General features: G+C 64.0%; 62 protein-coding genes and 1 pseudogene (1 of these 63 running past the window's edge). 28 read left to right on the top strand and 35 right to left on the bottom strand.

Going from position 1 to position 54,235, the window contains the following annotated elements; translation table 11 throughout:
- On the bottom strand, positions 1-248 hold the 5' portion of the coding sequence (locus tag XH88_RS05015; protein WP_271614285.1) for a GDSL-type esterase/lipase family protein. 250 nt of this gene lie to the left of the window's left edge; 248 of the gene's 498 nt are visible here — the first part of the coding sequence; its start codon is at positions 246-248; its stop codon lies off the left edge, out of view.
- A gap of 622 nt (positions 249-870) precedes the next feature.
- Positions 871-1,767, bottom strand: a complete 897-nt coding sequence (locus tag XH88_RS05010) for a DMT family transporter (RefSeq protein ID WP_271614284.1) — start codon at positions 1,765-1,767, stop codon at positions 871-873.
- 760 nt (positions 1,768-2,527) lie between these two features.
- On the opposite strand from XH88_RS05010, the gene XH88_RS05005 reads away from it, so the two are divergent.
- From XH88_RS05005 to XH88_RS04985, 5 genes are all read left to right on the top strand, one after another.
- Complete coding sequence (locus XH88_RS05005; protein ID WP_271614283.1) at positions 2,528-6,298, top strand: vitamin B12-dependent ribonucleotide reductase; 3,771 nt, start codon at positions 2,528-2,530, stop codon at positions 6,296-6,298.
- An 820-nt stretch (positions 6,299-7,118) separates the two neighbouring features.
- On the top strand, positions 7,119-7,892 hold the full coding sequence (locus tag XH88_RS05000; protein ID WP_271614282.1) for a response regulator: 774 nt from the start codon (positions 7,119-7,121) through the stop codon (positions 7,890-7,892).
- 278 nt (positions 7,893-8,170) lie between these two features.
- A complete protein-coding gene (locus tag XH88_RS04995; RefSeq protein ID WP_271614281.1) occupies positions 8,171-9,154 on the top strand; it encodes a hypothetical protein in 984 nt (327 codons plus the stop codon).
- Positions 9,155-9,393: 239 nt separating this feature from the next.
- Entirely contained in the window at positions 9,394-9,663 is a 270-nt protein-coding gene (locus XH88_RS04990) for a hypothetical protein (RefSeq protein WP_271614280.1), read from the top strand.
- A 593-nt stretch (positions 9,664-10,256) separates the two neighbouring features.
- A complete protein-coding gene (locus tag XH88_RS04985; RefSeq protein ID WP_271614279.1) occupies positions 10,257-10,766 on the top strand; it encodes a ParB N-terminal domain-containing protein in 510 nt (169 codons plus the stop codon).
- A gap of 15 nt (positions 10,767-10,781) precedes the next feature.
- Here the strand turns inward: XH88_RS04985 and XH88_RS04980 are convergent, their stop codons facing one another.
- The 4 genes from XH88_RS04980 to XH88_RS04965 all read right to left on the bottom strand — a co-directional run bounded on the left by XH88_RS04980 (position 10,782) and on the right by XH88_RS04965 (position 13,794).
- A complete protein-coding gene (locus XH88_RS04980; protein WP_271614278.1) occupies positions 10,782-11,741 on the bottom strand; it encodes an acyl-CoA desaturase in 960 nt (319 codons plus the stop codon).
- 150 nt (positions 11,742-11,891) lie between these two features.
- Entirely contained in the window at positions 11,892-12,554 is a 663-nt protein-coding gene (locus tag XH88_RS04975) for a cell envelope biogenesis protein TolA (protein WP_271614277.1), read from the bottom strand.
- A gap of 38 nt (positions 12,555-12,592) precedes the next feature.
- Entirely contained in the window at positions 12,593-12,868 is a 276-nt protein-coding gene (locus XH88_RS04970) for a hypothetical protein (protein ID WP_271614276.1), read from the bottom strand.
- Positions 12,869-12,969: 101 nt separating this feature from the next.
- Complete coding sequence (locus XH88_RS04965) at positions 12,970-13,794, bottom strand: FkbM family methyltransferase (RefSeq protein ID WP_271614275.1); 825 nt, start codon at positions 13,792-13,794, stop codon at positions 12,970-12,972.
- Positions 13,795-13,986: 192 nt separating this feature from the next.
- Here XH88_RS04965 and XH88_RS04960 point away from each other — a divergent pair, with 192 nt between their 5' ends.
- Positions 13,987-14,820, top strand: a complete 834-nt coding sequence (locus tag XH88_RS04960) for a PhzF family phenazine biosynthesis protein (RefSeq protein ID WP_271614274.1) — start codon at positions 13,987-13,989, stop codon at positions 14,818-14,820.
- 27 nt (positions 14,821-14,847) lie between these two features.
- Here XH88_RS04960 and XH88_RS04955 read toward each other — a convergent pair whose 3' ends face one another.
- Positions 14,848-15,207: a c-type cytochrome gene (locus XH88_RS04955; RefSeq protein WP_271614273.1), complete on the bottom strand. Its 360-nt coding sequence runs from the start codon at positions 15,205-15,207 to the stop codon at positions 14,848-14,850.
- A gap of 135 nt (positions 15,208-15,342) precedes the next feature.
- On the opposite strand from XH88_RS04955, the gene XH88_RS04950 reads away from it, so the two are divergent.
- Both XH88_RS04950 and XH88_RS04945 read left to right on the top strand, forming a co-directional pair.
- Entirely contained in the window at positions 15,343-15,516 is a 174-nt protein-coding gene (locus tag XH88_RS04950; RefSeq protein ID WP_164938645.1) for a hypothetical protein, read from the top strand.
- 44 nt (positions 15,517-15,560) lie between these two features.
- The gene (locus XH88_RS04945) at positions 15,561-15,911 is read left to right on the top strand and encodes a zinc ribbon domain-containing protein YjdM (RefSeq protein WP_271614272.1); all 351 of its coding nucleotides are present in this window, start codon (positions 15,561-15,563) and stop codon (positions 15,909-15,911) included.
- A 172-nt stretch (positions 15,912-16,083) separates the two neighbouring features.
- On the opposite strand, the gene XH88_RS04940 is transcribed toward XH88_RS04945, so the two are convergent.
- Together XH88_RS04940 and XH88_RS04935 are read right to left on the bottom strand one after the other, a co-directional pair.
- Positions 16,084-17,004 (bottom strand): DMT family transporter, encoded by a 921-nt coding sequence (locus XH88_RS04940; protein ID WP_271614271.1) that lies wholly within the window; start codon positions 17,002-17,004, stop codon positions 16,084-16,086.
- Between the two features lie 84 nt (positions 17,005-17,088).
- Complete coding sequence (locus tag XH88_RS04935) at positions 17,089-17,505, bottom strand: nuclear transport factor 2 family protein (RefSeq protein ID WP_271614270.1); 417 nt, start codon at positions 17,503-17,505, stop codon at positions 17,089-17,091.
- Between the two features lie 127 nt (positions 17,506-17,632).
- Between XH88_RS04935 and XH88_RS04930 the strand changes: the two genes are divergently transcribed.
- Positions 17,633-18,220, top strand: coding sequence for a bifunctional transcriptional activator/DNA repair enzyme AdaA (locus tag XH88_RS04930; RefSeq protein ID WP_271614269.1), 588 nt, complete (start codon positions 17,633-17,635; stop codon positions 18,218-18,220).
- A 134-nt stretch (positions 18,221-18,354) separates the two neighbouring features.
- Here the strand turns inward: XH88_RS04930 and XH88_RS04925 are convergent, their stop codons facing one another.
- From XH88_RS04925 to XH88_RS04915, 3 genes are all read right to left on the bottom strand, one after another.
- Complete coding sequence (locus XH88_RS04925; protein ID WP_271614268.1) at positions 18,355-18,609, bottom strand: hypothetical protein; 255 nt, start codon at positions 18,607-18,609, stop codon at positions 18,355-18,357.
- A 148-nt stretch (positions 18,610-18,757) separates the two neighbouring features.
- On the bottom strand, positions 18,758-18,961 hold the full coding sequence (locus XH88_RS04920) for a hypothetical protein (RefSeq protein WP_271614267.1): 204 nt from the start codon (positions 18,959-18,961) through the stop codon (positions 18,758-18,760).
- A 44-nt stretch (positions 18,962-19,005) separates the two neighbouring features.
- The gene (locus XH88_RS04915) at positions 19,006-19,176 is read right to left on the bottom strand and encodes a Flp family type IVb pilin (protein WP_442868409.1); all 171 of its coding nucleotides are present in this window, start codon (positions 19,174-19,176) and stop codon (positions 19,006-19,008) included.
- Between the two features lie 272 nt (positions 19,177-19,448).
- Between XH88_RS04915 and XH88_RS04910 the strand changes: the two genes are divergently transcribed.
- Positions 19,449-20,747: a hypothetical protein gene (locus tag XH88_RS04910; RefSeq protein ID WP_271614265.1), complete on the top strand. Its 1,299-nt coding sequence runs from the start codon at positions 19,449-19,451 to the stop codon at positions 20,745-20,747.
- A 7-nt stretch (positions 20,748-20,754) separates the two neighbouring features.
- Here the strand turns inward: XH88_RS04910 and pdxY are convergent, their stop codons facing one another.
- The 3 genes from pdxY to XH88_RS04895 form a co-directional block, all read right to left on the bottom strand.
- Complete coding sequence (gene pdxY, locus XH88_RS04905) at positions 20,755-21,567, bottom strand: pyridoxal kinase (RefSeq protein WP_271614264.1); 813 nt, start codon at positions 21,565-21,567, stop codon at positions 20,755-20,757.
- A gap of 48 nt (positions 21,568-21,615) precedes the next feature.
- Complete coding sequence (locus XH88_RS04900) at positions 21,616-22,257, bottom strand: FMN-binding negative transcriptional regulator (protein ID WP_271614263.1); 642 nt, start codon at positions 22,255-22,257, stop codon at positions 21,616-21,618.
- Positions 22,258-22,347: 90 nt separating this feature from the next.
- Positions 22,348-22,992, bottom strand: a complete 645-nt coding sequence (locus XH88_RS04895) for a TetR family transcriptional regulator (protein ID WP_271614262.1) — start codon at positions 22,990-22,992, stop codon at positions 22,348-22,350.
- 93 nt (positions 22,993-23,085) lie between these two features.
- Between XH88_RS04895 and XH88_RS04890 the strand changes: the two genes are divergently transcribed.
- The gene (locus tag XH88_RS04890) at positions 23,086-23,751 is read left to right on the top strand and encodes an O-methyltransferase (protein WP_271614261.1); all 666 of its coding nucleotides are present in this window, start codon (positions 23,086-23,088) and stop codon (positions 23,749-23,751) included.
- A 202-nt stretch (positions 23,752-23,953) separates the two neighbouring features.
- Positions 23,954-24,298 carry a DMT family transporter gene (locus tag XH88_RS04885; protein ID WP_271614260.1) on the top strand — a complete coding sequence of 115 codons (345 nt, stop codon included), beginning with the start codon at positions 23,954-23,956 and terminating at the stop codon, positions 24,296-24,298.
- A gap of 43 nt (positions 24,299-24,341) precedes the next feature.
- Here XH88_RS04885 and XH88_RS04880 read toward each other — a convergent pair whose 3' ends face one another.
- From XH88_RS04880 to XH88_RS04860, 5 genes are all read right to left on the bottom strand, one after another.
- On the bottom strand, positions 24,342-24,722 hold the full coding sequence (locus tag XH88_RS04880; protein ID WP_271614259.1) for a hypothetical protein: 381 nt from the start codon (positions 24,720-24,722) through the stop codon (positions 24,342-24,344).
- Positions 24,723-24,748: 26 nt separating this feature from the next.
- Positions 24,749-24,955, bottom strand: a complete 207-nt coding sequence (locus tag XH88_RS04875) for a hypothetical protein (RefSeq protein ID WP_271614258.1) — start codon at positions 24,953-24,955, stop codon at positions 24,749-24,751.
- 279 nt (positions 24,956-25,234) lie between these two features.
- A complete protein-coding gene (locus XH88_RS04870; protein WP_271614257.1) occupies positions 25,235-25,513 on the bottom strand; it encodes a hypothetical protein in 279 nt (92 codons plus the stop codon).
- Positions 25,514-25,677: 164 nt separating this feature from the next.
- Positions 25,678-26,658, bottom strand: a complete 981-nt coding sequence (locus XH88_RS04865) for an SH3 domain-containing protein (protein ID WP_271614256.1) — start codon at positions 26,656-26,658, stop codon at positions 25,678-25,680.
- 144 nt (positions 26,659-26,802) lie between these two features.
- Positions 26,803-28,725 (bottom strand): FAD-binding monooxygenase, encoded by a 1,923-nt coding sequence (locus XH88_RS04860; RefSeq protein ID WP_271614255.1) that lies wholly within the window; start codon positions 28,723-28,725, stop codon positions 26,803-26,805.
- A gap of 101 nt (positions 28,726-28,826) precedes the next feature.
- Here XH88_RS04860 and XH88_RS04855 point away from each other — a divergent pair, with 101 nt between their 5' ends.
- Both XH88_RS04855 and XH88_RS04850 read left to right on the top strand, forming a co-directional pair.
- Positions 28,827-29,291, top strand: coding sequence for a MarR family winged helix-turn-helix transcriptional regulator (locus XH88_RS04855; protein ID WP_271614254.1), 465 nt, complete (start codon positions 28,827-28,829; stop codon positions 29,289-29,291).
- 168 nt (positions 29,292-29,459) lie between these two features.
- Positions 29,460-29,891 carry a COG4315 family predicted lipoprotein gene (locus XH88_RS04850; protein WP_271614253.1) on the top strand — a complete coding sequence of 144 codons (432 nt, stop codon included), beginning with the start codon at positions 29,460-29,462 and terminating at the stop codon, positions 29,889-29,891.
- Here XH88_RS04850 and XH88_RS04845 read toward each other — a convergent pair.
- Positions 29,888-30,109: a hypothetical protein gene (locus XH88_RS04845; protein ID WP_271614252.1), complete on the bottom strand. Its 222-nt coding sequence runs from the start codon at positions 30,107-30,109 to the stop codon at positions 29,888-29,890. The genes XH88_RS04850 and XH88_RS04845 overlap by 4 nt on opposite strands.
- Before the next feature lie 154 nt (positions 30,110-30,263).
- On the bottom strand, positions 30,264-30,860 hold the full coding sequence (locus XH88_RS04840) for a L,D-transpeptidase (protein WP_271614366.1): 597 nt from the start codon (positions 30,858-30,860) through the stop codon (positions 30,264-30,266).
- 340 nt (positions 30,861-31,200) lie between these two features.
- Here XH88_RS04840 and XH88_RS04835 point away from each other — a divergent pair, with 340 nt between their 5' ends.
- Together XH88_RS04835 and XH88_RS04830 are read left to right on the top strand one after the other, a co-directional pair.
- A complete protein-coding gene (locus XH88_RS04835; RefSeq protein WP_271614251.1) occupies positions 31,201-32,259 on the top strand; it encodes a hypothetical protein in 1,059 nt (352 codons plus the stop codon).
- Between the two features lie 381 nt (positions 32,260-32,640).
- Entirely contained in the window at positions 32,641-32,871 is a 231-nt protein-coding gene (locus tag XH88_RS04830) for a DUF6894 family protein (protein WP_188095934.1), read from the top strand.
- Here the strand turns inward: XH88_RS04830 and XH88_RS04825 are convergent, their stop codons facing one another.
- On the bottom strand, positions 32,872-33,657 hold the full coding sequence (locus XH88_RS04825; RefSeq protein ID WP_271614250.1) for an SDR family NAD(P)-dependent oxidoreductase: 786 nt from the start codon (positions 33,655-33,657) through the stop codon (positions 32,872-32,874).
- A gap of 127 nt (positions 33,658-33,784) precedes the next feature.
- Here XH88_RS04825 and XH88_RS04820 point away from each other — a divergent pair, with 127 nt between their 5' ends.
- Positions 33,785-34,177 carry a hypothetical protein gene (locus XH88_RS04820; RefSeq protein ID WP_271614249.1) on the top strand — a complete coding sequence of 131 codons (393 nt, stop codon included), beginning with the start codon at positions 33,785-33,787 and terminating at the stop codon, positions 34,175-34,177.
- A 373-nt stretch (positions 34,178-34,550) separates the two neighbouring features.
- Here XH88_RS04820 and XH88_RS04810 read toward each other — a convergent pair whose 3' ends face one another.
- The 5 genes from XH88_RS04810 to XH88_RS04790 form a co-directional block, all read right to left on the bottom strand.
- A complete protein-coding gene (locus XH88_RS04810) occupies positions 34,551-34,736 on the bottom strand; it encodes a hypothetical protein (protein WP_271614247.1) in 186 nt (61 codons plus the stop codon).
- 175 nt (positions 34,737-34,911) lie between these two features.
- Positions 34,912-35,193: a cell division topological specificity factor MinE gene (gene minE / locus XH88_RS04805; protein ID WP_028136732.1), complete on the bottom strand. Its 282-nt coding sequence runs from the start codon at positions 35,191-35,193 to the stop codon at positions 34,912-34,914.
- Positions 35,190-36,005 (bottom strand): septum site-determining protein MinD, encoded by an 816-nt coding sequence (gene minD, locus XH88_RS04800; protein ID WP_209961598.1) that lies wholly within the window; start codon positions 36,003-36,005, stop codon positions 35,190-35,192. Before minD ends, minE begins: the two co-directional genes overlap by 4 nt.
- 19 nt (positions 36,006-36,024) lie before the next feature.
- Positions 36,025-36,723 (bottom strand): septum site-determining protein MinC, encoded by a 699-nt coding sequence (minC, locus tag XH88_RS04795; RefSeq protein ID WP_271614246.1) that lies wholly within the window; start codon positions 36,721-36,723, stop codon positions 36,025-36,027.
- A gap of 229 nt (positions 36,724-36,952) precedes the next feature.
- On the bottom strand, positions 36,953-37,957 hold the full coding sequence (locus XH88_RS04790; protein WP_271614245.1) for an ABC transporter substrate-binding protein: 1,005 nt from the start codon (positions 37,955-37,957) through the stop codon (positions 36,953-36,955).
- Positions 37,958-38,057: 100 nt separating this feature from the next.
- On the opposite strand from XH88_RS04790, the gene XH88_RS04785 reads away from it, so the two are divergent.
- The 6 genes from XH88_RS04785 to XH88_RS04760 all read left to right on the top strand — a co-directional run bounded on the left by XH88_RS04785 (position 38,058) and on the right by XH88_RS04760 (position 43,250).
- A complete protein-coding gene (locus XH88_RS04785; protein ID WP_333909230.1) occupies positions 38,058-38,705 on the top strand; it encodes a TetR/AcrR family transcriptional regulator in 648 nt (215 codons plus the stop codon).
- Positions 38,706-38,787: 82 nt separating this feature from the next.
- The gene (locus tag XH88_RS04780) at positions 38,788-39,558 is read left to right on the top strand and encodes an ABC transporter permease (protein WP_271614243.1); all 771 of its coding nucleotides are present in this window, start codon (positions 38,788-38,790) and stop codon (positions 39,556-39,558) included.
- Between the two features lie 14 nt (positions 39,559-39,572).
- The gene (locus XH88_RS04775) at positions 39,573-40,610 is read left to right on the top strand and encodes an NAD-dependent epimerase/dehydratase family protein (protein WP_271614242.1); all 1,038 of its coding nucleotides are present in this window, start codon (positions 39,573-39,575) and stop codon (positions 40,608-40,610) included.
- Positions 40,597-41,418: a GNAT family N-acetyltransferase gene (locus XH88_RS04770; protein ID WP_271614241.1), complete on the top strand. Its 822-nt coding sequence runs from the start codon at positions 40,597-40,599 to the stop codon at positions 41,416-41,418. Before XH88_RS04775 ends, XH88_RS04770 begins: the two co-directional genes overlap by 14 nt.
- 6 nt (positions 41,419-41,424) lie before the next feature.
- The gene (locus XH88_RS04765) at positions 41,425-42,480 is read left to right on the top strand and encodes a dihydrodipicolinate synthase family protein (RefSeq protein WP_271614240.1); all 1,056 of its coding nucleotides are present in this window, start codon (positions 41,425-41,427) and stop codon (positions 42,478-42,480) included.
- Positions 42,468-43,250: an ABC transporter ATP-binding protein gene (locus XH88_RS04760; protein WP_271614239.1), complete on the top strand. Its 783-nt coding sequence runs from the start codon at positions 42,468-42,470 to the stop codon at positions 43,248-43,250. The genes XH88_RS04765 and XH88_RS04760 overlap by 13 nt, the downstream gene beginning before the upstream one ends.
- Positions 43,251-43,321: 71 nt before the next feature.
- On the opposite strand, the gene XH88_RS04755 is transcribed toward XH88_RS04760, so the two are convergent.
- The 4 genes from XH88_RS04755 to XH88_RS04740 all read right to left on the bottom strand — a co-directional run bounded on the left by XH88_RS04755 (position 43,322) and on the right by XH88_RS04740 (position 46,506).
- On the bottom strand, positions 43,322-44,410 hold the full coding sequence (locus XH88_RS04755) for a TRAP transporter substrate-binding protein (protein ID WP_271614238.1): 1,089 nt from the start codon (positions 44,408-44,410) through the stop codon (positions 43,322-43,324).
- A 203-nt stretch (positions 44,411-44,613) separates the two neighbouring features.
- On the bottom strand, positions 44,614-45,117 hold the full coding sequence (locus tag XH88_RS04750) for an SMI1/KNR4 family protein (RefSeq protein ID WP_271614237.1): 504 nt from the start codon (positions 45,115-45,117) through the stop codon (positions 44,614-44,616).
- A gap of 90 nt (positions 45,118-45,207) precedes the next feature.
- Positions 45,208-45,465 carry a hypothetical protein gene (locus tag XH88_RS04745; RefSeq protein WP_194476190.1) on the bottom strand — a complete coding sequence of 86 codons (258 nt, stop codon included), beginning with the start codon at positions 45,463-45,465 and terminating at the stop codon, positions 45,208-45,210.
- 78 nt (positions 45,466-45,543) lie between these two features.
- Positions 45,544-46,506, bottom strand: coding sequence for a DUF2778 domain-containing protein (locus XH88_RS04740; RefSeq protein WP_442868413.1), 963 nt, complete (start codon positions 46,504-46,506; stop codon positions 45,544-45,546).
- A 189-nt stretch (positions 46,507-46,695) separates the two neighbouring features.
- Between XH88_RS04740 and XH88_RS04735 the strand changes: the two genes are divergently transcribed.
- A complete protein-coding gene (locus XH88_RS04735; protein WP_271614235.1) occupies positions 46,696-47,136 on the top strand; it encodes a DUF1810 domain-containing protein in 441 nt (146 codons plus the stop codon).
- 95 nt (positions 47,137-47,231) lie between these two features.
- Positions 47,232-49,313 (top strand): methyl-accepting chemotaxis protein, encoded by a 2,082-nt coding sequence (locus tag XH88_RS04730; RefSeq protein ID WP_271614234.1) that lies wholly within the window; start codon positions 47,232-47,234, stop codon positions 49,311-49,313.
- Positions 49,314-49,433: 120 nt separating this feature from the next.
- On the opposite strand, the gene XH88_RS04725 is transcribed toward XH88_RS04730, so the two are convergent.
- The gene (locus tag XH88_RS04725) at positions 49,434-50,024 is read right to left on the bottom strand and encodes an NADPH-dependent FMN reductase (protein ID WP_271614233.1); all 591 of its coding nucleotides are present in this window, start codon (positions 50,022-50,024) and stop codon (positions 49,434-49,436) included.
- Between the two features lie 50 nt (positions 50,025-50,074).
- Complete coding sequence (locus XH88_RS04720; RefSeq protein ID WP_271614232.1) at positions 50,075-51,022, bottom strand: AraC family transcriptional regulator; 948 nt, start codon at positions 51,020-51,022, stop codon at positions 50,075-50,077.
- Between the two features lie 300 nt (positions 51,023-51,322).
- Here XH88_RS04720 and XH88_RS04715 point away from each other — a divergent pair, with 300 nt between their 5' ends.
- From XH88_RS04715 to XH88_RS04705, 3 genes and pseudogenes are all read left to right on the top strand, one after another.
- Positions 51,323-52,429: a DUF2336 domain-containing protein gene (locus tag XH88_RS04715; RefSeq protein ID WP_271614231.1), complete on the top strand. Its 1,107-nt coding sequence runs from the start codon at positions 51,323-51,325 to the stop codon at positions 52,427-52,429.
- A complete protein-coding gene (locus XH88_RS04710) occupies positions 52,426-52,740 on the top strand; it encodes a PilZ domain-containing protein (RefSeq protein WP_271614230.1) in 315 nt (104 codons plus the stop codon). The genes XH88_RS04715 and XH88_RS04710 overlap by 4 nt, the downstream gene beginning before the upstream one ends.
- Positions 52,741-52,795: 55 nt before the next feature.
- Positions 52,796-53,917 (top strand): annotated as a pseudogene (locus XH88_RS04705) (HD-GYP domain-containing protein).
- A 34-nt stretch (positions 53,918-53,951) separates the two neighbouring features.
- Here the strand turns inward: XH88_RS04705 and XH88_RS04700 are convergent.
- Positions 53,952-54,155, bottom strand: a complete 204-nt coding sequence (locus XH88_RS04700) for a hypothetical protein (RefSeq protein ID WP_271614229.1) — start codon at positions 54,153-54,155, stop codon at positions 53,952-53,954.
- Positions 54,156-54,235 lie beyond the last annotated feature (80 nt).

Genomic DNA, 54,235 nt, shown 5'->3' with positions numbered 1-54,235 from the left:
GGCACCGCGCTGTCGAGCCTTGCCAGGACGCCAGACGTCGTGTCTCCATAAACTCCCTGATTGCTGACGGTGTAGTTCTTCCCCTTCGCTTGCAGCATTTTTTCGAGAACCGACGGGAACGCTTCGCCGGCTGAGACGCCATAGCCTTGAACGACGCTGGCGCCGAGCGCAACGATCTGAGCATGCGAGGACGTCGCGCAAACGGCCTGAGCAACGAGAAAGACGACAGCCCAAAGGGCAGCTTTCATCCGACTTTTTTGACAATGATTCACGGCTTGCTCCAGTTCGCGGGCGGTTGACTCATTCGGTCGACGAGAAGTCTCACCGGCTTGGCCGACGCGGCATGACCCAGATGGGCTATCCGGCGACTCCGCGCCGAACTGGCCTTGCTTCCGCCTGATCGGTGGAGAGCCCCGGACGTTCAGGAAGCATTGATGCCGGCCGCCGAACTCCAGGCGCAATCGTCGTTCGTTCAGAGGCTACGCGAGTGGCCGGGAGGTTATCCCCGCGACTTCGAAACGATCGAGCTTCTCGTGAAGGGATCCAAGGTGCCGACGAGGTCGATTCGATCGTTTTCCTTCTGAAAGAACTGCGTGAGCGCGCCGTCAAGGCCGGCGGCTCGGTGCTGTCACGAACATAGGCGAGGAAAATCCGTTTCGGGTCTGGATGGAGGCAATAGCCGGTTGGAGGCTGATCCATCGGTCCGAAGCTGACGTCAAGCGAATCGTGGAAGCCGCCGGCTTCGACCTGGATCTGCTGCACCTCGGCAGGCATGAAACGGGCCTGACGCATCTGATCGAGATTGGCGGCGCGTAAGTTGAATGGCTCGGCTGTACAGGCAGGGCTGCCCGACAACGCCGCCCCACTTAGCTACCGCGTCGCCAGCACCACCGCCGCCAGCGTGAAGACCAGCGAGGCGATCTGCCCGGGCCCCAGCGGCTCGTGCAGCGCGATCGCGGACGCCACGACGCCGATGACCGGCACCGCCATGGTGCCGATCGCGGCGACCGAGGCTGGCAGGCGGGTGAGCGCGGCGAACCAGCTGACATAGGCGATGCAGAACTGGACCACGGTCGAATAAATCAGCAGCCACCAGCCGACCGGCGTCACCTTGTCCAGATGCGAGGTCTCGACGAGCAGGCCCACGATCGAGATCGGCAGGCAGCCGATCCCGATCTGCCAGGCCGCGGCCGTGATCGGCGGCAGATGGATCGGGTATTTCTTCGAGAACACCGTGCCGACGGCAAAGCCGAGCGCGCCGCACAGCGCCATGATGATCCCTGGCAGCTTCTCGGCGCTGGCGGCGATGCCGTTGCCGCCCATGATCGAGGCGAGACCGGCAAAGGCCATCACCAGACCCAGCGTGCGCAGCAGCGTCGGCCGTTCGCCGAGCACGGGCCAGGCGATCAGCGAGGCCCAGACCGGCATGGTGTAGGCGATCAGCGCCGCCTCGCTCGCCGGCAGCCAGAGCAGCGCCAGCCCCATCAGCACCATCCAGCCGGTGACGTTAAGGATGGCGGCCGTCATCAGCCGCGGCCAGATCGCGGAGGCGACCTTCAGGCTGTCGCCGCGCAGCAGCGCCAGCGCGGCAAGCAGAATCGCCCCGAACACGCCGGTGACGCCGCGCAAGGTGAGCGGCGGCAACTCGCCGATCAGAAATTTGGTGACCGGCCAATTGAAGCCCCAGCCGATCGAAGTGATCGCGAGGAACATCAGGCCGGCCGGGGCGATGCGCGGGCGCTGCACCGGCCTGGTCGAATCAAGCATGTGGGGTATCCGGCAAAATCGAACTCAGCTTGGCGCGGATTCGCTTGGCGGACTACCACCTCGGCGGGCATGCCTGCCCTCCCTTCCGTACCATTACGTGAGTCTGGCTGACGCAATCCCATCGCCCAAAAATATACCTGCCCTGTGAACAGCGGGATGAAGGGTCCCGATCACCACGGGATGCAAATTTTTTCGATTGGGAATCCCTGAGGACTCACTGATACTTGCCTCCACAACAGGTGCAGGCTTGCCCCCTGTTATCCCCCGCAATCCACCATATTTAGTACTTGATTCAGGAACTCGCACTAGTTCTTGACGGGCGCTTTGGAGAGTCCTAGCTTTCGGTCCGTTCGGCGCGAGTGAGTTTGCGTCCCGCCGGCACTCCCCAAAGGGTCTCGCAAATCTTAGCTCCGCCCACCGGTCAAAGGTAGCGGAATAAGGGCTTGTCTGCCCGCGATAAGCGGACTTTTCGGGCGCCAGAACGGGCCGGCAACAGGCTCGGATGGCATCGGTAGACGTTGTGACAGTGGGGCGTTGAACGCATGTCGGGCTCATCCCCTTGGGGGCGGATATCCTGGACATGCCGGCGGGTGATCGGTGCGCGCATCGATGAATCGCGTCGGGAGAAACTGGGCCGGATCCACCGGCTGAACTGCGGTGCCCAAGGGCCTGATAGGCCCTGAAGGAAACGCGAAATGAAATGACGACCCGGATGCCTGAACGGAGGCAGTCCGGTCAAAGATAAGGACGGGGCAAAACGATGCGGATTGAGCGGCGCCACACCACGGTAGGACAGTCACCTTATGCGGGAATCGAATTCCGCCTGACCACGTCGGAGATCAGGAATCCCGACGGCTCGGTCGTGTTCAAAATGGACGGCGTCGAGGTCCCGGCCGAATGGTCGCAGGTCGCCTCCGACGTGCTGGCCCAGAAGTATTTCCGCAAAGCCGGCGTTGCCGCGCGCCTGAAGAAGGTCGAGGAGGAATCCGTCCCCTCCTTCCTGTGGCGCTCCGTGCCCGACACCGACGCACTCGCCGCGCTCCCTGAGAAGGAGCGCTATGTCAGCGAGCTGTCCTCCAAGCAGGTGTTCGACCGCCTCGCCGGCTGCTGGACCTATTGGGGCTGGAAGGGTGGCTATTTCTCGTCGGACGAAGACGCCCAGGCGTTCTACGACGAGCTCCGCTACATGCTCGCCATGCAGATGGTCGCGCCGAACTCGCCGCAATGGTTCAACACCGGCCTGCACTGGGCCTATGGCATCGACGGCCCCGGCCAGGGCCACTATTACGTCGACCCCTTCACCGGCAAGCTGACCAAGTCCAAATCGGCCTACGAGCATCCGCAGCCGCACGCCTGCTTCATCCAGGGCGTCGGTGACGACCTCGTCAACGAGGGCGGCATCATGGACCTCTGGGTCCGCGAAGCCCGCCTGTTCAAATACGGCTCCGGCACCGGCTCGAACTTCTCGCGCCTGCGTGGCGAAGGCGAAAAGCTGTCCGGCGGCGGCCGCTCGTCCGGCCTGATGAGCTTCCTCAAGATCGGCGACCGCGCTGCGGGCGCCATCAAGAGCGGCGGCACCACCCGCCGCGCCGCCAAGATGGTCGTCGTCGACGTCGATCACCCCGATATCGAGACCTATATCGACTGGAAGGTGAAGGAGGAGCAGAAGGTCGCGGCCCTCGTCACGGGATCCAAGATCAACCAGAAGCACCTCAAGGCGGTGCTGAAGGCCTGCGTCAACTGCGAAGGCTCGGGCGACGACTGCTTCGATCCCGAGAAGAACCCTGCCCTGCGCCGCGAGATCAAGCTCGCCCGCCGCAGCCTCGTGCCTGACAATTACATCAAGCGCGTCATCCAGTTCGCCAAGCAGGGCTACAAGGACATCCAGTTCGACACCTACGACACCGACTGGGACAGCGAAGCCTATCTCACCGTTTCGGGGCAGAACTCCAACAACTCGGTCTCGCTGAAGGACGACTTCCTCCGCGCCGTGGAGACCGACGGCGACTGGAATCTCAATGCCCGCACCTCCAAGAAGGTGACGAAGACGCTGAAGGCCCGCGACCTCTGGGAAAAGATCGGCTACGCCGCCTGGGCGTCGGCCGACCCGGGCCTGCACTTCAACACCACCATGAACGACTGGCACACCTGCAAGGCCTCAGGCGACATCCGCGCGTCCAACCCGTGCTCGGAATACATGTTCCTGGACGACACGGCGTGCAACCTCGCCTCCGCGAACCTGCTGACGTTCTACAGCACCGAGACCAAGCAGTTCGACGTGAAGGGCTACGAGCACCTCTGCCAGCTCTGGACCATTGTGCTCGAAATCTCCGTCATGATGGCGCAGTTCCCCTCGCGCGCGATCGCCGAGCTCTCCTACGAGTTCCGCACGCTTGGCCTGGGCTACGCCAATATCGGCGGCCTCCTGATGACCATGGGCCTGTCCTATGACAGCAAGGAAGGCCGCGCGCTCTGCGGCGCGCTGACCGCCGTGATGACCGGCATCACCTACAAGACCTCGGCCGAGATCGCGGCCGAGCTCGGCACCTTCCCGGGCTACAAGAAGAACGCCGCGCACATGCTGCGCGTCATCCGCAACCACCGCCGCGCCGCCCATGGCGAGTCCTCCGGCTATGAGGCGCTCAGCGTCAACCCGGTGCCGCTCGACCACGCCTCGTGCCCGCAACAGGACCTCATCACCCATGCCAAGGCGGCCTGGGATGCGGCGCTCGAGCTCGGCGAGGTCCATGGCTATCGCAACGCCCAGACCACGGTGATCGCGCCGACTGGCACGATCGGCCTGGTCATGGATTGCGACACCACCGGCATCGAGCCCGACTTCGCGCTGGTGAAGTTCAAGAAGCTCGCCGGCGGCGGCTACTTCAAGATCATCAACCGTGCGGTGCCCGCAGCGCTGCGCGCGCTCGGCTATCGCGAGAGCGAGATCGCGGAGATCGAAGCCTACGCCGTCGGCCACGGCTCGCTGGCGAACGCCCCCGGCATCAACGTCACCACGCTGAAGGCCAAGGGCTTCACCGACGAAGCCATCGCCAAGGTCGAAAAGGCCCTGCCGACCGCCTTCGACATCAAGTTCGCCTTCAACAAATGGACCTTTGGCGAGGATTTCATCCGCGACCAGCTCGGCATCGGCGCTGAAGCCATTGCAGCTCCGGGCTTCGACCTGCTCCAGGCCGTCGGCTTCACCAAGCGCGAGATCGAGGCGGCCAACGTCCACATCTGCGGCGCGATGACGGTGGAAGGTGCCCCGCACCTCAAGGCCGAGCACTACTCCGTGTTCGACTGCGCCAATCCATGCGGCAAGATCGGCAAGCGCTATCTGTCGGTCGAGAGCCACATCCGCATGATGGCGGCGGCGCAACCCTTCATCTCGGGCGCGATCTCCAAGACCATCAACATGCCGAACGACGCAACTGTGGAGGACTGCAAGTCCGCCTACATGCTGTCGTGGAAGCTGGCGCTCAAGGCCAACGCGCTCTATCGCGACGGCTCCAAGCTCAGCCAGCCGCTCAACTCGCAGCTCATCAGCGATGATGAGGACGAGGACGATGCGGTCGAGACCCTCTACGAGAAGCCGATGGCCGCGCGCGCGACCCAGGTCTCGGAGAAGATCGTCGAGAAGCTGGTCGAGCGCATCATCGTGATGCGCGAGCGCGAGAAGATGCCGGACCGACGCAAGGGCTACACCCAGAAGGCGGTCGTCGGCGGCCACAAGGTCTATCTCCGAACCGGCGAATACGACGACGGCCGTCTCGGCGAGATCTTCATCGACATGCACAAGGAAGGTGCGGCGCTGCGCTCCTTCATCAACAACTTCGCCATCGCGGTGTCGCTCGGCCTGCAATACGGCGTGCCGCTGGACGAATATGTCGACGCCTTCACCTTCACCCGCTTCGAGCCGGCGGGCCCCGTGCAGGGCAACGACAGCATCAAGTACGCGACCTCGATCCTCGACTACGTCTTCCGCGAGCTGGCGGTGAGCTACCTCTCTCGCTTCGACCTCGCCCATGTCGATCCCAACGAGACGGGCTTTGACGCGCTCGGCAAGGGTGTCGAGGAAGGCAAGGAGCCGGACGACGAGCCGAGCCACCACGCGACCAAGCTGGTCTCGCGCGGCCTCACCCGCTCGCGCACCGACAACCTCGTCGTGATGCGCGGCGGCACGACTGCGGTCGCGCAAGGCAACGACAGCGCGCCCTCCGGCGGCAGCAAGGTCACCGCGCTGGCTTCGCACGGCACGTCAGCCCGCGTCGGCGACACCCTCGAAGGCGCCGTCGCCCTGAAGCAGGAAGTGAGCCACGACCTCTCTCCCACGGAGAAGCTCGAGGCCCTGCAGTGGAGCAAGGCCGGCAGCGCCGCGACCGCCGCTCCCAGCAAGGCCGAGCGCCGCGCGGAAGCCAAGGCCAAGGGCTACGAGGGCGAGATGTGCAGCGAGTGCGGCAACTTCACGCTGGTGCGGAATGGCACCTGCATGAAGTGCGATACGTGCGGCAGCACGACGGGGTGTTCGTGAGGAACCAGTGACTGCAGGCAGCAGTACCGAGAAAGGTCTTCAGTATCTTTGCCGGCACCTAGTTGGGCTTTGCGTAACTTATCGGCACGCAACGCCCAACGAAGCTGACTTGCAATCCAGGTTCGCAACTTGCTCGGGCACCCTCATAGTCATTGAGGGTGCCCTTTACTTTTTGACTGCGGGGCACGTCCTGAAGAGTTTGAAAGAGCTTCGAGACTCAAGGGACATAACCATTGAAGGGGCCTCACTGGCCGACGTATTTGGACACCAACGCATTAGTGACACGCCAATCCCATTCGACTTCAAGAACGCACAACTTTGCTTCGTAGACGACGATGAACTGGGTTTGGACTTCGGCATTGTTCCTATTGGGGCCCATCACGCGAGACTGCTCGCTAAGAACGGGGTCGTCGCACTTTCTGAGGAAAATTGGGCTAGCAGCACGGCGTCGAGTTCGACGGTTACGCGATGCTCGGATTTCCGGCCGAACGGGTTTCGGAGCGAATCTCAGAAGAATCCACGGTACGAATCGAAGCTACCCTTATTCCCGTTCAAGCACCTCAATTCTCAGTAGACCAGAAAACGACCTATCCTCGCTTCATCGGACGAGTAAGCCACAGGCTCCCCCTCAAGAGCCTAGCCCGTAGGATGGGTTGAGCCGTTGCGAAACCCATCGGCCGTACGTCCGAGGAGAGATGATGGGTTTCGCAAGAGCTCAACCCATCCTACGAGCTACGAGCTGGCTTCGCTCTTCCCGTCCCACGCACTTTCATTTTGGCCCCTCAACCTGATACAATAGCGATACATCTGGGGGTTGAGTATGGTAGACGAATTTGTCAAAGTTATAGAAGCGATTGCGAAGCTGATAACTGCTGTTGCTTGGCCGGCCGTTGGCATCTATCTCATATATCGGTGCGGATCGGCTCTGCGGGACTTTCTCTCCGATATGGGAGAAGGCTCTTTGAAGGTTCTTGGAGTTGAAGCTTCGGCAAAAAGGCGATTTGCAAACGCGGTCGCCACAGCCGAGATAGCAAGGACAGCGCCTCCCAATCATCCGCCGTCCGATTTTACCTTCTGGAAGGATGTACTCGGCAAGTCCTGGCAGACTGCAGAACTATTAGCGGGCACTATTCCTATTGAAGAGACTGACGGAAAGCACATTTTGTGGGTTGATGACAATCCAGACGGCAATATCCACGAGCGGCATGCCCTGGAGGCTCTCGGTATCACCGTCGATATGGCCATCGATACTGATGATGCCATGAATAAGCTCGCGGAGCGTCACTACGACGCCGTGATCTCAGATATGGCCCGTCCAGAGGGACCACGAGCCGGCTATGAACTCTTGGATCGAATGAAAGCCAAGAAGATTTCTCCACCATTCATCATCTACAGCAGCACAAACACACCAGCACAACAACAAGAGGCGATTACCCGCGGCGCCTTCGGCTCAAGCAACAAGGTTGCCGAGCTGATTGAGTTGGTCGCGAACGCTATTCGGTCAGCGGCACCGAGATCTAAAGCTAGCTTAGGGATGAAGAAAGTAGCGCGATTGGCGAAAGCTTATCTGGCACAGAAAGGGTCTTCCGATTAGCTCTTAAGATAATTGAGCTTGCGAAACCCATCAGCCATTTGAATTACGGTGACAGTGCTGGAAACTCTTAGGACCGTGCAGTTTTGGCAGTACGATCCCGGACATCACCTCGCTCATTCGGGCGACGAACTACAGTTCGCCGTCGGGCCTCGATCCACCCTGCGCCCCCGCCATAATTTCTCCTTCGCAGGCGCGTTGTGTTGGGCGACGGCGAGGCCTATCCTTGCAGCGATCGGACTGCCGCACTCCCATTGACCCGACTGGATGAGGGCGCATCGGTGCCTGAAGCGGACGACCCCCAGCCTGAGACCCAGAAGCCTGATAGCCAAGAGCGTGACGCCCCCAGGGCGAGCGAGGCCCGGGCCGATGGCGGGCTGGCGCGGGCCTTTGACCAGATCAAGAGCGCGGAGCAAGACCTTGCGCGGCTGGACCGGCTTGTTTCGGGAATGGAACACGATGGCGCGCGGGCCTCGCAGGCAAGCGCCGGTGCGAAGGCGGCCGAGACTCCCAGGTCCAAGGCGTCCGATAACAACATTCGCGCGCAAGGCCTGAAGGGAGATCGGCCGATGCTGCGTGCTTTGGTTGGCCTCGTGCTTGCGATCGGCATTCTCGGTGCCGCCTTCGCTTCGCAATATCGCGACGAGGCCAAGTTGATCGGCAAGTCGATCATGGCACGATGGGTTCCGCCAGCCACAAGCCAACCCCGGCAAGCGGCCGCGGTTGAAAGTCCGGCGCAGCCGCCGACCGTGCTGCTGGCTGCTGCGGATCAGCCAACTTCGGTGCCCGCGCCGCCGGTCGGCAAGGAAACGGAAAGCGCTTCAAAGCCTGACGCTTCAAGACCTGACGCTCCAAAAACCGGCACCACGGCGCCTGACCCGTCGTCGTCCGATCTCGCGCAATCGCTCAAGACCATCACAGGCGAGCTTGCGAGCATCAATGGAAAGCTCGAGCAACTGAAGAGCCGCAACGAGCAGGCGCTGCGCGAGCAGGCCGACACCATTCAGCAGCTCAAGGCGGCGCAGGAGAAGGATGCGGCGGACAATGCGCGCCTCGCTGCGCAGGTCCAGGCGCTGCAAACGCAAGTGACGTCTTCATCCGCATCTGCACCCGCGAAACCCGCCCTTCGGAGCGTGATGAACAACGAGACGACTGCGCCTGCACGGCCGCACGTGCAAGCTGCGCCACCCCGGCGGCCGAGGCCTCCGCCGCGAGGGCCCTGGATGCCCCCGCCCTATATGGACTACGGCGATCCGGATTGGTGAGCCCGCAGGGCGCATGATCGCACGCGGCGGCGAGAACGCCGTGCAGCCCGGATGTCGCTCATGCTCCACCCGGGCTTTACCCATCCGGCCTTGGCTGAGGCCGCACGTTTCTGTGTCCGCGGCAACGCGGTCACCGAGATCGGCTGCGGGTTCACTCGCCTCCGGGTTCACTCGCCTCTACGTCCGCGCGATCCCGAGCCACGCCATCGAGCTGACGTCAGTGTATCTGGACCGTGGCCATGGTTCTCAGTCTCGCGGGCGACGTGAAGGCCACCGCGCAGCCGAAGCAGGATCTGCCGACTTTCATCCATCTCTGCGGCGCAGGTCCCGCCACGGCCTATGCGCGCCGCAGGTTTCAGATGGTGGCCACCGAACGCTGCGGCGATCACCTCGTTGGGCTAGGTCGCGAGGGTCAACGCGATGAAGCGGCAGTTTCTGCGGAGTTCAGTACCCTGACTTGGTCGAGCCGGCGCTCGACCTCGTGCTCGCGCCGGTGGTTTGACCTGTAGTTTGACCTGGAGCGTAGCTCGACGCGCCGTGATGGGTGTTCCTCGCGGACTTCGCGTGATGCATCTTATGTCCGGGAGTATAGCCGGAAGCGCCCGGCTCGCCCTTCTTGGAACCCATTTGCTGCATCTCATGACCCGGCGTCTTGCTCGATACGCCCTGAGCAAACACGGCTGGGGCTGTAGCCATGACGATGGCGGTCGAAAGCGCGATGATCCTTGCTTTCATGTTGTCCTCCTCTGACAAGTCCCTCAACGGATTGAACCGGCGCCTTGTTCCCCTAAGCGAACGTTCATGGTGAGACCGGCGCTGCCCAACTGGCCCCTTTCGCCGCTGCAAAGCGCATGAACGCCTGCTTGAAAGTGCCCGCCGCGTGACAGCGCCCTGTCGCACATCGTGTGCTGACTCGACGGCTTGATGGGTTTCGCAAGAGCTCAACCCATCCACGCACCGTCACCGTAACGCGCACGAAGGTCGTGCGTGCGGCTCCTGGAGCCACGCCGCCCGAAATGCCTTTGCGGCGGCGCGTTTCGCCCCTACACTCCCCACCCCACCGGATTTGCAACGGAACCCGTTTAGACGCGGAGGAGAAGCTATGTCCAAGCCGGAAAGCTTCCCGATCGAAAAGATCTTCGTTCCCACGAAACGGAGGAAAGACATCAAGCCCGAGATCGTGGGAGAGATCGCGGAAAGCATTTTGGACATCGGGCAGCAGGCGCCCATCTTCGTCCGGACCGAGGGAGACCGCCTCGTCCTGGTCGAGGGATTGCATCGGCTCGAAGCCTGCAAGGCGCTCGGCGAGACCACTATCATGGGTGTCGTGGTACCGGCCGAGCTTGCGCAGCACAGAAACCTCCTGTCCGAAGGACCCGAGGTCGAGGCAGAGCGCATCAAGATGGCGCGATTGAAGAAGCTGCGCCTCGAGAGGGAGGCCGCGGAAGCATCGATGGCCGCCGTAAAGCGCGTCCATGAAACGGAAGCGCCGCGCGCCCGTTCGGACAAGGCCGTCCGGAACAATTCGAAGGCAGTGCGGACATTGCCATCGAAACCAAAAACGCTGTCGGACTGGATCACGCAGCAGAAGAGCAGCGGCGGCCGCTACTGATTGCCGGCCGCCCGCTCAGCCCCGCCGCCGCTCGTTGTCCGGATGCATGAAAATATCATGCACCAGCCCGAGCTTCCCCAACCCCAGAATGATCAGCCCGTTGATGTCGATCTCGTACCAGGCGTGCGACAGATAAGCATCGCGCGGAAAGCGATGATGGTTGTTGTGCAGGCCTTCACCGAAGGTAAGCAGCGTGGTGACCAGTTCGTTGGTGGTGCCGTCGTCGAGCTCGTAGCGGCGATAGCCCCAGCGGCCGTCGCTGTGGCAGACCGAGTTGACCAGCGAGGTGGCCATGGTCATGAGGTAGCTGCGGAACAGGCCGGAGAACAGCACGCAGCCGATCATCGTGTGCACGCCGCCAAAGGCGTAGCCGATGCTGCCTGGAATGATCAGCGCCGACAGCGCGTACCAGTACCAGCGCGTCCGGGTGAAGAACATCGCGATCGGGTCGCCCAGGATATCCCTGGCATAGTATTCGGCATCGGTGGTCGCCTGGTCCCACACCCAGCCACCCTGTGCGTGCCCCATGCCCTTGGCGAAGGAGGCGATGCGGTTGCCGAAGCCGTCATAATAGGGGCTGTGGACGTCGCCGGGCTTGTCGGAGTGAAGATGGTGCCGGCGATGGTTGCTCACCCATTTCAGGATCGAGCCCTGCACCGCGAGCGTCGCGATCGCCGCCAGGATCGTCCGCATCACCGGACCGCAACGAAAGCTGCGATGCACGAAATAGCGATGCATGAAGCCGATCCCGATCGTGCTCAGCATGAACATGCCGGCAAAAACGGAAATTTCCACGCGGCCGATGCCCTGCGTGAAGGCCCAGACCAGTGCCCCGATCGAGCCCGCGATCATCAGCGCGAATGAGATGTAGGAATCGCGAAACTTGGCATCGACAACAGGGCCCTCGACCAGCACGCCCGGCGGCATTTTCGGCTGGACACCCTGCTCCGGCACCACGCCCTCGATAACGGTCATTTCAGCCAATCCATTGATGGAAAAGTCACTGTGCTGCAACGCAGGGTACAGACGCAGGTAGCGTCTCGCAAGGACCCGGGCGGCCGTAGAAGCGCGGAGTCATGATTGGAAACGATCGGAACGCCTGCCGGCTCGGTCGACCTGCGCGGCCTAATCCCGCGCCCGGCGAACCGCCTCCTCCAGCTTGATCCGCTGCTTGTCCCAGCGCGCGCCCTCCACGGCCGCCCGCTCATCGAGCGCAGCCCGCTCCGCTTCGATCTCGTCCAGCCGCGCCTGGTGCTCCAGCCGCGCCTTGTCCAGCGCGCCCTGCGCGGCTGCGACCGCCTTCTCCCGGCGCGCACGTACCTTGGCCTGTGCGGCCTCCTCGTTGCGGCGCGCGCGTTCGCGGCGCTGCTCTTCCCTGGCGAAGGCCGCGGCGGCCTTGCGAGTGTCCTGCTCGCCGGTCTTGCGGGACGACTTCGCCGCCGACTTCGGCGACGTCTTCGGCTTCGACTTTGGCTTGGACTTGGGCTTGGACTTGGATCTGAACTTCGGCGCGTCCCCGTCGTCGGCAAGATCGGTCGGCAGCGCGGCGCGCTCGGTGAACGGACCGTCCGATCCGACCGGGCGCCTGAGCACGACCCCGGGCGCCGCCATGGTCGCGGCGACGATGTCGGGGTCGTCGGTCTCCTTGGCGATGCCCTGATGGAACAGGTTGGACTTGGCGCCCCAGGCGTCCAGCGCCGCTTTCATCGAAGGTGCAGCGACCGCCTGATCGTAGAAGCCGAGCGAGGTCTGATACGTCTTCAGCTTCCTTGATGGCTTTTCTGGCATCTCGCCTCAGGGGACCGCAGGGAGTAAGACTTCGGCCCTCACCACCAATACGGCCAGCGCCAGCCTTCATAGCGAATGTATGACGGCACCAGCGGCGGGCCGTAGGGATCGACGCGATCGTCCTCGGGGCGATAACGATAACGAGGCACAATGTTATAATCCCACGGCGTGGGCCTGAGCACGGGGGCGGTGACGATCAGCCTGTCTTGGGGTGCGCGGACGACGACGGCCTTCCGCGTCCGGGCTTCAGCACCTGAAGACCCAAGCAGCACAAGGGCCGTTCCGAGCGCACAGACGACAGTCATGATTTTCATGCGATGGTCTCCTTCCCGCAAAGAGTGCGGGAGGACGCCAGGCAAGGCAAGCAAATTCGCCTTCAACTTCTCGAACGACCCGTCGCGACGTTTACCTCCGCTTAGGCCGCGTGAGGCTGCCGGCCCGCGGCTTGCGACGGGTTGATCTCCTTCAGGCACACATCGCTCTGATGAATGGCGAGAATATTGATGCCGAGCGTCATCAACTGGTAGCCATTGTCCACCAGCCATTGCTCGAGCAGCCCCGAATCCGTCTTGATCTTCTCGATCAGCAGCATCGGGCGATACGCCTTGATGGTCTCGCGCGCGCCGGCAAGAGCCTCCAGCTCCATGCCCTCGACGTCGATCTTGATGAAATCGAGCCGCGGCAGATTGAGCTCGTCCAGCGCCATCTTGCGCACGACGACGGTGTTATGGGTGTAATCGATCTGCTGACCGATGAATTCGTTGCTGGGGCGTGGACGCAGTTCCAGGCTGCCGAAGCTCGACGGCGTGAAGTAATCCGGATTGGGCATCTGCATGGTGCCCGACTCCGAGGACACGGCCGCGTGCACCGCCAGCGCATTGAAGCAATTGTTGATGGCGATGTTGCCGGCCAGCGCATAATAGATCCGTTCCTGCGCCTCGATCGCGATCACCGAGCCCCAGCCCGTCATTTCTGACGCCCATTCGATCGTGTGCACGCCGATATTGGCGCCGCAGTCGATGGCGATCACGCCGTCACCGTGGTGCTTGCGCCGCAAGGCCAGCAATTCGAGCGCGATCTTGACCTCGCCGGGATCGAACGCCGCGGCCTCGAGGATCTGATACCCCACGCCGTAGCCGCGATCAGGAGAGACCATGCGATAGTCGAACCTGTTGACGATCATCGTCCCATGGCTGGACGAGGTCATGACAAAGGCCAGCTTTTGCCCCGCGATCGGCATTGCAGAATCTCCCCACGCTTTGCGTGGATGCCGTTGTTACAGAGAGTGCTTATGCGAGGCTTGCCCCATAAACCTGATGCCGTAGGGTGAAGGCGCGAGGCGCCGCGCCCACCATGTCTCTCGGTCGCAAAAAATGCGTGGGCACGCGCTCGCTTTGTCCACCCCGACGGCCGCAACACCTGGAATCCCCCCATGACAGTCCTCCGCATCGCAGCCTTCTCCGACGGCAAAACCGGCGGCAATCCCGCCGGGGTCTGGATCGGCGAGGCCCTGCCGGATGCCGGCAGGATGCAGGCAATCGCGGCCGAGGTCGGCTTTTCCGAGACCGCCTTTGCCGCACCCGAAGGTCAGGCCTGGCGGGTGCGGTATTTTTCGCCGGCGATGGAGGTGCCGTTCTGCGGCCACGCGACCATCGCGCTTGGCGCCGCGCTCGCGCATCGCTTCGGCGATCGCAGCTTTGAGCTGCATTTGAACCATGCCGTCATTTCGGTCTCGGGGCGGCGCGATGGCAACACCATCGCAGCCGCGCTGCAGTCCCCGCCGACGCGTAGCGCGCCGCTCGATGCCTCGCTGCGCGATGCGTTGCTGGATATGTTCGGCTATGCAAGCATCGATCTCGACCCCAACCTGCCGCCGGCCAGAATTCACGGCGGGGCCGATCATGCCCTGCTTGGCTTACGATCGCGCGAAGCACTGGCGCGCATGGCCTATGATTTCGAGCGCGGACGCGCGCTGATGGAGCAAGCGGGCCTCGTCACCATCGCCCTGGCAACGGAGGAGACGCCGCGCCTGTTCCATGTGCGCAATGCCTTTGCCGCCGGCGGCGTGGTCGAGGATCCCGCGACAGGCGCAGCCGCCGCCGCGTTTGCCGGCTATCTGCGCGACATCGGTTGGCCGCACGGCGGCGCCATCGACATCGTCCAGGGCGAAGACATGGGCGCGCGCTCGCTGATTCGCGCCGAGATCGGCGTGGCCAAGGGCGGCTCGATCCGGGTCTCGGGCACGGCGCGGTTCATGGAGGCTTGATGCAAGGACCCTGGCGACCCGGCGCCGTCAACTGCTCTTCAGGCTCAGGATGTACTCCGACAGCGCATCGGCCTGATCGGGCGCAATCACGAGGTTGGGCATGTCGTGGTGGCTGGTTCGCCAGAACACCTTGAGCGAGAGCGCGGTGGTGCCGTTACGGTCGGCAACGGCCTGGAAGCTCGGAGCCAGGTCGAAGAAGCCGGACATGCCCGGCTCGATGGCGTGGCACGGTTGACACCAGGCCTGCGCGAGGCGATGTCCTTCCGAGACCTTGCGCAGCGACGGCCTTGACGCGCCGGCCGCGGTGTGGACGACACTGAAGAGAAACAGGATCGACAACGCGATCAGAATGGCGAGGCCGACGTAAATTCGAATGCTGCGCGACATCGCTCCGCCCTCGCCTTCGCTTCGATGAGTTGATAAGCGTAAGTCGCAGCGCAGGGCGGCCAATTGATCTGCATCAAGGGGCCGGCGCGATGCGCGTAGGAAGAGATGCAGCGCAATCGTTGGGGAAGGACGACCATGAACGGCAATCGCTATTACGGCGTCCGCGTCGAGGGCGCGAAATACGGTGTGGGCTTCGGCTCCGCGCTCGCCATCGCGATCTCCTATACCAACAACCATTCGATCCTGTGGGCGATCATCCACGGGCTCCTGGGCTGGCTCTATGTGATCTTCGTCGCGCTGTTTCGCTGACGCCCGCCCGTTTCCACTCTCCAGCTTCGAGATAGAGACCCATCATGACCGACGCCACCAAATGCCCGAACTGCCAATCGGAACACGCCTACCAGGATCGCGATCTCTGGGTCTGCCCCGAATGCGCCCATGAATGGAGCGCTGCGGGCGATGCGGCCGCTCCAGTGCCGCAGGCGTCGGGCGTGCGCGATGCCCATGGCAACCTGCTCAGCGATGGCGACAGCGTCATCGTGATGAAGGACCTCAAGGTCAAGGGCTCCTCGTCGGTGGTCAAGGGCGGCACCAAGGTCCGCAACATCCGCCTCCAGGACGCAACCGACGGCCATAACATCGCCTGCAAGATCGACGGCATCGGCGCCATGAACCTGAAATCGGAGTTCGTGAAGAAGGCGTGAGGCGCCGGCTGATGCGGACCTTGCGGTGGAGGACGCCCCGCCGACCCGCGCAGCCGCCCACCCTCGCATCATGCCCCTGTTTTGCCCGACGGGTCAACCGTCATTCGCCATATCCGAAATCCGAAAAACGTAAGCATTTCTACTGTGCATGGGGTTGTTTTCGCGGTTTTTCCTACCTCTGCCTTTGCGCGAGGTAGAATCCGCATAGCACCGTCACGAGGCCTGCGGTCTGCAATGACGTCGGCGGCTCGCCGAGCAGCAGCCATCCGCTGATCAGCGTCAGCGCCGGCACGCAGGCCGGGAACACCGCCGCGCGCGCGACGCCGAGGCGCTGCACCGAGACGGCGAAGAGATAGAGCGCCGCGGGGCCTGCGAGCACGCCCTGCGCCAGCGCCTGGATCGTATTCTCGGTGACGCCGATCGCGGCGACATGGGCGAGACCGACGGTCGCGATGTAGATCGGCAGCAGCAGCAGCGACAGCGCATTGATGACGAGCGCCGCCGGCACCGCCGAGACGCGCCAGTGCCGCAGCAGCGCGCCGAAGCCTGCAAACATCAGGCCGGTCAGCACGAAGATCAGATCGCCCTGCACGCCGTCGATGCCGATATGGCCGATCGATTCCGCGCCGATCACCCCGAGCCCGCCGACGATGACGATCGCGCCGACGAGCCGCGAGGTGGAGATTCGCTCCTTCAGGAACAGCGCGGCGAACAGCAAACCGCCGAGCGTCGCGCAGGACGGCTGGATCACGCTGCCATGGCCGAGCGGCACGAACAGGAAGCCGGTGTAGGAGATCAGGGACATCACGGGCCCGCCGAGCACCATCAGCACGAGGCCCCTCGCCCAGCCGATGCCGCAGAGATCCGAGATGCCGGCGCGCGCGACCAGCGGCAGGAAGGCGATGCCCGACCAGACATAGCGGTGCACCAGAAGATCCACCGGCGTGAAGCCGACCTTCAACCCGTGCCGCGTGCCGGCAAAGCCGAGCGCCCAGAACAACGCAGCCGACAGCCCGCAGACGACGCCGAGCAGCGCCTGCCTCGCATCGTTCTTCTGAGTGAGAGCGCCAGCGCCGCTCGTCCGCTGATCCATGGGCCACGCCATTATGCGAGTGTGCGCGTCAGCTCAACCCACGCTCTTGCAGGGCTGGCACGCGGAGAGAATGTGAGGCCGGCATCAGGCGTCGTCGCCGAACACCATGCGCCATCCCTTGCGCGTATCCATGTATTCCCGCACCTCGCGGATGCGACCGCCGGCGACCGTGAACACGAAGCAGTAATCGTTCTCATATGGCTTGCCACCAGCGAGCGTCGCGCGCATCCGCTCTTCCACGATCACAGTGTCGCCATCGGCGTAGACGCCGCGAAATGCGATATCGATCCCGGAAAACATCTTGTGCATGTCATCGGCGATGAAGCGCGCGATCTGCCTCGCCCCGACCATGTGGTCGGTGTGATCGAGCGCCACCGCTGTGGCGTTGCCTTTCGGCGCGATCCATTCGGCCTCGTCAGTGAACAGCGCCGCAATGCGATCCGCATCGCGTGACGAAAAAATCTTCCAGGCATTGAGCACGATATCCTTCGAGCCGCTCACGATACGCTCCCTTGCATTGATGTGAGGGAGCGCGTTCTAGGCCGGGACGCGTGCTGCGGCTCGCCACTATCGGACTCGGTCATCCCACACCGCTTCCACCCGCACCGCTATGCGCTATCATCTGCGGATGTTGAGCTTCGAGACCTGCAATGCCGCGCGGCTGCGCCGCGATCCCAACTATGACGGCCGCTTCTTCACGGCGGTGAAGACGACGGGGATCTATTGCCGTCCGGTCTGCCCGGCCAAGCATCCACTGACGCGCAACGTCGCCTATTATCCGACGGCAGCCGCGGCGGAAGCGGCCGGGTTCCGGCCCTGCCTGCGTTGCCGCCCCGAAACCGCGCCGTTCTGCCCGGCCTGGAACGGCACGCGCTCGACCGTCGCGCGCGCGGTGAAGCTCATCAATGCGGGCGCGCTCGACGAGGATAGCGTGGTGGCGCTCGCAACGCGGCTCGGCATCTCGTCGCGTCATCTCGCGCGGCTGTTCGAGCGCCATGTCGGCGCGACGCCACAGCAGCTCGCCAAGACCATGCGTGTCCAGCGCGCCAAGCGTCTGCTCGACACCAGCGATCGCACCATGACGGACATCGCATTCCAATCCGGCTTCGGCAGCCTGCGCCGCTTCAACGCGGCCTTCGCCGAGCTCTACGGCCGATCGCCGTCGAGCCTGCGCGCGATGCGGAGGACGTCATCGCTCAGAAGAACCCGGGATTGAGATCGAGCCCGCAGGTCAGGCTCAGCACGAGCACGAACAGCGCGGCGGCGATCGCGCAAAAAAGGCCGGGACAAGCCCGGCCATGATGTCGTGAAAAGCTTCGCACCGAGCTCTCAACGCGGCACGGCAGCAGCTTAGCGAGCGGAGCCCGTGGTCACGGTCGCGGTCTTCAGCTTGCGCGGGGCCAGCACGCTGGCCTGAAGCGCCGTTACACTGGTCGCAGGCGCGGCCACTTGCTGGTCGACATGGGCGGCGCCGAGCACCCGGACCTGCACGGGCGAAGCCGGAATGCCGTAGGCGTCGTAGGTCGGCAGCTCGGCCGCGAAGGTAGCAGTCGAGCCCGCGATGGCGAGGACAGCGGCTGCGATCGACATGGTCTTCTTGTTCATGGTGATGCTCCAAAGAAAAGTTCGGAGCCAAATGTAAGCCTGATTTGCTGCATTGCGACATGCATTGCTGCATCGCAATAACGCGTGCCGCGCATGGCAATATATTTAGTGCTCTCAAAGCCTTGGATGAATTGGCTCTACTCGACGCTCAGCCGCCCATGACGTTGCCCCAGCCGTCGAAGACATAGGTTCTCCAAGCCACGGTTCCATCACCTCGTGCCCGGCTGGCCCGGCGATAGTCGTCGGCCTGATCGGCAGTCCAGGTGATGATCGTGCCGGAGACACGATCATGCAGGATGGCGGGCTCAGCGGGATCGAAGGCGTCCATAGGACGAAGCGAGGAATGCGTCATGGCCGACCAACGCGCTGGCGGCGGCAAGGTTGCCGCGAGGCACCCTATTTCAGCGCAGTCGCCAGCGATTGCAGCTCAGCGACGAGATTGGTGCCGAGCGCGTAGATCACCTCGATGATCGCGAGCGCGATGCCGGCAGCGATCAGGCCGTACTCGATCGCGGTGGCGCCGGATTCGTCGGCGGCAAATTCAGTCAGCCGGCATTTCAATGTCACAAGCATATCCTTCCAAATCTAGCGGACGTTGCCGGCGCGCAAGCCGCGCACCTCACAATCCAAGATTGAGTCAATTCGGTTTATTCAATTTGATGGCCAAAAAGCCCATGTTCTCCCGCGGGAACCGGCGTTGTATTGGGGCAACACTGGCTCGAAAAGCCCATTTTGAGGGATTTGTGCCATTGCACTGCCACACCGTCCTCCGAACAATTGACGCGCCGCGTGCGTGGCTGTGCAATCTGGTTCGCTGACGAACCTTGGAGGCAGGGATCATGAATGATCGGCGGTCTCTTCTTGTGGCGGTCTCGTGCCCCTCGGCCGTGATGGTCGGCTGGCTGGCGCTCTCCCTCCCTGCCTATGCCCCGGCTTTGATCGAGAACAGCGGCGCCAATGCAGCCGCCATTTCCCGTGCCAAAGACCTCACGCGTCTCGACCTTGCCGACATCCCGCGCGCAGCGACGATAGACGATGGCATCGCGCTGACCGCCGACATCGCGGCAGCCGCAGCTGCGACACCGAGCGTGGCTATACTCGAAGCGCCACCGCCGGAGATAGAGGCTCCCGTCGTCAAGCTCGCCTCGGCCGATCCAGCCGACATGCTGCCGACGGTCTTCCCCGCGCCTGAGGTTATCCCCGAACCCGCTCCCGTCGCCAGCGAGGCTGAGGTTGCTCCGGAGCCCACCATCAAACTTGCCTCCGCCGATCCCGGCGACGTCGTGCCGTCGGAAGCGCTGTCGCCCGCGGCGATTGCGAGCGGCCCCGTGGCCGAAAGCAAGGCGCCCCCGCCCGCCGACACCGTGGCCGTGCTCGACGAATGCTACGCCATGGACGCCTGCATCGACCGCTATCTCTGGACACTGTATCAACGCACGCCGAAGGAAGACTCGATCAAGGTCGAGGACCGCCGCGCCGTCACCATCAAGCGCAAGGGCAAGATGGTCACCGTGATGCGCAGCTTCACAAAACTCGTCGATGAGGATTTTGCCTGGAAGGATCCGAAGGCGGCCGAGCACGCCAACATACCGCTGATGGACTACGTCATCGGCGGCATGGACAAGAGCTTCAAGCAGAAGCTGTTTCGCACGCTGCTCGCGGCCGAGGCGGCCGGCCTGTCGCCGGGTATTACCAGCGCGTTCCGCGACGATTACCGGCAATCGATCGCGAGCGGCTTGAAAGCGGCGTCCGATCGCTCCTATCACGGCGGCAGCTCTCGCGGCGGTTACGGTCACGGCATGGCAGCCGACATCGTCAGCACCAAGGGCGACAATCGCGCCCAGCGCTGGGCCTCGACGGAAGTGCTGTGGAAATGGATTGACGCCAACGCCAAGGCGCTTGGCATCGGTCGGCCCTATCTCGACCGCGATCCACCACATGTCGGCCCGATCGACGGACAGGAATACATCTCCAAGCGCGGCGTTGCCACCGACCGCAAGGAAGCCGCCAACTCCAAACCGAAGAAGGCGCGCGTTGTGGCCAGCGCCAAGCCGCCGAAGGCGCAAGCCGCGCGGGTGCAGAAGAGCTCGGCAAAGCCGCAGAAGTCGGCACAGTCGGCCGCAAAGCGGACGACCTGATCGAGGCTTAGGTACCCGACGCCGGCAATGGCACAAGACGCATCTCGGCCGATCCGGCCTGCTGCGTGCGAACGAGCACAGCGAAGATCGTCTCGACCGCAAGTCGCACGGCGGCCTCGATCGCCGCGCCCTTGGCAAGATGAGCCGCGATCAGAGCGGCGAGCAGATCGCCGGTACCGTAGGGACGGATGGGGAGACGCGGCGTCGCAAAGCGCGACAATTGCCCGTCCCCGCACAGGATCGTCTCCAGCTGTCCTCCCGGCGTGTCGGCCAGCGTGCAGCCGGTGGCGACGACATCGATCCGGCGTTGTCCCGCAAGCGCGGCGGCCGCGGCGCGCAAGCTGTCAGTGTCCGAGATATTGACGCCGGAAAGCATCTCGAGCTCGAACTGGTTCGGCGTGATCAGGTGCGCGGCGGGCAGCAGCCGGTGCCGCACCACGTCGAGAATGCCGTCAGCGACATAGATGCGGCCGTCATCTCCGATCACGGGATCGCAGAGATAGATGAGCTTCGAATTGCGCGACAGCGCACGCTCGACGAAATCAGCGATGACGACCGCGTTGTCGGGCGAGCCGAGATAGCCGGTGACGAGCACGGCGGCTTCATCGACCAGATTCCGCTCCTCGACGCCCCTGAGCAGATCGGCGACGAGCTCGGCGTCGAGTACCCGCCCGCGCAAGGTTGGGTAGCGCGGATGGTTCGACAGCAGCGTCGTGGGCACAGCGGCGACGTTCACGCCCTCCGCCTGCATGGCGTGGACCGCGGCGCTGTTGCCGACATGGCCGTGGACCACCTGGCTTTGAATGGAGATGACGAGCATGCAAAGGTCCGTAAAAGCAATCGTGCCGCGGCGCAAGCATAGCGCGGATCACGAGATGTCGTAGCCAAGCTCCGGCCGCAGCGCCTGCATCTTCCGCGCCAACCGCCGGTGCCCGGTCTCGTCGGACCGTGCCAGCCGGTTTGCCACCGCAACATGGTCGGCGTCGGTCTTGTGCTGATTGAGCTTGGCCTGCCCCTCGATCTGATCAACCACGAGATCGACGACGCGGATCGCACCCAGCATGCTCTCGCGCTTGCCCGGCTCCATCTGGGCAAGAGTCCACGGTTGTTTCGGCAGTCGCGACTCGGCGACGGCGAGGAGCGCATCGCCATGGCCGCGATTCTCGTCGTGAGCGCGCAGATGCGCCACGCCCGACAGATGCACGGCTTCGTAAAGCCAGGTCGAGACATTGTCTGACGAGGCGTACCAGTCGTTGGAGATGTAGGCATCGTCGCCGGCAACGATCAGCAGGAACCGTCTGACGCCGTCGGCGAGCTCGACCAGCGGGTTTCTTGCCGTGAAATGGATCTGCACGACCGTGCGCCCGTCGCGCTCGGCCAGCACGAACGGCACGTGCGAGGCGCGCGGGCCGCTCGCATCCGCCGCGACGATCATGCCGAAACCCCGCCGGCCTGCGAACTCCAGCGCGCGCTGTTCCTCGATGCGAAACTGGGGCCGAAGGATATGCATGGTGCCGTGCTCGATCCAGACAAAGGGCGATGCGATGCTAACCGATGATGCCGCGGAATCCGAAACGATATCGAGCCGCAAATGCAGATGTCAGGAATGTCCCCCGCGGCGCGCAAGCTCGTCGAGATAGGCGCAGAACATGTCGGCCAGCCCCTCGGCGTGACGCTCGATCTCCGCCTTGCTGCGCGGCGCCTCGGAGAACCGTTTTCCCACCGCGGCCAGCGTCGTCTTGATCAGCTCGCCGGCGAGCTCTCGCTTCGCTTCCGAGGCATCTGGCAGTGCCTCGCGCATGAAGGTTGCGACGATGCCCTCGCCAGCCGCCCGCGCCTCCCGTGCCTCGGGCGCGTCACGATAGAGCGGGGCGGCGTCGCTGAGCGCGCCGCGGATCGCGGCTTCCTCGCATTCGGAGCGAACGAAAGCGTGGACCAGCGCGCGCAGCCTCGCCGGTGGTGGCCTCGTCCGGTCCGCGAGAATGCCTCGAAGAAGCTCGCTCGTATTCCGCCACTCGTCGCTTTGCAGGCGGAACAGGATCGCCGCCTTGTTCGGAAAATATTGGTAGAGCGACCCGACGCTCACCCCGGCTCGCTCCGCCACACGCGCAGTGGTGAAGCGCTGTGCGCCCTCCTTCGCCAGGACCTGAACAGCGGCAGCCAGAATGGCCGCCACCAGCTCATTGGAGCGGGCCTGCTGTGGCTGTTTTCGTGAGGAAACTGAACGACTTCGACGATCGGCCATGACGCGCCCAGGGGAATGCGAATAGGAAATGCGACGAATTAGTCGTATTTCAACTCGCGCGCAAGCACGCGCTTTGAACTCTGGAGACGCCCTATGACCACCCCAACAATCACGTCGCTTGCGCCGCTGCTGGACCGCCTGTTCGACCAGGCCGAGGCAACAAGCGGCACAACGCAAGCCGCCGTCGGCGATTTGAGCGACGCGGACCGCGCGCGGATGATGCGAAGCAAAGCCGATTACCGCGATCTCTACGCACGCCTGAAGGATGCACCGCTCGCGGTCTCGCGCGAAACCGGTCGGTTGCTGTACATGCTGGCGCGCAGCTCGCGCGCGAAGGTGATCGTCGAGTTCGGCACTTCGTTCGGCATCTCGACCCTTCACCTGGCCGCGGGCCTGCGCGACAACGGCGGCGGCCGCCTCATCACCAGCGAGTTCGAGCCGACCAAGGCGGCGCGGGCCCGCGAAAATCTCTCGGCCGGCGGGCTGATCGATCTCGTCGAATTCCGTGAAGGCGACGCGCTGAAAACGCTGAGCGCCGACCTGCCCGATCAGATCGATCTGGTGCTGCTGGACGGCGCCAAGGCCCTCTACCCAGATATCCTAGATCTGGTCGAAGACCGCCTGAAGCCGGGCGCGATCATCGTCGCCGACAATGCGGACTTCAGCCCGGACTACCTGGTGCGCGTCCGCAAGCCTGGCAACGGGTACATGTCGACGCCCTTCGCCGAGGACGTCGAGCTTTCCGTGCGGATCAACTAGGACCGCTTCGAACGACTTGCGGCACCTCGGAGCCGTCGCGCGGATTGCTCGCGGGGCGGCTTAACCACGTCGCCGCTCGCGCCATCAATCCTGTCGCAGGCTCGTCACTCACAAATGATAGCCATTCCCGGCAAAGCCTTGTCGCGCGTGCTGACATACCGATCGCGCAGTATCTTTCGCGCGCCACGCGCTCGAGAACTCCATGACGTCTGCTTTCACCTCCTACGCCGCGCTTGCCCTCGCCATCGTGTTCGAGGTGACGGCGTCCGCCCTCCTGCAACAATCCGCGCAGTTCACACGGCCCTGGCCGACACTGGCGATGGTGCTGTTCTACGTCGTCTCGTTCTATGCGCTATCGGTCGCGATCCGGGTCATTCCCCTGAGCATCGCCTATGCGATCTGGGGCGGGGTCGGCATTATCCTGACCGCCACCATCTCCTTCGTGCTGTTCCGCCAGATGCTGGACGCCGCGGCCTTCGTCGGCATCGCCCTGATCGTATCAGGCGTCGTGGTCATCAACCTGTTCTCGCAGGCGATGGCGCATTGATGCCCCGCAAACGCCGCCACGCCGGCGCCGCTAGCCGCGATTCCTATTGCTGACCTTGCACCGGCTTGGGTGGACGCTGCTTGGATCTGGATGGTTTTGCGCCAGGCTTCGCCGGAGCACTTGGCGGCGGCGTATCGACGGATACCAGATAGGCGGCGAGTGCCTTGGCGGTGTCGGGGCCCGCCGAATAATGGTCCTGGAGAAACCAGGATAGCGTCAGGCTGTAGCGTCCCTTCGCCAGTCCCCGCGGGCTGCGATGGCAGGTCGCGCAGCCATCCGCAAACAGCTTTTCGGGCGACTTGCCGGCGTCGAGATTTTGTGCGGACGCAGGCGACGACGTCAGCACGCTGATCGATGCGGCAACGGTTCCAAGGATCACCAGAGGCGCGATAACTTCGCGCCCCCGTCGGATGAGCGATCTCAATGTCTTCCCCCTAGCCCGTCCTGCGGTCACGCCGCCAGCAACTGATCGAATTCCGGCGGCGCGTAGGCCTTGCCGTTCTGATCGGTGATGACGACCCGCCAGCCTTCGCTCGCCCAAACCTTCGCTTTCGCCACGATGAGCAACCGGCTCTCGCGGGCAAAACTGTACTTCTCATTGTCGCGTTCCGCGATCATTATATAGGCCAATTTCGCATCCCCTGCGTTGCCCTGCACCCATTCTCGTCGTGGCAGCGGGCTTTGGCGGCAATTCGCCGGGAGCGTGGCAATTTGGTGCCCACCGCGGCAGCATTGTGCCGCCGACACCGATTCCAGCCGGGCGACGGAGATCAGTCATGCGCCGCGTCTTGAATGCGATTCTGCTTGCCGGGAGCTGGTTTACGGACGTGCGCGCGACCTCATCCGGACAGGCCGCTCAGGACAATCCCTATGCAGCGCGGAGCGGCTGTGGCCCGTCGCCGCCGCGACGGAACCGATAGCGCTCGGGGGACCCGCTCAGTGGACGCGGATCACATGTGGCCGTCCGAGATCAATCAGACCCTGCACAGCCGACAGGCGGTCGTCCAGGGCGGCAATGGTGAGCAGCAAATTGTTGCGACGCTCGTCCAGCAGGCCTATCTCGGCGCCGGAGAGTTTCTTGCTCATCCGCTCCTTGTGGATGCCGTCGAGCGATTTGCGCAAGCCGGCAATCAGTCCGGCCAGTTGCTTGGCCTCTTTGGTCATCGAACGCTTCGCGACATTCTGGCGGCGCGTCTCCGCCTGGCTTTGTCTCATCTTCATCCTCCCGTGCCCCGCTGCCCCGAGTGGATGTTTACATCTTTGGGTAGACATCTTACGATCGATGAAATCTGCCCGCGAAGAACCTTCTTAAATTGTACGCGCACGGAACTGGGCCCAGGCCAAGAAAAAAGCCCGGCACGAAGGCCGGGCTTTCAGGATCACTGATGCTTCTGGGGCCCGCCGCCATGCGGGGCAGCGTTGACATGCGGAGCAGCGTTGACATGCGGAGCGCCACCACCGCCAGCCGGATGCGGCGCAGGTGCAGCCGCGCGCGGTGTCGGCATCTGCGCATGCGCATTCATCGGCGCACCATGGCTGACGTTCGGCTGAGCCATATGCGGCATCGCAGGCCGGGCCGCCGGAGCGGCTGACACGCGTGGCGCTTCATGCGCCCGTGCCATCGGCTGCGCATGCACCGCGGCGTGAGCAGCGGCCGGCTCGTGCATCATGCGCGCCTGCGCATCACGGGGATTGCGCGTCTGCACCGCGGTGCGCTCATGCGCGATGCGTTCGCTTCGCCCGGCGCCCGTTCGAGCGGCTGTCACTGCGGCGGCGTGCTTTGTGACGGCTGCGTTACCCCGTGCGGTCGCAGCATCCCGTCCGGAGATCGCGGCGGCGGCGTTGACATTGCCCTTGCCGTGGATGCCTTCGCGGTCGAGCGCGACTGCAGCGTCACGCGTGGCCGCACGACCGATCCGAGCGGCACGCGGGTCGATCGTCAGCCGCGTCGCGAAGCGTTCGTGGGAAGTCCAGTAGCTATCCCAGTAAGCGTGGCGACGATACCACGGACGTCCCTCATAATAGCTCGACCAGTACGAGCTCAGCACGAAGGGGACGATCGGCACGTCGATCTCATCGACATAGTCCGGCAGATAGACGTAGTGATTGCGATAGAGATATTCGAGGTATTGCGACGATACCCAGCCGCGATCATCGGAGAAGCTCACATCGCACCAGGCATCGCCACGCAGGCAGCCATGGATGTTGACGCGAGCGCCCTCGGGAATGCGATCGACCAGGGGAAAGCCCGCCCCCGGCCCGGCGCGCAGACCGGTCGAGACGGTGACGATACCCGGGGCGGCCAATGCGGCCGTCGGGGCGAGCAGCGATGCTGCAAGTAAAGCGGTTTTCAGTCTCATGGCGAAGTCCTCCTCTGAGAGGCGGAACGCGCGAGCGGAATAAAGCGTTCCGCTCACAAGCCTCGCATCAGCCAAAAGATTGAGAAGCGCCCCATGCCGCGCGCGGTTCAATATTCATCCGCCATTCATCGGCGGAGCAAAGGCTCACTTCACCCGTAACATGAAGCCGTCGAAATAGGCTGCCAGCGCCGCAAAATCCCTGAGCGGCAACACCTGCGCGACATATTGGTCCGGCCGCACCACGACCATGCAGCCGACCGTCCGATCGATACCTCGCATCGTGAAGACATCGTGGCCGCCCTTGAGGTCCGGGCAGAACATCTTTTCGTAGTCGTACAAGCCGTAACGGCCCTTGCTCGGGCGCAACATAGGCGGCATCGCCTCGATCGCGAGCTCACGATGATCCTGCTGAAACACCGCGCGCAGGTCGATGACACTGTCGATGTCGGAGCTTCTGGGCGTGTATCGCCGGATCGGCGATTCCTCGGCCTCGGCGAGGAAATTGCACAAAGCACGAATAGCGGAGCTCGATGCCGCGGGATTTTCGGCGGGAGAAAACGCATAGATGCGGAAACGGCCGTCCGCTTGCGCCGCGTGGCCGAGATGCACCGGCTTGGCGTCTCCGAGTCGGATGACCGGCGCAGAGTGGAATCGTTTGCCAATCACCAGGCCCTGCGCGAGATGCTGATGCGAGGCCGCGCCGGTCAGGATCGACGGCCCGTAATGGGTCGCGGTGCCCGCGGTGTAACGGCCGTGCCTGACAAAATAGTCCTGCGTCTTCGCCGCGTCAGCGCCTCCGGCTTTGGCCGCCGAGGCCAGGATCCCGGCCCATTCACGATCGAAGTCGATCAGTTCCTTCGCCACTGCCTGCCGCTCGGCTGAATAGGAGTGCAGCAGGCTCGGCGCACATTGCTTGCGCAGCACGGCGGCGAGCTTCCAGCCGAGATTGAACGCATCCTGCATCGAGACGTTCATGCCCTGCCCGGCCTTGGGGCTGTGCGTATGGCAGGCATCGCCGGCGATGAAGATGCGCGGCTGCCGCGTTGCGATCTCCCCTTCCGGCACGTCGTCGAACTTGTTGGTGAGGCGCTGGCCGATCTCATAGACCGACCACCAGGCGATCTCCTTCACTTCGAGCCTATGCGGCTTCAGGATCCGTTGCGCCTTCGCAATCACGTCTTCGGCCGTGATGTTGCGGTTGGCGACGCGCTCGCCGACGTCCAGCTTGGCCAGCTCGACATAGATGCGGACCATATAGCCGCCTTCGCGGGGGATGATGAGAAGGCTACCGTCCTTCGCCGACTGGATCAGCGTCTTGAAGCGGATATCGGGAAAGTCGGTTATTGCCAGCACATCCATCACGCCCCAGGCGTGGTTGGCGGAATCGCCGTGCAGCTCGCGGCCGATCGACTTGCGCACCGTGCTGCGCGCGCCGTCGCAACCGACGACGTAGCGCGCCTTGATGGTCTCGACCTTGCCCGCGTGCGCGCCGTCGATGCGCTCAAGACGCACGGTCACGGCGTGAGCGGCGGGAACTGCGGCCTGATCGACCTGGAGGTCGAGCAGGCGTCTTCCATAATAGGGCTCGAGCTTGGCCTGTGATTTGCGCATGACGTCGAGAAAGTCGTCATGAATTCGCGCCTGGTTGAGGATGACGTGCGGAAATTCCGACAGTCCGTCCTCGACGTCCTGCACCCTGCCGCTGCGGACGATCTTCTCCGGCGCCCGCTCGTCCGGCTTCCAGAACGTCGTCTCATTGACCCAATAGGCTTCCTTCAGCACGCGCTCGCTGAAGCCAAAGGCGTGAAACATCTCCATGGTACGACAGGCGATGCCGTCGGCCTGACCGACCAGGAGCCGGCCCGGCTTCTGCTCGACAATGCAGGTCTTGATGTCGCCGAATTGCGCGAGCTGGGCCGCCAGCGTCAAGCCGGCGGGGCCGCAGCCGACGATGAGGACATCGACCTCGTCGGGTACCGCGCCCAAAGCACCGGGAACCGGAATGCGCTCGGCGGGATCGGCAATTTCAGGATCGCCCGGCTGGAAGCCATTGAGATGGAATTGCATGAGCACCTCTCCCGTCGACGTCTTTCAATATTGATCAGTATGCTGACTATCAGTATACTTGTCAATGATGCGCCGCCGTCCCCATCGCCAAGGAGAATTCGGTGAAAGACAACAATGACATGCCTGGCCATCTGGCGCGGCGTTTCCAGCAGATCGCGGTCGCCGTGTTCCTGGCCGAGGTCGGCGAAGCCGGCTTCGACCTCACGCCGGTGCAATACGCAGCGCTTGCGACCATCAAGGCCAATCCCGGGCTCGATCAGGTGACGCTCGCAGGCCTGATCGCTTACGATCGCACGACCATCACCGGCGTGATCGATCGTCTGGTGCAGAAGAACCTGATCGAGCGGCGCGCCAGTCCGCGCGACCGGCGCGCCCGAGAGCTCGAGATCACCGACGAGGGCCGCCGCACGCTGCGCAAGATCACGCCGGCGGTCGAGTCCGCTCAGCGCATCATGCTGCGAGGGCTCAGCGCCAAGGAGGGCGAGGAATTGATGCGACTGCTCCGCAAGGCCATTGCGGCCGGCAATGAGCTCAGCCGCGCCCCGCTGCGCCAGACATTGGCATAGAACGTTTTCGAACGGAGTCGATACCGCTTCGCGTCAAGAAGCCTGAACCCCGTATTTCTATCAGGAGATGTCGCGGACCTGCGAAACCTGGAACTAACCTTCGGCTGTTACGGTCGGCAACCTTCTGCGCTTAACGCGGCATTAACTTTGCCTGGTCGGGAGTTTCGGATGTTCAGGTTCACCATCGCGGCCGCAGCCATCGCGCTCTCGACCGTTCCCGTCCTCGCCAACGGCCACGGTAGCGATGCCCCTCCTCCACCCAAGCCCGAGGCGACAACCGCACCGGCGAAGGTGGTCCTGACCAAGCAGGGTCCCAAGCTGGTCGATCTCAAGGGCATGACGCTCTATACGTATGAGCGCGACACCAACGGCAAGAGCTCGAACTGCAACGGCAAGTGCACTGAGAGCTGGGTCCCGCTGGCCGCGACCGCCGACGCCAAGGCTGTCGGCGACTTCACCGTGATCAGCCGCAACGACGGAAGCAAGATGTGGGCGTACCGCTATCGGCCGCTCTACACCTCGCCTGCCGACAAGGCGCCCGGCGATGCCAATGGGAACGCCACGACGCTGCAATGGCGCATCGCGCGGCCTGAAAATTAAGGCCGGAACGGCGCGCGTCCGTCACTGCCCGACGCACCCGCGAGCTTGGCCTGGGCTACGGAATTGACCGAGGCAAAATTCGCCTCGGGAGTCCAGTGCAAGGCCGCGTACAGCGCCAATCCCGCCAAAATCGACCCGTAGAAACCGAGGGTGGCCAAACGCCACTTGCGCACAACGCGACGCTCATTCTCGTTCAATTCATCAGGATATCTTTGCATGATGCCTCCAATGGCAACGAGCCATTGAGACATAGCGCAAACGGGGCCAGGCGCCTGTGAAGCAATTCACCTTGGTGGCGGCCGAGTCGTCGATCGCCGCGGTCCCGTGATTCAAGCTTCGGTGATGCGCTGGTGACAGGTCAGCTCGGTCATCTCACCCGCGCCAGCTCGGCCCTGCCTCGACCTGCGCGCTCTGCCCTGGCGGCAGGACCACGACGGTAGCGTTGAGCTTCACCCGGTCGAACAGATCTATGACGTCTTCGTTGCGCATCCGGATGCAACCCGACGAGATCGCCTGGCCGATATATTCCGGCTGGTTGGTGCCGTGGATGCGATAGAGCGTGTCCTTGTTGCCGGCATAGAGATAGATGCCGCGTGCCCCCAGCGGATTGGCGGGGCCGCCGGGCACGCGCGCCGGATAGGGCCCGAGCCGCGCCTGAATTTCTGGCGTCGGCACCCAGTCCGGCCATTCCGCCATGCGGCCGACGCGCGCAACGCCTGAGAAGGCCATTGCCTCCTCGCCGACCGCAACGCCGTAGCGGATCGCCTTGCCGTCCGGCAGCACGTAATAGAGATAGCGCGCATCGGTATCGACCAGGATGGTACCCGGCTGCTCCTTGCGCGGATAATCCACGATGTGACGGAGATATTGCTCAGGCACGTTCGCCTGAGCGTAAGGCACGTGCGCGAGCAATTGCCGATCGCGCGGCGTCATGCTCGCGTCGGTCGACGGCGACAATGTAGCCTGCATACAGCCGCCGAGCGGCAGCAAGGCGACAACGAAAAGTGCGAATGAAACTCTTGGCACCGCCGGCCCCCGATAGCGGATAGCAGCGCCCCCAGCATCGCGAATTGCTGCCCAAATCGTGCTCAAAACAAGGCGACGCGGAACACGTACCCGTGTTCGGCCGATCGGGTTCCATCACCACATCTGGCGGAAGACGGTCGCAGTCTCTCCACCGCCTTGCCTTGCTTTGGTCAAACCTGGCTGGACTCGTGCGCCATCGGGCCAATCGCATCAGACTTGGATGGGCCATTCAACCAAATCGGCTCGCGCCAATGCGAACGACCAACGCTTCAGGGGAGCTGCGATGCTCGCGACGTTGAACAGCCGGCAGATCGTCGATGAGATCGTGAAGGACACGGTCAAGGATAACGACCCGCACGACGCCATCCAGATTTCGCCCGAGGTGATCAGGGCTTCGCGCGCGAGCAGCGAGGCGCCAACACTTGCGCCGGAGTTCACGGCACGGCCGGAGCCGAAATTCGCCCCGGAGCCAAAACTCGCACCGGAGTCCAGGACTCATTTCGAATCGAAGTTCAGTCCGGGCGAGCCGAAGTTAGGTCCGGTGGCTGAGCCGCAAGCAGCCGCGCCCTCGGTCGACACCGCAGTGCGCGTGACCGCGAGCGATGACCGCGGCCGCCCGAAGCGATCGGCCGCCGGCAAATTGCTGCGTGGCGCGTTCGTCACCTTCCTGCTTGCGGGCGGCAGTGCCGCCGCTACCATCGCCTGGGAGAAGCACGGTGACATGGCGAAGCAGTTGGTCGCCGAATGGACCCCGGCCCTGACATCGCTACTGCCTTCGACATCACAGACGGCACCGGTCGCAGCCGCACAGGTCGCACCGGCTGCCGTGCCCGATCAGCCCGCCGATCAATCTGTAACGCCTCAAGCTGCAACGCCGCCCGCAGCGCCGGTCGCCACGGCCGCTGCCGCACCGGCAGCAACACAAACCGATGCCGCGCCTGCGGTGGAATCCATGACGCGCGACATTGCCGCGATGGCGCAGCAGATCGAGCAACTCAAGGCGAACATCGCCGAGTTGAAGGCCGGTCAGGAGCAGATGATCCGCGAGATCGCGAAGCCGCCGGCGCCAAGGCCGGTTGCTGAAGCGCGACCACCGGTCAATCCGCCCGCGCGCGCGTCGGCGCTCGCGCCGCGCGCTCCGGCACCCATGCCGCCGGTTCGCAAACCGAAGCCGGTCGTGTCGCACACCTACATGCCGGCCTATTCGCCGCCGCCGCTCGCACCTCCGCCGCCTTCGCAGGCCGCAGCGGTCCCGCCGCCGGCAGCGCCACCGGTCGCGACGACGCAGGCTGTTGCCGATGACGACGGACCTGTCGTGCGTCCGCCGATGCCGGTGCATTAGCGCAGGATCAGGAGGCCTGCATCAACCGACGACGCAGGGTGTCCGACACGATGTGTTCAGTTGAGTCCGTGCAACTACGGTGATGCGCGGCTCCGCGCAAAGAGAAAAGGCCGTCGGGATCTATGCCGCCGGCCTTCTCTTGCAGCTGCCGGTTCCCGGAGCCCGGTTCTGCTGCAATTCCATGCGTTATATTCACGTTGATATGTTTAATAAAATCTTAAAGCGAGTGTAAGTTGCACATCATTTCTGCGCCATAAGCACAGAGATTGCGCCATCCGTTCATCGGATAGCGGTCGACTCAGTGGTACGATCCGTCATCTCTCGAAGACTTCCATTGAAGGCTTCGTTCGAGACTTTGAGTCGTCACACCGGGGAATTCGGATGCCTTACTACTCCTTCGATCTCGTTGACGGTGAAGAGTTCAAGAACCAGGGTGGGATCATCCTCGAGGATATCGAGGTTGCCTCCGATCGCGCCGTCCAACTGGCCAGCGAGCTGTCGCAAGTGAAGCCTGAGCTGCAGCGGAAAGGTTGCGCAGTGCGCGTCACCGATCGCGATCACAACGAGGTCTATCGCACGCCGCTGGATCCCGTGCCGGCCTGGCAGCGGTAGTCAATCGTCCAACACCGGCGCTTCGAACCAGTTCGTCAGCGACAAGCCGCCGTCGACGACGAAGGCTGCGCCGGTGACGTAACCTGAAAGCTTGTTCGACAGCACGGTGAGTGCAACGGGCACGAGGTCGTTGGCCTCGCCGAGACGCCCGAGCGGAATGTGCCTTGCCAGCGAAGCATCCGCGACGAAGCCGCCGGCCGCGATCGCGCCCGGCACAAGCGCGTTGACGCGAATGCCGTGACGACCAAAGGTCTTGGCGAGCTCCTTCACCAGCATCGCCATCCCCGCCTTCGCCGTCGAATAATGCGGCAGGTTGCGCGGCGTGCCCGCATGCAGCGAGGTGAGAAACAGGAACGAGCCTGATCGTTTCGCCGCGATCAGCCGCTTTGCGATTTCCCGCGCGAGATGAAAGCCGGCATCGAGATTGACGGCATGCATCTCCTGCCAGGTCCGGCGATCGACCGCGAGCGCGTGGTCGGCCTCGCGCCGCGGCGGCGAGGCGCTGTGCACGAAATGCGTGACCTCGCCCAGCTCAGCGTTGGCGGCCGCAAGCAATTCGTCGCACGCGTCCAGTTTGGCGAGGTCACCGACCCAGGGCAGCGCCAGGCCGGGCCTCTCACTCATACCGATGGCCGCCCCGACCCGCTCGGCGCTCACATCGGCAAACAGCGTCCGAACGCCCTCGCCGACAAGGCCCAGCGCGATGGCGCGCCCGATACCGTTGCCGGCGCCGGTAACGAGAGCCCTATCGCGTGTGGGATCGAATGGCATGCTGAACAGGCTCATGTCGCTCTCCGGACCAGAAGCGGCTCAATTTCGCGCGCCCGACGAACGGGCGACAATCCACCCCAACGACCATTGCAGAGCGGCTCGCCGGACGCTAGCCTCCCAAAAAAACGTGGAGGACCCAAGGATGCGCTACCCCTTGCTGATGGCAGGCCTGTTGCTGATCGCAGCTCCCGCCCAGGCGGCTGACGACCACACGCGCTCGACCTATGTGACGTTGGTCCTGCAGGCCTTTGCCGCCAAGGTCGAATGCCCGAACACGGACGTCGCCTACCAGGATCTGGTCCAGAGGGCACAGCAGATGCAGCTTCCCGACGGCACCACCGAGCAGGTGCGCAAGGCGATTGCCTGGATGCACACCGGCGGCAAGATGGGCGAGAAGCAGCCCGACGACATCATGGCGGAGGTCGCGGTCGCGACTCAGATGACCGATCTCGACCAGCGCCGGCTCGGCATGAGCAACTGGTGCGAAAAGCAGAAGACCAGCCTGGCTGGCCTGATCCGCAGCAAGGGCGGCTAGCCCCGTTTTCCAGACATTAAGCCTGCCGCGTCGGAACCCTCGCCGCGGCCAATAATCGTCACAATCCTCGGCAGCATGCGGCCTCTTTGAATAGGAGAACCCCATGCGGAATGCCCTTCTTGTTTTCGCCGGTGCTCTCGCGATCAGCGCCGCCCTGACCGCCCCGGCCTCGGCGAGGAACAACGCCGCCCAGAGCGGCGAGGACAAATCGACCTCGTCCTCATCCTGCAGCGCTTATCAGCAAGGTCCGGACGGCTCTTGGGAACCGCTCCCCTGCAAGGAGACCGGGGAGCGGGCGCAGCCGCAGACGCACCACCGAACTCCCACCCAAGGAACCGATCATGAGGAGCGCTGAGCCGACTGCTGGCGCATCTTAGCTATGGGCAGGCCCGCGCATAATCTTCATGGCATCGGCGATGTGACGCCATTCCTTGGCCTCATCCGCGTCGCCGCGGCCCTCGCAGAGCTGAGCCTGCTCGGCGGCCTTCGCAATTGCAGCGAAACCGTGCCGTTCCAGCATCTGCCGGGCGATGGTGTGAACCTGGACCTCGGACATCATGGGCGCTCTCCGGTTTGACGACCCCGCGGCGCATCGCTCGCGCGGGGTGTCTCACAACGACTGAGCCCCGGGCCGCGTTCCGCGGCGTTCATGTCAAATAGCAAAAGGCGGCCCGCCATGCCCAGCGGACCGCCCTCTCACCCACCCCAAGACGGAATCCGGCGGCTGCGCCCGCTTACGCGACCGCCGCTTTCTTACGCTCGAAATCGTTGGGCACCTCGATATCGACCTCCAGGGTCGAGACCTCGTCGCCGCGCTCGAGTCGGACAATGACCTTGGTCGGGTCCAGCGTGACGTGCTTGGAGACGACCGCGAGAATTTCCTCACGCAGCACCCCGAGCAGGTCGGGCTGGCCACGCATCCCACGTTCATGGGCAAGCAGGATCTGCAGCCGTTCGCGTGCGACGGGTGCGGAAGCCTTGTTGCCGCGGAGAAGCCGAAGCAGACCCATGCTCATGCAGCCCTCCGTCGCAGCAGACGATCCATGAAGCCCTTGCGCTCGGTCGGCACCTGCATCGGCACGGTGTCGCCGCACAGCCGCCGCGCCGCGTCGATATAGGCCCGCGCCGGTGCGCCGTCGGCGTTCGATAGCGTCACCGGCGTACCGACGTTGGAGGCCTTCAGCACGTCCTGGCTCTCGGGAATGATGCCGAGCAAGGGGGTTGCGAGAATTTCGAGGATGTCGTCGATGGTCAGCATCTCGCCGCGGGCGGCGCGCGAGGGATCGTAGCGGGTGATGAGAATGTGCTTCTCGACGCGCTCGCCTTTCTCGGCCCGCACGGTCTTGGAATCCAGCATCCCGATGATGCGGTCGGAATCGCGCACCGAGGAGACTTCCGGATTGGTCACGATCACGGCCTCGTCCGCAAAACGCATCGCCATCGAGGCGCCGCGCTCGATGCCGGCCGGGCTGTCGCAGATCACCCAATCGAAGCGACTGCGCAAGTCCGCGATGACCTTGGCCACGCCCTCTTCGGTCAACGCATCCTTGTCGCGGGTTTGCGAGGCCGGCAGCAGCCACAAATTCTCCAGCCGCTTGTCCTTGATCAGCGCCTGCGGGAGTTTCGCAACGCCCTGCACCACGTTGATGAGGTCGAACACCACGCGGCGTTCGGCGCCCATCACGAGGTCGAGGTTGCGCAGGCCGACGTCGAAATCGACGACGACGACCTTGTCGCCGCGTTGCGCCAGTGCAGCTCCCAGTGCGGCGGTTGTCGTGGTCTTGCCGACCCCGCCCTTGCCTGATGTCACGACCAGTACCTTGGCCATCTCAAATATCTCCTTCTGGTCAGTTCAGCGCTGTAATTCGCATGGTATTCCCCTGCAGCCAGGCCTGGGCCGGCCGGCCACGCAAGGCGGCGTCGATGTCGTCGGCAGTCTGATAAAACCCATCGATTGCAAGCAGTTCGGCCTCGATCTTCTGACAATAGATGCGCGCGCTCGTGTGACCGTTCACGCCCGCCATGGCGCGGCCGCGGAGTGCGCCGTAGATGTGGATGGAGCCGCCGGCGACGACCTCGGCGCCGGATCCGACCGAGCCCAGAATCGTGACATCGCCTTCCGGGAAGATCACGGTCTGGCCGGAGCGCACGGGGCTCTCGAGCAGCAGCGAGGTCGGCTTGGCCTCGGGCTTCGCCTCGGATTTCTTGGGAGCACCCTGCTCGACCACGCAGCTCCGCCCGCCCGACAGCAGCGGCGGCATGGACGGCGTCAGCCGGTCCTCCTCCACGCCTTCGATACCGAGCACACGGATGTTGCGGTCCTGCAGGCTGGTGAGCAGATGGCCGATGCCGGACTGACTGAGATCGACCGAGGACAGGTCGACCACCACGGGCCGGCCGGCAAAGAAACCCGGCGACCGCGCAATGGTGGCGTCGATCTCCAGGAGCCAGTCCTGGATCGGAACCGTCGGCACGAACACGAAGGCCACATAGGAGCGTCCGCGCAGGCGCACCATCTGGCGTTGAGGTTTTGCTAGGGCCTCCATGGCGGCCGACTCGTTCCCTGTTATTGAATGGTTAACGATGCCGCCGATATGGTTAATAGCCGGTTAATTTCTCCGTGCGGTTACGTGCCCCCAAACCGTCATCGTCCGCGAAGGCGGACGATCCAGTACTTCGAGACGGTTGTGGGGCGATCGAAAGGCCGCGGCCTACTGGATGCCCCGCCGTCGCGGGGCATGACACCAGAGCATGAGGCGAGCGTTTCCGCGCCCCCTACTTCTTCACCTTGCTCGCATCCATCTTGATGCTCAAGTCGAGCATCTTGGTCGTGAACGCCGTCGAGACATCGAACGGCTTTTCCATGCCGAGATAGGTCTGGACCAGATCGTAATCCTTCTTCATCCGCTCGCCATCGATCCAGCCGAGTGCCTTCGTCGTCGTGAATTCATCCGTCATCAAAACCTTGATGCGCTCCCACTGGCGCTCCTGGTTCTCCTTGTCGAGGCCGGAGACCTGATCGAGCAGCGCCTTCAGGCACGGGGTGACGTCGGCAACGCAGGCCGCAAAGGCCTTCTGCGTCACGCGCACGAAATCCTCGACCAGCTTCGGGTTCTTCTGCAGATAGGCACCGTTGACGATCAGCGAATTGCCGTAAGGGTTGAGGCCGATGTCCTTCCAGTTGACGTAGCCGAGATCGGATCCGAACTCGATCACCTTGAGATCGTGCTCGTTGTAGAAGTCGCTGATGATGTCAACGGTGTGGCTCTTCAGCGCGGCGATCTTCGCGGTCGGCCCGACATTGACGAACCCGACCGAGTCAGGCGCGAGACCGGCTGCCTTTGCAAAGGCCGGCCACATCACGCGCGAGGCATCGCCCGGTGGATTGCCGATCTTGTGGCCGGCAAAATCCTTCACGCCGTTCACGCCGTAGCTCTTCAGCCAGTAGAACGTTTGTCCGGTGTTGGCATAGACACTCATCACCGCGACCGCGTCGGCGCCCTTGCTCCTGGCCACCAGCATCGTGGCGAGATCGGCGACGCCGAACGGCGAGCCGCCCGACCCGACCTTGGCCGCGGAGACGCCGGAGCCTTTGCCGGTCTCGATGGTGAGGTCGATGCCGGCCTTCTCGTACCAGCCCTGCGCCTTGGCATAGTAATACGGCGAGTGGTCGGCCGTCGGCGTCCAGTTCAGGATCAGGTTGACCGCCTCGCCCGCGCTCGCTGGCGCCGCCGGTACACCGAGCATCAGGGCCACAAAAGCCGCCTGCAAATGCTTCATCGCATCTCTCCTCGATCCCGCGACCCGCCTTGTCGCTCTCCCCATGTGAGGCTACCAATGCAACAAGCCCATCCTCAACTTGTCAACTGTTTGGTTGGAAATGCCGGCAAAACGATCAGGCGACACCGCGCCGCAGCGGCGCGACCCCGTGGCCACCCGTAAGAAGTTGCTCACCGCGGCGCGCCTGGAGTTTGCTAGGCATGGCTTTGCGGGTGCCCGCGTCGACGAGATCGCGGAGCGCGCCGGCGTCAACAAGCAGCTGGTCTATCATTATTTCGGCGACAAGGACGCGCTCTACCTCGCTGTGCTCGAATGGGTTTATGAGGACATCCGCGAGCAGGAGCGCAAGCTCAATCTCGAAGGCCTGCCGCCGGACAAGGCGATCCGCCGCCTGATCGAGGCCTCGTTCGATCACTTGGCTGCAAACCCTGATTTTATCGTGCTCTTGAACGACGAGAACCGCGGGGGCGCCCGTCACGTCCGCGGCTCCACGCGGCTGGAGGCGATGCATTCCCCGCTGGTCAAGAGCGTTTCCCACATCCTGCATGAAGGCGTCCGTTCGGGCCTGTTCCGCAACGGGATAGATCCCGTCCAGCTCTACATCTCCATCGCGGGCCTCAGCTATTTCTTCTTCTCCAACACGCCGACGCTGTCGGCGATCTTCGGCAAGGACCTGTCGAGCCGCACCGCCCGCCGCGCCCGCCGCCGGCATGTCGTCGATCTCGTGCTGCAGTCGCTCCGGCCGTAATCAACCAAATGGTTGAAAGTTGGCGGAAGGCCGGTTAGGCTCGCCGCCGTGGCAGTGGGGCCACGGCAACGGGGAGCAACAGGTGACCGCTCGCGGAGCAAGTCCGGCACGGAGCTTTGCGATCATCCTGATCGTACACCTCGCCGTGCTCGTGCTCTGGCAGGTCGCGGTCGACGCCTTCCACGTGCCGAAATTCATCCTGCCCTCGCCGCTCGCGACGGTGCAGACGCTGGGCACCGCGAGCTATGCCTGGGGCGCCAATACGCTGGTGACGGCGATCGAGATCCTCGGCGGCTTCGCGCTCGGCGCCGTCGTCGGCATCGCCCTCGCAGTGGTCTTCAGTTGGGCGCCGCTCGTCAGCCTCGTGCTGTTGCCGCTGTTCGTGACACTGAACATGATCCCGAAAGTCGCGCTCGGCCCGCTCTTCATCGTCTGGTTCTCCTACGGCATCGTGCCGAACATCCTGATCGCCTTCAGCATCTGCTTCTTCCCGATCCTGCTCACCACCGCGCGCGGCCTGCGCGAGGTCGAGCCTGATCTGCTCGATCTGGTCAAATCGCTGCGCGGGTCGCGCTGGACGCTGTTCCGCAAGATCCAGCTTCCGGGTTCGCTGCCTTACATCTTCTCCGGCATGAAGGTCGGTGCCATTCTCGCGGTGGCCGGTGCCATTGTCGGCGAATTCATCGCTTCCGAGCGCGGGCTCGGCTACCTCATGATCCAGGTACAGTCCTCGCTCGACACGCCCGCGATGGTGATGGCGGTCGCGCTGCTGACCCTGCTCGGCGTCGCTCTCTACGGTCTCGTGCTCGCCCTCGAACGCACGTTCGTCGTGGGCGATGCCAGGCAAACCTGACGAAGGACCAATCGATGCTGCTCACCCGCCAGACGCTGCCGAAGACGATCTCCGATATCGCAGCCCTCGACGATCTTCTCTGCCGGCCGACGCAGGCGCTGATCGACGATCTCAATAAGGTCGAGGGCGACATCATGATCCTCGGCGTCGCCGGCAAGATGGGACCGACGCTGGCGGGACTGGCGAAAGCTGCCGCCCCCGAACGGCGGGTCATCGGCGTCGCCCGCTTCAGCGACGCAAGCGTCAAGGACTGGCTACATGCGCGCGGGGTCGAGACCATCAATTGCGACCTGCTGGATGAGGCCGCGATCAACGCTCTGCCGAAGGCGCCGAACATCGTCTTCATGGCCGGCCGCAAGTTCGGCGCCGAGGGCGATCTGTCGCTGACCTGGGCGATGAATGCGCACGTGCCGGCGCTCGTCGCGCAGGCCTTCGCGTCGTCCCGGATCGTGGCGTTCTCGACCGGCTGCGTCTATCCCTTCGTGCCGGTCGACGGCAAAGGCTCGACCGAGGACATGGCGCCGAACCCGCCCGGCGAATACGCCCAGTCCTGTGTCGGGCGCGAGCGCATGTTCGAGTATTTCTCGCACAAGTTCGGAACGCCGGGCCGGCTGCTCCGGCTCAATTACGCGATCGACATGCGCTACGGCGTGCTGCACGACATCGCAACCAGGGTGCTCAGCGGTACGCCGATTGACGTCAGTCTCGGCCATGTCAATTTCATCTGGCAGGGCGATGCGTCCGCGCAGGCACTGCGATGCCTGGCGCATTGCACGGCGCCGACCTCGCCGATCAATGTCAGCGGCGACGAGATTTTGGCCGTTCGCGATCTCGCACAAAAGTTCGGCGCCCGCTTCGGCCGCGCGCCGGTGCTAACAGGCACGGAAGAGGCGACGGCGTGGCTGACGGATACCTCGCAAGCCGTGAAGCTGTTCGGCCGGCCCGTGGTGGACACCGAGCAGCTGATCGCATGGACCGCCGACTGGGTCTCCCGCGCCATGCCGAGCCTCGGCAAGCCGACCAAATACGAGGTGCGCGATGGCCGCTACTGACGGACCCGCCGTCATCAAGCTCGGTCCCGAGGATGCCATGGCCGGGCTCGTGCTGTCGACGGAAGCGCACTGGAACCAGACCGAAGAGGATTGGCGCATCTTCTTGCGCGACGGCGTCGTCTTCGGCATCCGCACCGGCGCTCTGCTGGTCGCAACCGCCGCGCTGCTGCCCTACTCCGGCAACAACGCCTGGATCAGCATGGTGCTGGTGACATCAAGCCACCGCCGGCGCGGCCTCGCGACGCGCCTCGTCGATGCCTGCCTGGAGACGGCACGCAAGAACGGCCTGACCAGCTGGCTCGACGCGACGCCCGAAGGCGTCGCGGTTTACGGGCCGCTCGGATTCACGCCGACCCTGCAATTGCGCAGGTTGAAATTGGTCATGCCGACGCGCCTCCCCGCGCCACCACCGCCGGCCGCATCGCTGGATGCGCTCTGCGCACGGGACCTGCGCGCAACCGGCTTCGACCGTAGCGCCCTTCTCACCGCCTTTGCGCAGCGCTCGGGCTCGCGCGTCGCTGCCACGCGCGGGGCGATCGCCCTGACCCGCGACGGCAGGACCGCGCGCCATGTCGGCCCACTGTTTGCGGACAATGCCGCCGACGCGCTGGCGCTGGTTCATGCCATCGCGCGATCTGAGAAAGCGCCGCTGTTGATCGACGCGGTCGCCCCGCAAGCCGCATTCCTGGAAGGCTTGACCGCCTCGGGCTGGACCATCGAACGGCCGTTCCAGCGCATGCGGTTCGGTCCCGCCACCGCTGCGGGCGATGAAATGCCATTCGCCGTCGCCGGCCCTGAATTCGGATAGGACACCATGCACCACAGCCAGATCGACAGCGACATCCGCAAGCTGATTGCCGAGGGCACCGTGCTACCGGCGCATCCGCTTGCGCTTACCGCCGAGCGCCGGCTCGACGAGACGCATCAGCGTGCGCTGACGCGCTACTACATCGATGCCGGCTCCGGCGGTCTTGCCGTCGGTGTGCACACGACGCAATTCGCGATCCGCGACATCGGCCTTTACCGCCCGGTGCTGGAGCTAGCTGCCGAGACGGCGGCAAGCTGGACCCAGCGGCCGCTCGCGATGGTCGCGGGCCTCGCCGGCCCGACCCGGCAGGCAACCGCCGAAGCCCGCACTGCGCGCGACATCGGCTATCACGCCGGCCTGCTCAGCCTCGCCGCGATGAAGAGCGCCTCCGAAGACGAGATCATCGCGCATTGCACGGCGGTCGCCGCCGAGTTCCCGCTGGTCGGCTTCTACCTGCAGCCAGCCGTCGGCGGCGTCATCCTGTCGAGCCGCTTCTGGCAACACTTTGCCGCGATCGACAACGTGATCGCGATCAAGATCGCACCGTTCAACCGCTATCGCACGCTCGACGTGCTGCGCGGCGTCGCCGCCGCCGGCGCGCTCGACCGCGTTGCGCTCTACACCGGCAATGACGATCACATCCTCCTCGATCTCATGCTGCCGTTCGACCTGCGCGACAACGGCGTCACCACCCGCACCTATTTCAAAGGCGGCCTGCTCGGCCACTGGTCGGTCTGGACCGCGAGCGCCGTCAAGCTGTTCGAGCGCTGCAAGGCGGCGCGGCACAAGGACAGCGTGCCGGCCGATCTGCTCGCGCTCGATGCCCGCGTCACCGATTGCAACAGCGCCTTCTTCGACGTCGCCAACAATTTCCATGGCTGCATCGCAGGCTGCCACGAAATCCTGCGGCGCCAGGGCCTGATGCAGGGCCTGTGGTGCCTCGATCCCAACGAAGGTCTCAGCCCGGGTCAGAAAGACGAGATCGATCGCGTCACGCGCGAGCACGCCGACCTCAGCGACGATGCCTTCGTCGCCGCCAATTTGAGCAAATGGCTTTCATGAGCTCAAAACCCTTCATCAGCCTGCAAGGCGTCCGAAAGGTTTATCGCAGCGGCGGCACTGAGTTTCTGGCGGTGTCCGACGTCACGATGGACGTGCAGGAAGGTGAGCTGGTGTCGCTGGTCGGCCCATCCGGCTGCGGCAAGACCACCGTGATGAAGATTCTGGCCGGCCTGCACAATGCCGACGGCGGCACGGTGACAATCGGCAATGCCAATAGCCCATTCGATCCCAGTCGCGACATCGGCATGGTGTTCCAGCAGGCGCTTCTGCTGAAATGGCGCACCATCCTGGACAACGTGCTGCTGCCGGCCGAGATCGTCGGCCTGCCAATGAAGGCCGCGCGCGAGCGGGCGCGGGATCTGCTCAACCTGGTCGGACTTGCCGGCTATGAGCAGAAATATCCGCGAGAACTCTCCGGCGGCATGCAGCAGCGTAGCGCCATTGCGCGCGCCTTCATCCACGATCCGAAGCTGATCCTGATGGACGAGCCGTTCGGCGCGCTGGACGCGTTGACGCGCGAGCAGATGAATCTGGAGATGCTGCGGATCTGGCGCGAGAGCGGCAAGACCATCGTCTTCGTGACGCATTCGATCCAGGAAGCCGTGTTCCTGTCCTCGCATTGCGCGGTGCTGACCGCGGGCCCTGCGAAGATGGCCGACTATTTCCCGATCGACCTGCCCTTCCCCCGCGACCTGCCGTTGAAGACGACGGACGCATTCGGCGCCTATGCAAGGCGCATCTATGCCAAGCTCGGCCTCGGCGCCACCTGAGGGGCGGCACCGAGCACACGGTCGCGGCCGGATGCTGGGATGCACGCCGGCCGCGCTGTCCCGATGCGGGCTCAGCCCTTGCGCATCTTGCTGAGCAGATAGTTGTCGTAAAAATTCTCCGCGATCTGCGTATAGAACAGCAATTCCTTCATATACGCGTCGTGGCTGTCCTTGGTGCGCTTGAACAGATCGCTCTTGCCGGCGAGTTCATTCAGGTGCTCCTGGGTCGCATTGTAGCAGGCTTCCAGCACCGGCTGCGGGAACGCCTTCAGCTCCGCGCCGCCTGCGATCAGCCGCTTCAGCGCCGCCGGATTCACGCTGTCATATTTCTCGAGCATCCAGGCGCCGGCGGCCGAGGCCGCCTGATTGACGATCGCCTGGTATTGCTTCGGCAAGCTCGCCCACTTCTCGTCATTGACGATCATGTGCAGCATGGCACCGCCCTCCCACCAGCCGGGGAAGTAGTAGTATTTGGCGACTTTGTGGAAGCCGAGCTTCTCGTCGTCGTAGGGGCCGACGAACTCGACCGCGTCGATCGTGCCCTTCTCCAGCGCCGGATAGATGTCGCCACCCGCGATCTGCTGTGGGACGACGCCGAGCCGCGCCAGCACATGGCCGCCCATCCCGGCGATCCGGAATTTGAGGCCCTTGAGATCGTCGACCGTCTTGATCTCCTTGCGGAACCAGCCGCCCATCTGGGTGCCGGAATTACCGCAGAGAATGGCGTGGGCCTTGAACGGCTTCAGCGCCTCGTTGGCGAGGTCGGCGCCACCACCAAAGTGCCACCAGGATTCCTGGTGACGATGATTCATGCCGAACGGAGCACCGGTGGCGTAGGCCAGTGCCGGCTCCTTGCCGATGTAGAAATAGAGCGGCGTCTGCGCCATCTCGACGGTGGCGACGCTGACGGCATCGAGCGCCTGGAGACCGGGAACGATCTCGCCAGCCGCAAAGGTCTGGATCTGGAATTTGTTGTCGGTGGCTTCAGCAACATATTTCGCAAACGTCTGCGCCGTGCCGTAGATGGTGTCGAGCGACTTCGGGAAGCTCGAGGTCAGGCGCCATTTGATCTCGGGTGCGCTCTGCGCGATCGCAGGGGCAGCAACCAGCGTCGTCGCGCCGGCAACCGCGCCGCCCCGGAGGAATGTACGGCGTTTCATGATGGGCTCTCTTTCTTGACGTCAGGCTTGAAACGAGCGGCGTCAGCCACCGTCTTAGCGGACCGTTTGCCCGTTCCGGCAATGCAGTTCAAGTCATGCTAAAGGAGGGGCGATCTGAATCCGGCCACTGCGGCATGGCCTCGCGGATCGGCTCAGGCGTCCTCGACAAAGCGCCGCGCTTGCCTCGGTGGCGCCGCGCGACCTCACGTCGCCCGCTCGTACAGCCCCGCGATGAAATCGCCGAACGTCGGCGCAATTGGCTGGATGTAGCCCCATTCGTCGGAGATCGCGTCCGCGAGTGTCCACGGATTCTCGTACTCGGCAACTTCGTGGTCGATGACCCAGATCTGGCCGAAATGCTCCTTGTCGATCGTCATGCAGATCGGATTGCCGCCGTGATCGCTCATGATCGACAAGAGCTCATCGACCATCGGCCATCGCGGCGCCTGACGGTGAGCGAGCAGTGAGCTGTCCGGATCGTCCTGCCGCAGGCCGAACACCATCTGCACCGCGCCGGCCCAATGGCCCTGCGGCCAATTGAATTCCGCCGAGCCGCCGCAATAGCCCCCGGCGCAGGCCAGCAAAAAGCGGCGATAATCATCCGGCAGACGGCACCCGAGGATCTGCTCGAACGACACGAGCCCAGCCTCCGTCGGCGGCTCGGCTGCGGCGCTATCGATGCCCGCGATGAATTTGGCAGTGTCCATGCGTTCGCTCCTCGGCGCGTGCGCGCGCCACGACTTCGTCGCGGCCGCAGGGATGCCGGTTCGAGGTCATGATGAGGAAAAACGTCAGCTTCAGAGCAGCTTCGCGCTCACGAACAGCGCCCGTACCGCATTCGTCGCCTGGACGGCGAGCATGGCGTTGCCGGCGGCGCCCTCCAGCGCGTGGACGGCGTCATCATGCAGCGAGCGGAATTCCATCCACTCGACAGATTTGAAGTTGGTGAGGAATTGATAGGCCTGGCCGACGGTCGCGATCGCCAGCGTGTCGCCGTTCAACTTGATCTTGAACGTCGTGCGCAGCGGGGTCTCGGAGCTTGCTGGATCACTCATGGGCTGCTTCTGAACGACAACGGCTTAACGAAGGGAAAACGGCAGCCCCGCCGCAGCAGGCAAACTTCACCTCGAGCTTCAGGAATCGGTGCTATTGCCGGCGCGCCGCGAGGCAGTCGCCGCTTCGCCCAGGCTTCGCACCACGACCAGGCGGTTGAACTCGCCATTGTCGTAGGCCTTGAGGAAGCGATCATAATCCTTGATCGAGACGCAGCCGTTGGAATCGCCGCGCGGCCCGAGCATGTAGGTGTGAGTGAGCAGACCGACGCGGCCGAGCGCGCTGGTGCCGTCGGTCGGCGTCATGCGTAGTGCCCGTACACCGTGGAACAGTTTTTCGCGCGGCTTGAGGTCGTAGGTCGCCGGCGGGGTTGCGCCTACCATGCGCTGGTCGACATGGTCAGGATCGTCCATCAGCGCGCCCATGCCCGAATGGGCTTCGATCGCGACACCGCTCGGCAGGTAAAGCGCCTTGGCCTTGATGTCATAGACCGCCGTCTTCGAATCGTAACCGAGCGCGGCGAGATCCGGTGCTCTGCCCAACAGGCCATCGCCGGGGGTCAGCGAGGCCAGCCTGATCTTGTCGGTGAACTTCTCGAAGAAGTTGCGGTTGTCGACCCGGGGATTGGCGTCGGCATAGGCCTGGCTCGAGGCGATCTGCGCGGAGAAGTCGGCCTGGACCGGCCGCGAGCGCGGCATCGGGACGGCATCGGCGCGCTGCGCGGGCTTGGCCTCTTCGGTCGCGGGCTTGTCATTGTCGTCTTCGGTCAGGATCGAGCGCCAGTCGTCGCCCTGGAGTTTTTCAGCGAGCATCGCTTTGGCATCGCGAAGCTTGAGCTGGACCGCATTCAGGGCGGAGCGCTCCATCGTCCGCAAGCCGAGGTCGCGCGCAGGCGGACTGACTGACAGCGAGGCGAAGCGGTCCTCGAACGAGGGCGCATTGGCCGGCGGCAGTGCGGCTGTGACCAGCGGAGTCGAGTCGCCGATGTCGGCGACCCACGCGGCGGCGCCGAGCGCCAGCGCCACGGCGGCCACAGACAGCAGTATTGTCTCGGCGCGCCCAATACGGCGGCGCGACAACAGCCTCTCGGCTCGTGCGCGGTCGGAAACCATCAGATCCCCAAATCGACCCCCGGGGGACCCAACCCCCACCCGGAGACTCTATACCAGCTACCACATTGGGAGCCAAAAGTTAGGCATAATCGCGGCCGGCAAACCCGCCTGAGGTATCCCATGACCGATCCTTTCGATCTAGAGCGCTTTCTCAGGGCCCAGGAGCCGGTTTTTCGCGCCGTTTTGGAGGAGCTCGCTCGGGGACGGAAGCAGACACACTGGATGTGGTTCGTCTTCCCGCAGATCGCCGGCCTCGGCTTCAGCGCCATGTCCCGGCGCTACGCCGTCGGCTCGCGGGCGGAGGCCAGGGCTTATCTCGCCCACCCCACCCTCGGCCCACGCCTGATCGAATGCACCCGCCTCGTGCTTGCCGTCCAGGGGCGGACCATCCACGCGATCCTCGGCGCGCCCGACGACGCCAAATTCTGCTCGTCGATGACGCTGTTCGGCGCGGTCTCCGACGAGTCCGTTTTCGGCGAGGCCCTCGCCCGCTATTTCGCCGGCAAGCCGGATAGCGCGACGCTGGAGATTCTGGCCTCTCTCGATCGAGAGGCCAGGTGACCGCGATATCCCGGCCGAGAGCGTAAACCCCCGATTAATGCGCTGCCCCTATTTCTGGAGAATATCTTTCTCCCAGCGCCAATGCCGGACAAATCATGAAAATCGGTTCGCTCCTGACCACCGCCATCGTCTCGCTCTCGACCGTTGGCGGCGGCCTCGCCGTCTACGTCGCCGTGACGAAATATCAGACGATAGAGCGCATCACCGAGGCGCAGGGCCGGCTCGCGATCGTCCGCGCCGTCAGCGACATCCCGCGCTATCTCAACCCCGAGCGTGGCTTCTCCACCAACATCCTCTACGGGCCGGCGACGATCGATCCAGCGCAGCTCGCCGAACAAGGCAGACTGCGCCAGCAGACCGACGGCGCGCGCGACAAGATGATTGCGGTGCGCAAGGAGCTGCCCGGCTCGTTCGACGACGGCGCGAGCATCGGCAGCAACATCGACGGCATCACTTCGAAATTCACCGCATTGCGCGAAGCCATCGACAAGGCGATGGCCGGGCCGGCAGAGGCGCGCAAGGACGCAGCCAAGAAGATCGTCGGCGACAACGCCGTGCTCAACGCCGGCGTCACCGCGCTGCTCAACGAACAGGTTCGCCGCATGGCGATCCTGAATGGTGACGCCTACCGGCAGGCCAGCTATGCCAACATCGCGATGACGCTGCGCGACGTCGGCGGCTTCAACTCCAGCCTGCACAAGAATCTCGTCGGCGGCAAGAAACCGGCAACCGATGCCGAGAAGGCCGACATCAGCCGCTCCCAGGGCCGCAACGACCAGCTCGTCATGTCGCTGCAGGAACTGCGCGGCAATCCGGCAACGCCGGCGAACGTTGCCGCTGCGCTGGATAAGTTCAACGCCGTCTATGTCGAGGAATTCGGCCGCGAGCTCAAGATGGTGAAGGAAGGTGCCGTCAGCGGCAAGTACGAACACGACATGCAGACCTATTACGCCGCCACACAGCGCGGCCTCGGCACCATCATCGACGTCCGCGATGCCTTCTACGACAATGCCGAGCAGATCCTCGCCGGCGCGTCTGTCGCCGCGCGCACGAGCTTTACGATCGCACTCGTCGGCCTGCTCGCCGTGCTGATCGCCAGCGTCGGCCTCATCGTGATGGTCCGCCGCCGCGTCTGCGCCCCGATCGTCAGCCTGACGACCCGGATGTCGCGACTCGCCGACGGCGAGGTTGCCGAGGACATCCCCGGCGCCGAACGCTCCGACGAGATCGGCGCGATGGCCGCAGCCGTCCAGGTCTTCAAGGACAACATGATCCGGGCCGAGCGGCTCGCGGCCGAGAAGCAGGCCGAGAACGACGGCAAGATGCGGCGCGCCCAGGTGCTCGACGAGCTGACCCGTTCCTTTGAAGCCAGGATCACCGCGCTTGTCGGCGGGCTGTCACAGGCGTCCGCAACCATGGAGAGCACGGCGCAGTCGATGACCTCGACGGCGGCGCAGACCAACAGCCAGGCCGCGGTCGTCGCCGCCGCCTCCGAGCAGACCTCGACCAACGTTCAGACCGTGGCCAGCGCCACGGAGGAGCTGACCTCCTCGATCGCCGAGATCGGCCGCCAGGTCGCGCAATCGACCGAGATCGCGGCCCGTGCTGTCGACAACGCCCGCCGCACCGGCGATACCGCGCGTGCTCTTGCCGAGGGCGCCCAGAAGATCGGCGACGTCGTCACGCTGATCCAGAGCATTGCCGAGCAGACCAACCTCCTCGCGCTGAACGCGACCATCGAAGCCGCCCGTGCGGGCGATGCCGGCCGTGGCTTTGCCGTGGTGGCTTCCGAGGTGAAATCGCTGGCCGGCCAGACCGCAAAGGCCACCACCGAAATCTCCGAGCAGATCACCGCGATCCAGACCGCGAGCGACGAGACCGTGGCCGCGATCCGCAACGTCGCCGACGTCATCGGCGAGATCGATCAGATCGGCACCGCGATTGCGGCCGCAATCGAAGAGCAGGGCTCGGCGACCAAGGAAATCGCTCGCAGCGTCCAGGAAGCCGCCCGCGGCACCCAGGAAGTCAACACCAACATATCAGGCGTGCAGCGCGCGGCCGACGATACCGGCGCAGCCGCCAGGGAAGTGCTCGGCGCCGCCGAGCAGCTCTCGACCCAGTCGCGCGACCTCGCCGGCCAGTTCAATCGCTTCTTGGGTGAAGTCAGGGCGGCGTAGGCCGCGACCTCGTAGCCCGGATTGAGCGCAGCGAAATCCGGGTTCTCGCACGTCATCGGCACCGCCCCGGATTGCGCTTCGCTCCATCCGGGCTACGGACCGTCCTCGCGGAGAATGAGATCAGTACGGCGGCGCCTTGCGCGCCCGCTGCGCCTTGGCCGCCTCGATCCACCACGCCAGATCGTCCGCAAAGCGCGGGAACGCGTGCTCCAACGCTTTGCCGCCCTCGCCGATCGGTTCGGCATCCGCCGACAGCGTTTGCGCGATCGGCCCGACGCCGATGGTGCTCGAGATCACCACCATGCCCATTTCCGACAGCGTCCCGTGCCACGCGGTCGAGGCCCGCGCGCCGGACAGCCGGCCGGCGGAGTAGCTCACAATCGCGGCCGGCCGCCAGAACCACTCTTCCAGGAAATGATCGGTGAGGTTCTTCAGGCCGGGCTGAATGCCCCAATTGTATTCGCCGGTGACGAAGACGAACCCGTCGGCGCTGCGGATCTGGCCGGCCAGCTTCTCCAGCGCCTCGGGCGCGCCACCCTTGGGATATTCCTTGTACATACGGTCGAGCATCGGCAAGCCAATGGCCTTGGCGTCGATGAACTCGACCTCATCGCCGCGGCTGCGCAGGCGATCGATGACGAAATTCGCAAGGCGGATGCCCATGCGGTCGGAACGGTAGGAGCCGTAAAAGACAAGAATGCGGTTGCTCATGATCGCAGACTAGCACGAAACCGGGGCCCGGCCCCAATCGCTTTCTCGGGTTATCGCCGGCGTCCGCGCTCCAGGGTTTGCGACGGCGTCTCGCCGAACTGGTCGCGATAGCTCCGGGAGAAATCGCTGAGATGCCAGAAGCCGAAGGCCAGCGCGACGGCCTTCACGCTGTCGGCGCCGGTGAGCAGCCGCTGGCGTACCAGCCAGAGCCGGCGCAGGCGCAAATAGCGGTGCAGGCTCATGCCGCGATAACGGCGAACCACATCGTGCATGGTTCGGACGGAAAGGCCGACCTTGCGAGCAATCTCTTCGCTGTAGATGGGCTGGCCGAGATCCTCGGACAGCAGCGCGCGGATGTCCTGGAACAGCTTGAACTGCCGTTCGTCGTTCGGCCGCAGCGTCCAGCGCGCGGGCACGATATTGGCGAAGGCGGCATCGACCGCACCGAGCAGCGATTCCTTCATTGCCGCCGCTTTCAGCGGGACCTCGTCAGGATCGATCGGCTCGGATGCAGCCGCCATCACCTCCCTCACTACCTTCCGCAGCCATTGCAGCGCAGGCGGACTGATCTCGAATATCTTGAAGTTGAAACTCGTCTCTGGCCAACCGCGATCCTTCACCTCCGGCCTGAATATGATCGAGGCGATTTGCCGCTGCGCCTCTTCGATGGTGCTGTAGGCCGCCCCGCTGCTGCCGATGACGATGGCTGCGCGCTCTCGCTGCGCGCCGTTGAAGCGGATCGGTACGTCGAGGTCGTCCATCGCAAAGCCGACGGCCGTGCAGTCGGCGACCAGCTGCGCATCCACCACGCGCGGAAACGCCCGCGTAATATTCACGTCGCAGCCGGGCAATTGCAGAATGATCTGCTCGGTTGCAATTGCTCGTACAAGCGGCGTGAAATCGTGATCTAGGCCGCGGATCGCGCTGCGAAACTCATCGATGTCTGCAAAACGAAATATCTTTGGCGCCAACCTGCGCGCATCATCAATATCGGTCATGACAGTTTGAAAAGCGGCGCCGGGAAACGGCGCGGTATCCGGCACATCGCCGGACTGATTTCTGCCCCTTCGAATGTCCCTTAGCCCAAAAGAATCACCTTAGCTCCACACAACCAGTTGGCGAAGCTTCAAGCCAAAGGACAAGCAAACGGTTCGTGTCCTGCCAATTTTCGATATCGTTTCCGTGGATAAAGATGGTGCGCTGATACCCGAAGGCTCGACGTCTAAAATTCAAATTAACCCCGGTCAGGCGCAATGGAGGACGTTTAGTCGAAATTTATTTTGAATACAGGCCCTGCCATGATGGCAAATTCGCCTGCTGATATACTGGTTGAACTGGAAGAAGCGGTCGCAGCGTGTCCGCTGGACCGTTGCGGCCCCATTCTCTCCGGCATCTTGCAGTTGCTCAATGGCAGCTGCGATCGAACTCAGCAGTTGCTCTCTGGTGTCGTCGACGGCGTTCTGCTGCGGCTGGCGGAGCGGGTCGCCCCCCGCGCGCTGATTCAGCTGAGCACCACGCTTGCCGACCTCAAGGTGGCTCCTCCCGAGACATTGCGGCGCCTTGCCTCGCACGAAGACCCCGACGTGTCCTGTCCCGTGCTGCTCAAATCGCAGGCACTCTCGATAAGTGATCTCGCTGCGATTGCGGCATCATGCGGCGAGCGACAGCTACGCGCGATCGCCGCACGCGACTGCATCGAGCCTGACGTGACCGAAGCGCTGGTCAAGCGCGGCGACCAGATTTGCCTTGCGCTGATCAAGAACCCCGGGACGAAATTCTCCGAAGCAGCCTATGCCGCCCTGATCGCCGGCGCCGACCCGGACGGCGAGATTGCTAAGGCGCTGGTGCTCCGGCCCGGCATACCCGACCTGGTCGTGCGAAAGTTGCTCGCCGCTCCCTCCCGCAGGACGGCGCCTGCGAAACCCAACGCGTCCTCCGCTCCGCCCCCGCAGGACGCAATACCGGCGCTGCAGAAGCTGCCCTCCTCGGAGGAATATGCCGCCGCAAGGCCCGAGATCGTCGCGCTCAACCGCGTTGGCAAGCTCAACGATTCCACCGTGAACCGCTTCGCTATCCGCGGCGAGACCGCCAATCTGCTCACCGCCTTGTCGGTACTGTCGGGCACTCCGATCGAGATCGTCGAGCACGTCATGAGCGACGAGGATTGCGAGGGCCTGGTGATGGCCTGCCGGGCGTCGCGCCTGAACTGGGCAACCACCCTTGCAATTCTGAGCAATCGCAGCGGCGCGCGACTCTCCTTCGCTCAGCGCGAGCGCGCACAGCTGATTTTCGAGACACTTCTCCTGTCGACCAGCCAATGGACAGTTCGCTGGGGTGAAATCGCAGCCAATGTGAGCAAGGGCGGTCCGGGACATCGTAGCGCGAGAACGGGGGGCAACCGATGAAGCACGACGGACGCAAGGCGCTTCGCGTACGAATGGACCACAAGCAGGCCGTGAACCTGATGGGCTCGGACGGGACCTGGCGACGCCGCTGTGTCCTGCTCGACGTGTCGCAGACCGGGGCCAAGATCGAGGTGGAAGGCACCCTCGACGTGTTGCAGGCGAAGGAATTCTTCATGCTGCTCTCGTCGACGGGTCTCGCGTACCGGCGCTGCGAGCTGGTCTGGATCGACGGCACCGTGGCCGGCGTGCATTTCATCAATCCGGACAGCAGAAAGAAGTCGGCAAACGCGACCGCCGCACAGAGCAAGTAGGTAATTCGGTCCTGGTATCTTCGAACTTTCTCAACTCAATACTCTCAGGCCCATCGTGCACAACGCGCGAACCATCAGCAGCCCCGTCAAAGGCAGCAACGGCATTCAGGCGACGCAAGTGACACGTCCCTTCGTGCACGTGCTGGCCGATACCTCGGGCAAATTGTCGAGCATCTGCGCAGCGCTCGAACGGCATTTCACGGTGGCCGGCGAACGGCTCGATGCGGAAGCCAAGTTGTCGCAAATGCCGGCCGCGATCGTCATCCGCGCCGAGCTGCGTGACGTCGGCAACATCGCGGCGATCAAGAAGCGGTTCTCGCTGCTGCCCAACGTAACCAAGCGCATCTTCCTCGTCGAGCAGCCGTCCCACGCCTGCGTCTCGCAAGCCTACGCGCTCGGCGCGACGCGCGTCCTTCCCGGCCCGATTAACAACGTCAGGCTGCTGGCAGTGCTCGCTGATCCGACCGAGCCAGCGCCCGGCTCGCCGCTCGGCACGGGCGAGCCGGACAACGCCGTCGAGACCGCCGCAACCGCGATCGCCTCGATGTTCACCTCAGTCACCCTGGGCCAGCGCCTCGATGTCGATGCCACCAAACAAGCCGGCCGCCAGATCGCCGACCGCATCACCCAGCATGGACTGTCGGAATGGCTCACGACGGTGCGGCGCCACCACGAAGGAACTTAACAGCACTGCCTGCTGGTGACCGGCGTCGCCGTCGACTTCGGCTTGAGCCTCGGCGTCGGGCGGGCCGATCTCGAGCGCCTCTATTCCGCGGCCATGTTCCACGACATCGGCAAGGCTCGGATTCCGCTCGCGATCCTCGACAAGCCCGGCCGCCTCGATCCGGAGGAGCGCGCAGTGGTCGAGACGCACCCCGTCAGCGGCTACGATTTTCTGAAGGATCACCACGGAATCTCGCCGGAGATCCGCGATGCCGTTCGGCACCACCACGAATATCTCGATGGCAGCGGGTATCCGGATGCGCTGGCGGGCGGAAGCATCAACGACATCGTGCGCGTTCTCACGATCTCGGATATCTTCGCCGCGCTGATCGAATACCGGCATTACAAGCCGACGATGCCGCGCACGCAGGCCTACGAGATTCTCTGCGGGATGACCGGCAAGCTGGAGAAGGCGCTCGTTTCATCCTTCAAAGCAGTTGCGCTCACACGCTGAGCGCGCGCCAGACGGCACTCACGCCGAAAATCCCCTAATGCGGCGCCCGATATTTGATGCGGCGCGGTATCGAGCGACAGGTCAGCCCGTCGGCGAGCAGCTTCATATCCTCGCGCTTACCGCTGCGGATCAGCCTACCGAACTCTTCGGGGGTAAAAGGAAGGGTGGGATCATCATCGAGCGGACGCCGCATCCGCGGGCCGAAGAACCATCGAACCAGGCTAGCCAGCCGCCGCATGTCAATTCCCTCGCGCCAGCAACAAACCTCTTGCAAGGCATATTGTTCCTGCTAGCGCGACAGGATTGCAAGGCCCAACT

The sequence above is a fragment of the Bradyrhizobium sp. CCBAU 51627 genome (assembly GCF_028128765.1).
Lineage (GTDB): Bacteria > Pseudomonadota > Alphaproteobacteria > Rhizobiales > Xanthobacteraceae > Bradyrhizobium.
The sequence above is the reverse complement of the archived record's forward strand: the minus strand, read 5'-3'. Positions and strand labels throughout refer to the sequence as shown.

What these genes read in the sequence shown, in the direction of transcription:
- XH88_RS05010 (WP_271614284.1), bottom strand. Translation starts at nt 1,767, where the DNA reads ATGCTTGATTCGACCAGGCCGGTGCAGCGCCCGCGCATCGCCCCGGCC.
- XH88_RS05005 (WP_271614283.1), top strand. Translation starts at nt 2,528, where the DNA reads ATGCGGATTGAGCGGCGCCACACCACGGTAGGACAGTCACCTTATGCG.
- XH88_RS05000 (WP_271614282.1), top strand. Translation starts at nt 7,119, where the DNA reads ATGGTAGACGAATTTGTCAAAGTTATAGAAGCGATTGCGAAGCTGATA.
- XH88_RS04990 (WP_271614280.1), top strand. Translation starts at nt 9,394, where the DNA reads ATGGTTCTCAGTCTCGCGGGCGACGTGAAGGCCACCGCGCAGCCGAAG.
- XH88_RS04985 (WP_271614279.1), top strand. Translation starts at nt 10,257, where the DNA reads ATGTCCAAGCCGGAAAGCTTCCCGATCGAAAAGATCTTCGTTCCCACG.
- XH88_RS04980 (WP_271614278.1), bottom strand. Translation starts at nt 11,741, where the DNA reads ATGACCGTTATCGAGGGCGTGGTGCCGGAGCAGGGTGTCCAGCCGAAA.
- XH88_RS04975 (WP_271614277.1), bottom strand. Translation starts at nt 12,554, where the DNA reads ATGCCAGAAAAGCCATCAAGGAAGCTGAAGACGTATCAGACCTCGCTC.
- XH88_RS04970 (WP_271614276.1), bottom strand. Translation starts at nt 12,868, where the DNA reads ATGAAAATCATGACTGTCGTCTGTGCGCTCGGAACGGCCCTTGTGCTG.
- XH88_RS04965 (WP_271614275.1), bottom strand. Translation starts at nt 13,794, where the DNA reads ATGCCGATCGCGGGGCAAAAGCTGGCCTTTGTCATGACCTCGTCCAGC.
- XH88_RS04960 (WP_271614274.1), top strand. Translation starts at nt 13,987, where the DNA reads ATGACAGTCCTCCGCATCGCAGCCTTCTCCGACGGCAAAACCGGCGGC.
- XH88_RS04955 (WP_271614273.1), bottom strand. Translation starts at nt 15,207, where the DNA reads ATGTCGCGCAGCATTCGAATTTACGTCGGCCTCGCCATTCTGATCGCG.
- XH88_RS04950 (WP_164938645.1), top strand. Translation starts at nt 15,343, where the DNA reads ATGAACGGCAATCGCTATTACGGCGTCCGCGTCGAGGGCGCGAAATAC.
- XH88_RS04945 (WP_271614272.1), top strand. Translation starts at nt 15,561, where the DNA reads ATGACCGACGCCACCAAATGCCCGAACTGCCAATCGGAACACGCCTAC.
- XH88_RS04940 (WP_271614271.1), bottom strand. Translation starts at nt 17,004, where the DNA reads ATGGATCAGCGGACGAGCGGCGCTGGCGCTCTCACTCAGAAGAACGAT.
- XH88_RS04930 (WP_271614269.1), top strand. Translation starts at nt 17,633, where the DNA reads ATGTTGAGCTTCGAGACCTGCAATGCCGCGCGGCTGCGCCGCGATCCC.
- XH88_RS04925 (WP_271614268.1), bottom strand. Translation starts at nt 18,609, where the DNA reads ATGAACAAGAAGACCATGTCGATCGCAGCCGCTGTCCTCGCCATCGCG.
- XH88_RS04920 (WP_271614267.1), bottom strand. Translation starts at nt 18,961, where the DNA reads ATGACGCATTCCTCGCTTCGTCCTATGGACGCCTTCGATCCCGCTGAG.
- XH88_RS04910 (WP_271614265.1), top strand. Translation starts at nt 19,449, where the DNA reads ATGAATGATCGGCGGTCTCTTCTTGTGGCGGTCTCGTGCCCCTCGGCC.
- pdxY (WP_271614264.1), bottom strand. Translation starts at nt 21,567, where the DNA reads ATGCTCGTCATCTCCATTCAAAGCCAGGTGGTCCACGGCCATGTCGGC.
- XH88_RS04900 (WP_271614263.1), bottom strand. Translation starts at nt 22,257, where the DNA reads ATGCATATCCTTCGGCCCCAGTTTCGCATCGAGGAACAGCGCGCGCTG.
- XH88_RS04895 (WP_271614262.1), bottom strand. Translation starts at nt 22,992, where the DNA reads ATGGCCGATCGTCGAAGTCGTTCAGTTTCCTCACGAAAACAGCCACAG.
- XH88_RS04890 (WP_271614261.1), top strand. Translation starts at nt 23,086, where the DNA reads ATGACCACCCCAACAATCACGTCGCTTGCGCCGCTGCTGGACCGCCTG.
- XH88_RS04885 (WP_271614260.1), top strand. Translation starts at nt 23,954, where the DNA reads ATGACGTCTGCTTTCACCTCCTACGCCGCGCTTGCCCTCGCCATCGTG.
- XH88_RS04870 (WP_271614257.1), bottom strand. Translation starts at nt 25,513, where the DNA reads ATGAGACAAAGCCAGGCGGAGACGCGCCGCCAGAATGTCGCGAAGCGT.
- XH88_RS04865 (WP_271614256.1), bottom strand. Translation starts at nt 26,658, where the DNA reads ATGAGACTGAAAACCGCTTTACTTGCAGCATCGCTGCTCGCCCCGACG.
- XH88_RS04860 (WP_271614255.1), bottom strand. Translation starts at nt 28,725, where the DNA reads ATGCAATTCCATCTCAATGGCTTCCAGCCGGGCGATCCTGAAATTGCC.
- XH88_RS04850 (WP_271614253.1), top strand. Translation starts at nt 29,460, where the DNA reads ATGTTCAGGTTCACCATCGCGGCCGCAGCCATCGCGCTCTCGACCGTT.
- XH88_RS04845 (WP_271614252.1), bottom strand. Translation starts at nt 30,109, where the DNA reads ATGCAAAGATATCCTGATGAATTGAACGAGAATGAGCGTCGCGTTGTG.
- XH88_RS04840 (WP_271614366.1), bottom strand. Translation starts at nt 30,860, where the DNA reads ATGCAGGCTACATTGTCGCCGTCGACCGACGCGAGCATGACGCCGCGC.
- XH88_RS04835 (WP_271614251.1), top strand. Translation starts at nt 31,201, where the DNA reads ATGCTCGCGACGTTGAACAGCCGGCAGATCGTCGATGAGATCGTGAAG.
- XH88_RS04830 (WP_188095934.1), top strand. Translation starts at nt 32,641, where the DNA reads ATGCCTTACTACTCCTTCGATCTCGTTGACGGTGAAGAGTTCAAGAAC.
- XH88_RS04825 (WP_271614250.1), bottom strand. Translation starts at nt 33,657, where the DNA reads ATGAGCCTGTTCAGCATGCCATTCGATCCCACACGCGATAGGGCTCTC.
- XH88_RS04820 (WP_271614249.1), top strand. Translation starts at nt 33,785, where the DNA reads ATGCGCTACCCCTTGCTGATGGCAGGCCTGTTGCTGATCGCAGCTCCC.
- XH88_RS04810 (WP_271614247.1), bottom strand. Translation starts at nt 34,736, where the DNA reads ATGATGTCCGAGGTCCAGGTTCACACCATCGCCCGGCAGATGCTGGAA.
- minE (WP_028136732.1), bottom strand. Translation starts at nt 35,193, where the DNA reads ATGAGCATGGGTCTGCTTCGGCTTCTCCGCGGCAACAAGGCTTCCGCA.
- minD (WP_209961598.1), bottom strand. Translation starts at nt 36,005, where the DNA reads ATGGCCAAGGTACTGGTCGTGACATCAGGCAAGGGCGGGGTCGGCAAG.
- minC (WP_271614246.1), bottom strand. Translation starts at nt 36,723, where the DNA reads ATGGAGGCCCTAGCAAAACCTCAACGCCAGATGGTGCGCCTGCGCGGA.
- XH88_RS04790 (WP_271614245.1), bottom strand. Translation starts at nt 37,957, where the DNA reads ATGAAGCATTTGCAGGCGGCTTTTGTGGCCCTGATGCTCGGTGTACCG.
- XH88_RS04785 (WP_333909230.1), top strand. Translation starts at nt 38,058, where the DNA reads ATGCCGGCAAAACGATCAGGCGACACCGCGCCGCAGCGGCGCGACCCC.
- XH88_RS04775 (WP_271614242.1), top strand. Translation starts at nt 39,573, where the DNA reads ATGCTGCTCACCCGCCAGACGCTGCCGAAGACGATCTCCGATATCGCA.
- XH88_RS04770 (WP_271614241.1), top strand. Translation starts at nt 40,597, where the DNA reads ATGGCCGCTACTGACGGACCCGCCGTCATCAAGCTCGGTCCCGAGGAT.
- XH88_RS04765 (WP_271614240.1), top strand. Translation starts at nt 41,425, where the DNA reads ATGCACCACAGCCAGATCGACAGCGACATCCGCAAGCTGATTGCCGAG.
- XH88_RS04760 (WP_271614239.1), top strand. Translation starts at nt 42,468, where the DNA reads ATGGCTTTCATGAGCTCAAAACCCTTCATCAGCCTGCAAGGCGTCCGA.
- XH88_RS04755 (WP_271614238.1), bottom strand. Translation starts at nt 44,410, where the DNA reads ATGAAACGCCGTACATTCCTCCGGGGCGGCGCGGTTGCCGGCGCGACG.
- XH88_RS04750 (WP_271614237.1), bottom strand. Translation starts at nt 45,117, where the DNA reads ATGGACACTGCCAAATTCATCGCGGGCATCGATAGCGCCGCAGCCGAG.
- XH88_RS04745 (WP_194476190.1), bottom strand. Translation starts at nt 45,465, where the DNA reads ATGAGTGATCCAGCAAGCTCCGAGACCCCGCTGCGCACGACGTTCAAG.
- XH88_RS04735 (WP_271614235.1), top strand. Translation starts at nt 46,696, where the DNA reads ATGACCGATCCTTTCGATCTAGAGCGCTTTCTCAGGGCCCAGGAGCCG.
- XH88_RS04730 (WP_271614234.1), top strand. Translation starts at nt 47,232, where the DNA reads ATGAAAATCGGTTCGCTCCTGACCACCGCCATCGTCTCGCTCTCGACC.
- XH88_RS04725 (WP_271614233.1), bottom strand. Translation starts at nt 50,024, where the DNA reads ATGAGCAACCGCATTCTTGTCTTTTACGGCTCCTACCGTTCCGACCGC.
- XH88_RS04720 (WP_271614232.1), bottom strand. Translation starts at nt 51,022, where the DNA reads ATGACCGATATTGATGATGCGCGCAGGTTGGCGCCAAAGATATTTCGT.
- XH88_RS04715 (WP_271614231.1), top strand. Translation starts at nt 51,323, where the DNA reads ATGATGGCAAATTCGCCTGCTGATATACTGGTTGAACTGGAAGAAGCG.
- XH88_RS04710 (WP_271614230.1), top strand. Translation starts at nt 52,426, where the DNA reads ATGAAGCACGACGGACGCAAGGCGCTTCGCGTACGAATGGACCACAAG.
- XH88_RS04700 (WP_271614229.1), bottom strand. Translation starts at nt 54,155, where the DNA reads ATGCGGCGGCTGGCTAGCCTGGTTCGATGGTTCTTCGGCCCGCGGATG.